The sequence below is a fragment of the Streptosporangium sp. NPDC000563 genome, assembly GCF_040299985.1.
In the GTDB taxonomy this organism is placed as follows: Bacteria; Actinomycetota; Actinomycetes; order Streptosporangiales; family Streptosporangiaceae; genus Streptosporangium.
The window spans coordinates 54,764-107,063 of record NZ_JBEPDA010000022.1 but is presented as its reverse complement, the minus strand read 5'-3'; the positions used below and the strand labels follow the sequence as shown (position 1 = coordinate 107,063).

Genomic DNA, 52,300 nt, shown 5'->3' with positions numbered 1-52,300 from the left:
CTCGGATCCAACTCACTGCGTGCTCCCTCTTGGCTAGTTCGTAGCTACAAGCTAGCTTGTAGCTATAAGAGACGCAAGAGGAGTTGTTGACCGTGGCCGCGATTGCCGATATCCACACACCTAGACGTGCGGGCACTGCTGGTGCCGCGTGTGACGGTGGGGACACATTGAGAGTGGTGGGCGGCATGGCAGCAAGCGGGCAACCCCCGTACAAGGTGATCGCGCGAGCGCTGGCGGAGCAGGTCGAGTCCGGCGGGTTCGAGCCGGGGGAGAAGCTGCCGTCCGAGGCGGAGCTGCAAAAACGGTTCGGCGGGGTGTCTCGGGACACGATCCGTGCGGCGATCGGCGAGCTGGCCCGGTTCGGGCTGACGGTGTCGCAGAGCACGGTGGGGACGTTCGTCCGCACCTATGAGCGGGTGCCGGTGCTGCTGGCGGTCGTGGTGGCCGGTGGGGAGGTCGGGGAGGTGGATGTGCGGCGGGCCGCGCCGCCCGGGGCGGTGGCTGATCTGCTGCCGGGGGTGACGTCGGTGTGGTGGCGTCGCTCGCACCACAGGGGGGTGGTCACGGACTCCTACTATCCGCGTGACATCGGCCACCTCGTGCCCGACCTGGAGGAGCCTGCCGCGTTGGCGAACCCTGACATATTGCTGGCGCGGGCCGGGGTCAACGTGGTCGAGCGGCGGATCCGGGTGCTCTCCCGAATGCCGACCATGGCCGAGGAGACGCTGCTCGGCACCCCGCCGGGGACGCCGGTGGAAGAGGTCACGGCAGCCCTGATCGACAGCGGCGGCACGGGGGTCGCGGTGCGCGTCGTCCTGCTTCCGGGGGACCGGTTCGTCCTCGAACACACGCTCTAACATGGTGTTTTGTCGGTCGGGAGCCTCATTGTGGGGGCATGAGTTTGAGTCGCGCATCCCGCCGCCCCCGCCGTTCGTCGCGCCCGGCTGGGCCGACTGTGCAGGCCATCGAGGTCACCAAGCACATGTCCGTGACCGGGCAGCGGCTCGTGCTGGCGCACGAGTCAGGCGACTGGTCGCTGGGGTGGATGGCCACCTCGAACCCGGCACGGCCGGACAGCGGCCGGGGTGAACTCCGTGTGCAGGTGCTGCCGGAAGCGGCGTGGCATCACCTGGCGATCACCGGATCCCTCCCTGAGGGAGTGACGCCGCGATCGGTGCCGATCTCACAGGTGCGGGTGCTGGCGCTGTTCGTGCCGACCGCGATTTTCTGAACGCTGACGTAAACGGTACGGGTCGGCATGCTCCCGGAGTGATCGCGGCGCCCACCCAGGGCGCCGGGCAACTCGTCGGAGGAGATCCCGGTGAACGACCTCGTCACCTGCAACCTCGCTCACCCGCTCGGCGCCGAGGGTGCCCGCAGCGTCGGCCTGGAGCACCGCGACCACGAGGTGGAGGAGGAGATCACCCTCCTGCGCGGGCACGCGATGCGGCTCGTCGGCGCCGGCATGGTCGCCGGGGCCGACCCGAAGAACCGGGAGAGTGTCGCTGCGGCGCTTCGCCCGGCAACGCCGAAGACCGAGCCTGCCGTAGCGCCTGCCCCGGCGCCGAAGACGGAGCCCGCCGCGCCGCCGGTGCCGGGCAGTACCCCGGCGAAGCCCGCCCGGGTCAAGCCCGCGGACGACCCCGCCTGATCTGGTGGACGTCACGCTGCTGGCCGACGCTGACCCGGTGCCGCTCGTGCTGGCGTGGCTGCGCGAGCACGAAGCTCTCGCCACCGTGCTCGGCGGGCCGGGCAGGGTCGGCGCCTACTCCGAGCCGCCCTACCCCCGGTTGCGGGTGCATGAGGTGCCGGGCGGGACCGTGGGCCAACGCAGCGGGGAGCTGCTGCACGCGGTGACCTCCTGCGTGCAGTTGGAGGCGCTCGGCGCGGGAGCGGACGCGCCGGGCGTCGGCGCGTTGAAACGCATCGTCATGGTGGCGTTGGGGGCGGTCGCGGAGCTGCCGGGCCAGCCGTACGTGTCGGGGCCGGTCATCACTGGGGTGCGGTACCTGGCCGGGAGCGGCGGCCCGATGCCGGACATCGACGGACGGCTCCGATGGGTCGCGAAGGTCCTCGTGTCCTCCCACGCCGGGCCGGGTTAGCCGATGGTGAGCTGCACGCCGTGGCCGCCGGCGGTCTCCACTAGGAGGCGAGCGTGCTCCTTCTTGAGGCGCTTCTCAGCGGTGGCTGCGATGGTCTTGCAGATCAGGCAGTACCGCCGCTCGGGGCGCCGCGGCGGCCGGTAGATCGTGCCGCCTGGGTAGCGCACGCCGTTGACTTCGATGGGGTCGTCGGTGAGCGGGTGGCCGTGGATGCACTCTTCCTTGGCGGCGTTGATCGCGGTCGGCGCCCCAGAGCGGAGCACGTTTTCGCGGTGAGTGACGCCTTCGAGATGATCTAGGCGGCAACAGGCCCGGTGGACGCACGCTGGCCCTGGCGGGCACACCTTCGGTTCGTGGCAGATGTGATCTGGTTCGTACCCGTCCGGAAGCGGGCCGTGGGCGCGTTCGTACACGTATCGTGCGACGCCGACCTTCTTGCCGTCGACGCTGATGACGCCGTACCCCTGCTCGGTCGTTTCGCCGGTCCACAGCCAGCACGGCCCCAGGGATGGGTCGTGTGCCGGGGTCGGGCCGGCCATGTCGACGTTCGATAGCCACCGCACTCCTGCCGGGCGTTTCACCCCCACCTTTGGCTCTCCCCTTGTTTGCGTCTCGCCTGCTCGCAGTGTCGCAGGCCGGGCCATGGCGGCGACAGGTCCTGCCGACAGGTCGTAGCCGTACATAAGCGGCGGACATCCGTACAACCGCGTGGTGAGGGTCCCCAGCCCGTGACCACCTTCCGCGATGCGGGGGGTGGCGTCGCAGCATGAGGGGGATCCTGTGGGCGCCACAGACCTTTTTGTCCCGGTACTGTCGCGGGTCTGGCTGGCTCCGGTCGGTACGGCCGCCCCGGCTGGGCCGACCATCGCGATGACAGACCCGTGGGCGGACGTCGGCCACTTCACGCCGGACTCGCTGAACTGGGAGACGTCGCCCGAGTTCGAGGAGGCCAAGAGCGCGCAGTCGGATTACCCGATCGCGTCGTGGCAGACCGGTGACGGCGCCACCTTGGAGGTGGACCTGTACGAGTGGACGGCGGCGAACTTCCGGGCGGTGTTCGGCGGCGGCGAGTTCACGAAGATCACCCCGGCCGGTGACCCGGCGCCGCCTCCGTACTTCAAGTTCACGCCGCCGAAGGTGGGTGGTCGTGATGAGGTCGCGGTCGTGGTCGAGCTGATCAACGGTGACAGGCATCTGCGGAGGATCATTCCGCGCGCCCAGCAGGTCGAGGGTGTCACCCAGTCGCTGAACAAGACCGAGGCCAGCGTTCTGCCGCTGCGGCTCAAGGTGCTGGGGTCGGACATCGCAGACGCATTCTACGATTTGTCCGATTTCGAGGCGTTTGACCCTTCCTGAGCGATTTAATCGTTCGGTGATCGGACGGGGCGCCCGCCACACCGGCGGGCGCCCTTTCGTCGTGCCCAGACGCAAGCGCCGCCGGTCCGTAGCTTCCCGCCCCGTCCGATCGAGACGACCCGGGGGGACCCCACCATGACAACCGCAGGGCTGAATCTCAACGCCGCGCGCAAGGCCCGCGCCGCGCGCCGCAACCGCAAAGCCGGACCGATCCCGCTGTACTTCGGGGAGAACGAGGACGGCAGCGACAAGCTGATCGCGCAGGTGCCGTCAGAACTGCCGCTGCACGCGCTGGAGCCGTTCACCCGGCTGGACATGGACATGGCGTACCTGATGCACGTGGTGCAGGGCGCGTTCCGGGCTGAGAACAGTGCGATGGATCAGCAGGAGATCATCGGCATGGTCATCGACCTGCTGATCAAGAGCCCCCACCTGCCCGCGCAGTTCGTGGAGGCAGTCCGTCAGATGGGTCGGGAGATCCTCGGTGAGGACGGGTACGCGGCGTTCATGGCCGAGCGGCCGAGCGTGTTCGACATTGGGGATCTGGTGAAGGGGCTCATGGCCAGTTGGGGCGTGGGCCAGGGGGAATCCTTGCCGCCCAACGGTGGCTCGCCGAGTGGGACCGAGGACTCCACGCCGACTTCCGAAGCACCTACGGGCTCGACCTCGCCGGAGTCTTCGCCGACCCCGGAGACCCTGACTTCATCGGAATCCACGCCTTCCTCGACCTCTGCCACCATCTCCCCCACGATGCCCGAGTAAGGGTTCCGCGCGGCTACTGGCTGGACCCGTGGACACGCACTCATGACCTGCTGGCCGGAATCCACTACGAGCAGACGCTGCGGGTGGCGAACAAGCAGCGCAAGAAAGAGTGGAAGTGGCCGCGGCCCGCCTGGATCGATGAGGCTGCGCGGGAGGCGAAGGCGCTCCAGGGTGGGCGGCCGACGCGAGCGTCGATGGATCGGGCGATGAACCTGATGATGTCCACCGCGAAGCCGAAGAAGTGACGAAGGACCCGCCCCCAGTCTCGGGGGCGGGTCCTCGCGGTGCACGGCTACCGGTCGGCGGCCAGGGGCGCCTGCTCCACGGTGGGCAGCGCGGCCTGTTCTCCTCGGGTGAGCGCTTCCAGCACGGCCAAGGCCGCGGTGCGACTCCAGGACCGGCACGCCTGGGCGAGGACGGCGGAATCGGGGAGGACGTCGGTGTCGACGTCCTCGATCTCCTGCGCGAGCAGTTCGCCCGGGGCATCGATCCACGCTGCGTCCAAGGCGATTCCCCGCACGAGGTGGCCGAGAACTTCCCACTGTGCCCGAGTGAGCGGCGGAAGGTCGGAGAGTTCGGCCGCCGCGACCTGCTCCCACAGGTCTCCCGGCAGGCCGGAACGCGCGGGGAGCCCAGCGTTGACCTTCGCCAGCGCCGTGTCGACGCTCTTGACGCTGAGGTTGAGTTCAGCGGCGACCTGGGCGACGGCGGTACGGCGGGTGCCCCGGCCTCCACCGAGTAGCTCCTGGTGGTAGTCCACGCCAGCGGCGAGGGCGCGGGCGCGGTCGTCTGCGCCAGCGGACATCTCAGCGCGTGCGCGGGCTTGGCGGGCGTCGGCGGCGGCGAGTTGTGCCCGCCAGTCAGGGATGAGCATGGGGCTGTTCTCCTTCGTACGAAAGGAGGGGTGACCACTCGGTGAGTGGTCACCCCGTGCGGGTCGGTGGTGTTAGTCCTTGACGGGGACGCCGTCGACGTCGGAGGCGTCGAAGCACTCCGGCTCGTCGTTGTGGTCGATGCCAAGGTTCTCGGCGCGGGCGCGGACCAACTCCTCGTAGCGGGCGTTCGCCTCGTCCTCGTCGTCGGTGTCCTCCAGTTCGCGGGTGGCCCCGTCCTCGTCGTAGATGCCGTAGCGCATCTCCCCGGTCACGGGGTCCTTGTAGGTGACCAGCGCGGTGCGGTAGGTCTTCTGGCCGTGCTCCAGGCTGTAGGTCTCCCGGTCGGGGAAGCGGAGCTCGTCCCGGACGAGGGCGTCGATCTGCTCGGCGTGCTCGTCGGTGAGGTCGGAGACGCTGACGTGGGTGAGGACGGTGCGGAGCATAGGTAACCTCCCAGGTGTGGGTTCCGCCTTGTTCGGAGCCCGGGGTGTCGGGGTGCCTCCCGACACCCCAAAAACTACCCCTACCCGTAGTTGAATGTCTACGGGTAGGGGTAGTTTTTTTATGTAGCACCTCCCCTCCCCTCGTCATCGGACGGTAGCGATCTGACTCGGCATCCTGCGCCCCGACGTACGGGGGTGCGCAGGTGGCGGAAGAGCCGGACAGCGTCCAAGCGGGGCGGATCGAGCTTGAGGTCGTCGCAGAATTTGGCGCGGGCTGGGAGCGGAAGCTCAAGCGGGAGGCGGACGCGCGAGTCCGTGACATCCGGCTGCGGATCCAAGCGCAGGTAGACGCGCGGAAACTCGCCGCTGAGGCGAAGACCGCGGCGAAGGCTGCGGAGACCGCCGCGAACATCCGGCTGAAGGCGACGCTCGATGAGTCGGCGCTGCGGCGGGATTTGGCCGTGCTGGTGAGAGACCTTGGGGCGTCGTCGGGCGTGCAGGTGAAGGTCACCGCCGATGTAGACCGGGACCAGTTCCGAAGCGAGGTGGAGTCGGCGGCTCGGGACGCTGGGGCCAGCGTCAAGGTGGATGCGGACACCCAGCCTGCGGAGGAGAAGACCGAGGAGTGGCGGCGCAAGAACCAGCGGCGGCCGATCAAGCTGCCGTTCGGGTTGGAGGTCGACCCCGCTAAGGCGAGCCTGGTCGGGTCGGTGGTGGCGACGCTGGGCAAGGTCGCGGCGACCGCGTCCGGGTTCCTGCTGGTGGCGGCGGGGGCGACGGCGCTGGCCGGCGGGTTGTGGGCGGTCGCGGCGGCGGGGTCGCAGGCGGTGGGCGTGCTGGCTGCGGTGCCGGGGGTCGCGGCGGCCGGTATTCAGGGGTTGGCGGGGCTGCTGGTTGGGTTTTCCGGGGTGGGGACAGCGCTGGGGGCGCTGGGGCAGGCGGACAAGGCATCGGGGGCGTCAGCGTCGGCGGCGGCGTCGATGCGGGAGCAGGCGGCCGAGAGGATCGAGCAGGCCGAGCGTCGCATTCGGGACGCGGTGCATGCGCGGATGCTCGCGAACGAGCAGGTCGGCTACGCCAAGGACGCGGCGGTGCAGGCCGCGAAAGCGGTCGTCGCGGCCGAACAGCGCGTCAAGGAGGCCGTTGCCCGGGTGGCGGAGGCCCGTGAGCGGGCGGCTGAGGTGGCGGCCGATGTGGCGGACCGGCAGGCGGCGGCGGCCCGCGCGGTGGAGATGGCCGAGCGCCGGTATGCCGAGTCGCAGCGCAGCAGTCAGAAGGCCACCGAGGCGCTCAACGAGGCCCGCAAGACCGCGAAGGAGCGGATCGAGGATCTCGCCCTGGCGGTGCGTGGCGGGGCGCTGGACGAGCGCGGCGCCCAGTTGGCGATCGAGCGGGCCAAGATGCAGCTCGACCGGGTCAACGCTGACCCGTTCGCGGACTCTCTGTCGCGGAGGGAAGCGCAACTCGCGTACGAGCAGGCGCTGCACCGGCTGGACGAGGTCAAGGAGCGCAACGGTGATCTGAGGGAGGAGCAGGCCGACTCCGACCGGCGCGGCGTGGAGGGGTCGAAGGAGGTTGAGGCGGCCAAGGAACGGCTCGCCGACACCCTCCAGGCGGAGAAGGACGCCGAGTACGCGCTGGGAGAGGCACGCAAGCAGTCGGCGAAAACCGCTGTTGACGGCGCGAAGGCCATCGCTCGGGCGAACGAGGGCATCTCCGACGCCTTGAAGGGGATCAAGGCGGCCACCGACGACGTCGAGCAGGCCAAGAAGGCGCAGATCCGGGCTGAGCGCGGGGTCCGCGACGCGTTGTGGTCGCAGATGCTCGCCGCTGAGGCGGTCGCCGACGCCCAGCGGGAGCTGGCGAAGGCGAAGAAGTCCGCGGCCGAGGCAGGGAAGGGCGGCGGCGGGGGCGGCGGCGTGGACCCGGCGGCCCAGGCCCTGGCGAACCTGACGCCCGCGATGCGTGAGCTGGTGCTGTACCTGCACAAAGAGGTCCGGCCCGCGCTGTCCGACATCCGCAAGTCCGTGCAGGAGGCGATCGCGCCTGGCATGAAACGCGGCGTCGAGCTGGCCATGCCGCTGCTGAGCACCTTGAAGGGCGGGCTGACCGGCACCGGGCAGGTCCTCGGGGATCTGGCGACGGAGTTCGGCCAGTTCGTCGGGTCGAAGGCGTTCAAATCTGACCTGAAAACGATTATGGAGTCGAACAACCGGGCGTTGGCGGTGTTCGGGTCAGCGGGAATTAAAAGCTTTTCGGCGCTCACGAAATTAATGAAAATCGCGTCGCCGTATGTGGAGAAAATAGCGGGGAAACTGTTCGATGCGGCGGAAGCGTTTGATGATTTTCTGTCCACGAAGGATGGGCAGAAACGCACTGAGGATTTCCTGGCGAAGGCGTGGCTGTCGGCGTCGCGGCTGTGGCGGATCATCAAAAACGTGGGTGGTGCCTTCTTTGGCCTGGGTAAGGCTGCTTCCCCTGCGGGTGGCACCATGCTGGAGGATCTGGCGCAAGCGGCCGAGGATTTCAACCATTGGATTAACCAGCCGGAGACGCAGGCCCGGCTGAAGAAGTTCTTCGATGATTTGATTCCGGTGATGCGTGAAGCCGGAAAGTTGATCAACGACATTGTGAAGTTCTTCGGGAAGCTGACGGAGAAACTCGTTGAGGACGGCACCCTGGCCGAGGTGATCGGCTGGTTGCGAACCATTGTCGGCTGGCTGATCAAACTCACCGAGATCCCGTTCGTCGGCGACATGGTGCAGTGGCTGTTCGTCCTGGGCCTGGTCGCGGTGGTGCTGGGCACGCTGACGAAGAAGCTCGGGGCGGTCGTGAAGGGCCTCGGGCTGATGGGCAAGGCGTTGAAGGGGCTGATCAAGCTCGGGGGGAAGCTCGCCGGCCTGAACCTGTTCGGCGGGAAGGGCGGGAAGGGCGGCGGATCCGGCGGGGTGGATGTGCCGGATGTCGACCTCGGCGACGGCAAGGACAAGAAGAGCAAGAAGACCAGCAAGAGCAGCAAGCCCGGTAAGGGTGTCGGGGTTGATGCCGGTGACCTGGCGGGGCTCGCGGACGCGTTCGACGGTGTCGGGGACAGTGCGGACAAGGCGGGCAAGAGGACCAAGGGGCTCGGTAAGGATGTCGACGACGTAGGCAAGAAGGCGGACGGCGGCGGGAAGAAGGCTGGGCTGCTGTCGCGGGCGTTGGACGGGGTGAAGTCGGCGGCAGGCAAGCTGGGCGGCGGGTTGGCCGCTCTGGCGGGGATGCTCGGCTTGGACAAGCTGGGGGACCTGGCGGGGAAGGTCAAGCAGGAGTTCTCGAAGATCGACCTCGGGTCGGCGGTGAAGAAGCTCAACCCGGTGAACCTGATCGACAAGGCCAAGGGGAAGCTCAACCCTGCGGAGTGGGTTTCGAAGCTGAACCCGAAGAACCTGCTCAGTGGCGTCGGGCAGAAGATCAACCCTGCGGGGTGGTTGTCGAAGCTGAACCCAAAGGCGCTGCTCACCAGCATCGGGTCGAAGCTCAACCCGGGGGAGTGGATCAGCAAGCTCAACCCGAAGAGCCTGCTCGGGTCGATCGGGTCGAAGCTCAACCCTGCCGGGTGGTTGTCGAAGGTGAACCCGGCGGACATGATCGGGAAACTCAAGACGAAGATCGATATCTCGTCGTGGTTCTCGAAGGTTGACCCGACCGACCTCATCGGCGACGTGGGAGGCAAGGGCGGCAAGAGCGGCGGGAAGGGCGGGAAGCTCCTCGGGGGGGCTGCTGCGCTGGGCGGCGGCGGGCTGCTGGCCGCGCTCGGCATCGGCGGCCTGTCGGAGGTCATGAAGGCGACCGGCAAACCGGTCGATGACCCGATCAACCAGACCTTGGGCAACTTCGGCAACACTTTCGGTGTCGGCGAGTTCGCGAAGATGTTTGCGTTCGGCGATGACTACTGGGCGAACGAGAGGAAGAAGGTCGAGGACTTCCTCGGCATCTTCAAGTCCGGGCCGGAGAAGGCGAAGGGGTACTGGGACAACCTGTGGAAGACCGTCTCGAACGGTACGGACACCGGGGCGGCGGGGGTGTCGTCTCGCCTGGGCGTGTTCCTACGCACCACCCAAGGGAAATTCAGCGAGCTCAGCGCTGACGCGCCGCCGAAGATCCGGGAGATGTGGTCCGGTATCCAGCGGGACCTGGCCGCAGGCATCACCCCCAGTCAGGCGAAGATCGACGCGTTCGTGCAGGCCGGCGGCGCGAAGTTCGTGACCCTGTCGAAGAACGCGCCGGACGCGTTGAGGACCGGGTGGGCGACGGTGATGTCCGGCATCGACACGTTCGTGCGGGCCGGTGCGTCGAAGCTGGGGTCCTTCGCGAACTCGGCGTCGGGGAAGTTCTTGACGTTGGCGAAGGATGCTCCGTCGCATGTGCAGAGCATGTGGTCGGAGATCCAGGCGAAGATCAGCGCTGGGGTTCCGGTGCCGCAGAAGCTGATCGATGACTTCGTTACCTCCGGGGGCGGGAAGTTCCTCGGGCTGAAGAAGGACGCGCCGCAGGCGATGCGGGACATGCTCGGCAACATCCAGCGAGACCTGTCCACCGGGTTGGCGCAGGCCGCGGTGAAGATCGGCCAGTTCGTCACGGATGGCGGCGGTAAGTTCTTGAAGCTGCGGCAGGACGCGCCGAAGGACATCCGGGCGATGTGGTCGGATATCCAGCGCGACATCGACGCCGGGAAGACACCTTCACAGGCGAAGATCGCCGCGTTCGTGCAGGCCGGTGGCACGAAGTTCCTGGATCTGAAGAAGACCGCGCCCAAGCACGCCAAGGACGCGTGGACAGCGGTGACCGCTTCGACGTCCGAGCTGAACAAAGCCCAAGGCAAGATCGGCGACTTCAACAAGAAGGCCGAGGAGGCGTTCGCCGGGAGTAAGAAGTCGATCGGTGCGAGCTGGGGTGGGCTGCCTGCCGTGCTGGCGACGCCGCTGCGCACGGTGATCGACAAGCTGTATAACTCGGGCATCGCGAAGCTGTGGAACAGCGTGGCAGGGAAGCTGAACCTGCCGCCGCTGCCGACGATCAGCCTGGGTTTCGCTGAGGGTGGTGTGGTGCCTGCGGGCGCGTACGGGGTGCTGCCGGGGTACGCGCCCGGGAAAGACACCATGCTCGCGGCGGTGTCTCCTGGGGAGGCGTGGCTGGTGCCGGAACTCGCCCGCTGGTTCGGGTCGGACGCGATCAACGCGATGAACGCGGCGGCGCGGGCCGGCCGGTTGCCGAGGTTCGCGTCCGGTGGGGTGGTGGGTAATCCGCTGGCGGCGTTCGGTCTGGGCGTCACCTCCCCGGACCAGGCGAGGCAGGAGATCGAGGCGGCGGTCGCTGCGGATCAGTTGGCGACGCGGATCACGGCGGCGATCCGGGAGGCGTATTCGGGGTCGGGTGGGGTGCTGGACATGCTGCGCGGGATGAGCTCTTCGGACGGTTCGGGGGGGTATCTGGGGGAGGCTGCGTCGGATCTGTCGGAGGCGGCGGCTGATCTCGGCGGGGTCGGGGTCATCGACCGGATGGGCTCGTCGTCGACGTCGACGGGCGGGTTCGGTGGTTATGGGTCGTGGGGGTCGCTGGAGACGGTGAAGCCGGCGTCGGGGTCGGCGGGGTCGGTGGTGGTGAATGTGCATCCGCAGCCGGGCCAGTCGGAGTTCGAGATCGGCACGGTCGCGGCGCGGAAGGTGGGGGCGATGATCCGCTGACCGGGCGGGGGCGGACTGTAGCCGCCCCTGCTGGTCATGCTGTGCCCTGGGTTTTGCTGGACGGCCGGGGGGCGGACGCGTGGCCACTGTGGTGCAGGAGCGGGTGTACTCGACGACGAGCCCGTCGTTGAATCACACGATCACGTTCTCGCCGACATCGTATGGACAGCGGATCGTGATCTTCGTGAACTCCTACACGGGTGTGACGGGCACGACGGCTGGTTATGAGTCGCATGAGTGGTCGGCTCACACGATCGGTTCCCGCCTGTACTCGAAGCTGTCGACGGGTGGGGACACGTCGTTCACCGTAACGTTGGGCTCCTCATCAGACAGGCTGTTCATCTGGGCGTATGTGCTGTCGGGCGCTCCGGAGTATCTGGGGTCCCGTAGCGGTACGGGCACGTCCACGTCCGTGGGGGTCAGCAACATTGACCCGGGGTCGATCATGTTGGGGACGGTCGGGTTCTACCTGACCGGGAACACCGACAACTCTGCGGTGAATTGGCCGAGCGGGTTCAGCCACCGCGGCTATGCGCTGCGGGACTGGGTCGAGTCGGGGGTGACCCGGCGGATCTGGTCGTCGACGGCGGTCCACGACAGCGTGGGCAGCTCGATCAGCTTCTCCCAGTCGTTGGTGACGGGCGCAGGTGGCTCGTCGTATTCGTGGGCGTTCGGGTTGTTCGGGCCTCCGGAGACTCCCCCGGACAGTGAGCCGCCGTCTGCGCCGACGAACCTGCGGGTGACGGGGCAGACGAACACGTCGTTGACGTTCGCCTGGAGCGCGGCGACCGACAACGTGGGTGTGTCCGGGTACGGGGTGTACAAGGACGGGGAGCAGGTCGGGTCGGACCAGTCGGGGCTGACCAGGACCGTGACCGGGCTGGTGGCGGGCAACACGCACGTGTTCGAGGTCGACGCGGTCGACTCCCAAGGCAACCGGGGGCCGAAGGCGTCGTTGACGGTGACGGTGGTGGCGGACACGATTGCGCCGACCGTGCCGGGCAATCTGCGGATCACAGCGCTTGGTTCGGGGTCGTTCACGTGCGCGTGGGACGCCAGCTCGGACAACATCGGTGTGGCCGGGTACGGGGTGTACCGCAACGGGGCGAAGCAGGGCGCCGATCAGACGGCGCTGACGAGGTCGTTCAGCGGCCTGGGCAATGGGACGTCGCACACGTTCCAGGTGGATGCGGTCGACATGCACGGCAACCGGTCGGCGAAGGCGTCGATCACGCTGGTTGCCTCGCCGGACACGGTCGCGCCGACCGTGCCGGGCAATGTGCGGACTACGGCGGTGTCGGGGGCGAGTATCGCGATCGCGTGGGACGCCTCGACCGATGACCGGATCGGGTTGGCCGGGTACAGCATCTACAAGGACAGTGTGAAGGTCGCGGACCTGGGGCCAGCCGCGGTGGCGTATCGGTTCAACGCGCTCACCTCCGACGTCGAGTACCTGTTGCAGGTGGATGCGGTGGACCGGGCCGGCAACCGGTCGGCGAAGGCCGGGTTGTCGGTGGTGGCGGTGACGGAGACGGAACCGCCGACCGTGCCCGGCGACTTGGCTGTGACGGGCGCCACGCACACCACGATCAGCCTGTCCTGGACAGCCAGCACCGATAACGACGAGGTGATCCGGTACGACGTCCTCGTGGACGGGGTCCGGCGGGGCGACGCGGCCGGGCTCACTTACACCATCCAGGAACTCACGCCGAACACGGTGTACACGATCGGTGTGCGGGCGGTGGACCGGTCGGGCAACGTGTCCACCCTGGCCGAGGTGGTCGCGTCCACGGCGGAGCCGCCGTACACGCCGCTGGCGTCGCCGGTGTACCTGCTGGCCGGGTGGGCGGGCAACGTTGTCGATGACGAGGGTGTGCGGTGGGTGGTGGAGGAGGAGGACGGGTGGTCGTCGTCGCCGAACGCGGAAGGGCTCGGCGCTGACAACGACGGCGATGACGGCGGGTTCGCTGGGCCGGGCCAGTTCGGGCCGAAGGTCGTCACGTTGGCGGGGGTGGCGGTGGCGCCGGATCATCTGCGGATGGTGCAGGCGATGGATCAGCTCGTGTCGATTCTGCATCCTCGGCAGGTCGCGGAGCTGCGGGTGGTGGAGGCGCATCTGACGAGGCGGGTCATGGTGCGTTTATCCGACGATGTGACGATCAGTCCGCGTGGCGCTCGCGCATTCGGGTGGGAGTTGACGGTGACTGCGGATGATCCGCGCCGGATGGGGGTGCCGATCCGGCAGGAGGCATCTGGGGACGCCCCAGACCCGATTGAGGTGGTGGTGGAGGTGTATGGCGACTACCCGGATGGGATTCCGGCGGCGTTGACGATCCAGGACGCGATCTTGTCGCCGAGGTTGCTGCATGTGGAGACCGGGGTGGAGATCGTCTTCGATGAGGACGTGCTGATCGATCCGGGGTACACGGTGCGGGTGGATCTGCTCGCCCGGGATGTCACCGTGGTCAACCCGTCGTTGCCGGTTGGGGAGCAGACGGTGTCGGGCATGCGCTCCATGATCGCGTCATCCACCTGGTTCCAGCTTCTCAACGGCCCGAACACGATCCGCCTGCTCGGGCAAAGCCATCCGACGACGCCGGGGCCGGCGACGCTCGTGGTGGAGACCGCGGACTGCTGGACCTGAGAGCGGACGCTACCGGGCCTGGTCGGCATGCTGCGCCGTGATCCGAGCACAGGCGTTCAGCATCCCGGGGGGCGGGCGTGGGGAATTACACGGCGACGGCGGACGGGGTCGCGTCCGGCACATCACAGAAGACGATCCTGCAAGTGGCGAACCCGAACAGCAATCCGGCGTCGCATCGGATCGCGGTGTACGGGATCTGGGTGAGCATGAAGGGCGTCACGTCCAACGCGGTGCCGCCGAAGCTCATGGTGGCCCGCCAGTCCAGCGCCGGTACGGGCGGTGCGGCGTTGGCGACCGGGCACGGGCCGGCGCCGTTGGATCCGGCGTGGCCTGCGTCGGCGATGACCGCGGTGAAGGGGCCTGCGGGTGCGTGGTCGCCTGAGCCGACCCTGGGGGATGTGCTGTGGGTGCGGGACATGCATCCGCAGACCTACGGCGGCGAGTACATCCCGTTGGGCGATGAGATCCGGGTGGCGCCGAACTCCTACATCGGGGTGCTGGTGGTGGCGGCGGCGACGGTGTTGGTGAGCGCGCAGTTGTACTGGCGCGAGGGCCACTGAGGGGGTTCGCGGTGCTCGTTGAGGACTTTGAAGACACCTCCTATGTGTGGACGGTCAACTCGGCCGGTGGGTGGGCGCGCAGCAACACGGCGGCCAGGACGGGCACGTGGTCGTTCAAGGCGCCCACGACCGCGCACAACGCGTCGTCGTCGCTGACCGTCACCGTCCCTGCTGGGGCGAGCAGCGTGCAGTTTTGGTACCGGGTCTCCTCCGAGTCTGGGTATGACTTCTTCCGGTTCAGTGTCGGCGCCTCCCCGCAGTTGGAGGAGTCGGGCGATGTCGATTGGACGTTGTCGCCGGTGTATGCGCTCGGCGCGGCGACGCAGTTGACGTTCACCTACGCCAAGGACGGTTCGCAGTCCGTGGGGTCGGACACGGTGTGGATCGACGATGTGGCGTTCGTGGTGCCGGTGCCGCACCTGCTGCAACCGGTCAGGTCTGCGGCGGCGTCGATGCGGGCGTCGCGGTGGTGAGGTAGCCGATGGCGAGGTACGGGCGCGGGTTCCCGGCCCCGGCGCGGCCGGGCCGGTTGGTGTTGTCGACGCTGCCTGCGCCTCCGCTGGCGTTGCGGGTTACGGCGTCGGCGCCGACGACGGTCACGGTCGAGTGGGATGAGCCGCTGACGGGGGCGGCGGCCGGGTACGGCGTCTACCTCGACGGGGCGAAGCAGGGCGCCGATCAGGTCGGCCGGGTATTCGTCTTCACCGATCTGGTGGAGGGCGCCTCCTACCTGGTCGAGGTGGATGCGGTCGACGGGGGCGGGGAACGCTCAGAGCGGCTGTCGCTGCTCGTCACCACCCCGGACGTCACCCCGCCGTCGCCGCCGGAGAACCTCTTGGTTACCGCGTTGACGCACTTCACGATCGGGGTGGAGTGGGGGGCGGCGTTCGACAACTTCGGGGTGGCCGGGTACGGCGTCTACCTCGACGGCGAAAAGCAAGGCGCTGACCAGGTCGAGCTGACGCGGCTGTTCACCGGCCTGTCGGCGGCGACCGAGTACCTCATCGAGATCGACGCGGTCGACGCCCAGGGCAACCGGTCGACGATGCTCGCGCGGGCGGTCACCACGCTGGTCGACGAGCCGCCGTCCGCTCCGCCTGGCCTGGTCGCGGAGCACGCGGAGGAGCACGTCACCCTCACCTGGGGGGCCGCCTCCGATGACCTGGGGGTCGCCGGGTACGAGGTACTCGTGGACGGCCAGGTCGTCGCCGAGCTCGGGGCGGCGGCGCGAGAGCACACGGTGTTGGACGTGGTGCCGGGCATCACGGTGGGGTCGGCGGCGGTGCGGGCGGTCGACTCGGGCGGGCAGACGGGTCCGGAGTCGTCTGTGTCGCTGCTGGCGCCGTATATGGCGTTGGCGTCGCCGGTGTACCGGATCGGCGCGTGGGCGGGCAACGTCGTCGACGAGCACGGCGTGCAGTGGGTTGTGGAGAAGGAGGAGGGGTGGTCGGGGTCCGCGCCGGTGCGTGCCCGATCCAGGGCGCGGGGCGGCATGGACGGGCAGATCAGCAACCCGGGCTTGCTGGGGCGGCGGACGGTGATGCTGTCGGGGGTGGCGGTCGCTCCGTCGCATGCGGGCATGTTGGCGGCTCAGCAGCGGCTCGTGTCGCTGGTGTCACCCCGGCGGGTGGTGCTGTTGCGGGTGCTGGAAGCGCATCTGGCGCGGCAGGCGCGGGTCAGGTTGCTGGGCCAGGTCGAGATCCGGCCTGCGGGGTCGCGGGTGTTCCGGTGGACGATTCGGCTCTCGGCGAAGGACCCGAGGAAGTACGCGCTGCTGCCGACCCGAGGAGAGGCGGTCATCGACGCGCTGCCCGGGGCAGCGGAGACGACGGTCACCTTGGCCGGCACGAACCCCTACATTCCCGGGGTGCTGACGGTGTGGGGGCCGATCCGGAACTTCCGGGTCAGCCACTTGGAGTCGGGTGGGGTGTTGGCGGCGGCGGCCGGGGTGGAGATCCCCGCTGACCCGGAGTACAGCGTGGGAATCGACTTGGGGTCGAGGTCGGTGACGGCGTACGTGCCGACGTCGGTGTGGCCTGAGCCGCGGCCGGGGCGGGGTCTGCTCGCCCATCCGCCGAACTGGTTCACGTTGCGGCCGGGGCCGAACACGCTGCTGATCGAAGGGGAGCCGGTCGTGGGGGCGGCGGGAGCACCCCGGTTGGCGGTAGTGACCCGCGACGCCTGGTCCTGACCGTACGGCTATCTGAACAGGCTTTTTCCTGGATCCAGGAAAAACGGCGAAGCCCACCCCCAGCAGGGGCGGGCTCTCGCGTTGTACGGCTACCGGTCGGTGCGCGCTCGATCGGCTTGCTGGCGTCGGTGGCTCTGCTCTGCGCTGGCCAGGAGTTCGGCTACGAACGGGTTGGAGAGGTCGCCGCCACCCGAGATGTACATGTCCATGGGGGACGTTGAGGCAGGTCGGCGCGTGTCCGACTGAGGCTCGGGCTCGGACACGTGGCGGACGATGAATCGCAGGTCGCCGCCGCGCGGTACGTACCCGTTCAGTTCGCGGGCCTGCCTGTGCGCGCCGCGCTCGGTGTAGTGGCGGCTGGTCTGGCCGCTCTGTGACCAGACTTCCCACTCACGCTTGGGGAGTTTCACTGTCGCCTCCTGGGCGGGTCTGAGGTTGAGCGTACGGGGAGGGGGCTCGCGTTGTACGGCTACCGGGCGGGCAGGATCCGGCCGCGCTCCACGAGCTGCTGGGCGCGCGAGCGGGACATGCCGAGGGCGTCGCCGATCGCGGCGTAGGACATGCCGCCCGGCGACGACATGGCCGCCACTGTCCGGTAGCGCTCCTGTGCGATCCGGCCCACGAGCGCCTCGTAGAGGACCAGGTCCTTGGTCAGGAGGGTGTAGCGGATGAGCGGGTCGGGCTCGGCCAGGGCGTCGCTGATCGCGGTGTCGAGCAGCGCCTCGACGTCGGCGGGGTCGGCTTCGTAGCCCTGGGTGGTGGGGTCGGTCGACATCAGAGACCTCCGGCGTCGAGGCCGTACGCCTCGCAGACGTCGGCGGGGAGCAGCAGGATCGCTGCCATGACCGCGTCGTAGCCGTTGCCGTCGGCGTCGTCCAGCAGGGCGGACCAGTCGATGTTGTGCCGGTCGCAGATGTCCTCGATGTAGGCGCATGGCATCGGCGCCTGGGTGTCGTCCTGGACGTCGGTCCATGCCTCGATGCGGTGGCTGCCGGTGTACGCCTGGTCCTGGCCGGCGTTGCGTAGCGCCCGGTCGCACACGATCGGAGGGCCGTCCCAGCCGTTGGCTTCCATGCTGGCCGTGAGGGTGGCGACGCGGGACGCGTCGAACGCTTCGTGGAGGGGGTTGATGCCGCCGCGCCACTCGATGTCGAGTGTGAGGGGGTTGGTCACCGTCGATGTCTGCATAGCCATCACTATGCATTGCATAGGGGTCACTATGCAAGAGTGGTGCGTCAATCGGTTGGAACCCCAGTCGTAGCCCCATCTCCTGAGCGGACGTAAGCCTCGCCCGGCTGGCAGGGTCCGCCTCCGACGACGGACGGGGGCGCGGTGGCCGAGCAAGGGCTATGGGAGTACGTGTTCTACGACTGGCAGGACCACGTCCCGCTGGACGCGCTGCCACTCCAGGACGTCAACTTTTCGTTGACGCTCGGCGCGGGTGGCACGCTGACCGCGAACATCCCGCTGTACGACGACCAGTACAACATCAGCCGGGTGACGGCGGCGACGCAGCCGGAACGCACGATCTGTGTCATCTACCGGGACCGCCGCTTCGTCGCCGGGTACCGGGTGATTGATCCGCAGGACTACGACTCCGACAGCGGCGTCATGAGCATCACCGGGGAAGAGCTGCCCGCGATCCTCGCCTACCGGTTCGTCGACTTCACCGGCCCGCGTACCGCGAGCCCGTACAACGAGGTGAAGTGGCTGATGGAGCACTCAGCGGCGGCGGCCGACAGCCGGTGGGTGAAGTGGGTGTACGGGTCCGGCGGGGTCGGCACAGTCACGAGGGCGTACCGCAAAGAGGAGTACATGCCGATCCTCGACCAGATCAACGAGCTGACGGACCTACCGTCCGCGTTCGACTGGTGGTGCAAACCGGAGTGGGATGAGGATTTCAACCGGCCTGCGTTCGCGATCAAGGGTGTCGGCCGGACCACACCGGAGGCGGCCGGGCTGGTGCTCGAATTCCCGGGCAACGTCGAGAAGTACACGCGCAAGACGCGGCGGGGGCTGCTCAACCGGGTCCACGGGCGGCTCCAGGCTGATACGGCGGGCACGATCCTGGAGACCGTGGATCGGCCGGCGTTGCGGGCGGCGGGGTATCCGCTGATCGAGCAGGTCTTCCAAATCGACTCCGCGACGTCTCGGCAGGATCTGATTGATCAGCTTGGGCGGATCGCGGACACGGCGCGCGGCCCGAAGCTGCTGTTCGAATGGGACCTGGGTGTGTCGGATTCGACGCGGTGGTGGGGGTGGGAGCTCGGCACGCACGCCCGCTGTCTGGCGACGGATTACCTGTATCCGCCGTTGCCGGATGGGTCGGCGGGGTTGGATCGGCCGATGCAGATGGTGTCGGTGCAGGTGACTCCGCAGGGGGATCAGGGGGAGCGGGTCAAGGTGTTGACGGGCGAGTTCACGCAGGCCAGCGCCTGAGAACGGGGTGAGGTTGTGACGCGGTGGAGTCATTTGACGTTGCGGGAGCGGGAGCTGCCGGACGTGGCGGGGGACCTGCGGACGCGGGCGGCCCGGTTGGAGGCGGGGACGGGGACGGTGCGGCCGTTTGAGATGCACACCTCGGACTACTTCTGGATGTTCACGGCGGGGTCGGCGGTCATTACGCATTTCACGTCGGTGGGCCGGTCGGGGGGGCGGGCGACGCTGCTGGTGGCGGTGGCTCCTCCTTCGGGCAGCAGCATGACGGTGCGGGTCGCGGCGGTCGTCGCCGGCGTGTTCACCTACGGGTCGTCGGTGGTGGTGGGGGATCCGTCGCCGATTCCGCCGGGTGGGGTGTTCGACAGTGTGCTGGGCGGGGTGCGGGTGCCGGTGTCGGTGGATTTTCCGGCGACGTGGTTGCCGGGGGAGATCGGCACGCTCGCGCTGGAGGTGACGACATCCGGGGGGACGGGACAGATCGGCGTGCTCCAGGCGTGGCAGCGCTGACCCGGGCCGGGCGCTGACGTAACCGGAGGTGGGCGGGCAGCATGCCGCTCCGACAGGTTGCGTTGACAAGGCGGGGGCTGGATTGTGGCCGAGGAGCAGGAACCGACGCGGGGCGAACTCGCCCGGACGATGAGCCGGTTCGAGAACGCGTTGGGGGAGATCCGGCACGACATCCGGTCGTTCGCCGAGGAGTGGCGGATGCAGGGGGCGGCGGCGGCGCTGCTGACGTTGCGGGTTGACCAGTTGGAGGCGTGGAAGGGCGAGATCACCCGCGAGTTCGACAAGCAGGACAAGCGGTTGGACGTCGCGGAGCGGGATCTGTACGCGCGGCAGGACACGATCGAGCGGCGCCGCCGTACGGGGGCGTGGTGGTCGATCGGGATCGCGGCGTTCGCAGCGGTCGTCGCGCTCATCGGGCTTCTTCTCAAGCTCGGCTGAGAGCAGACGCAAGCGGCGGGGTTCCGTAGCTTCCGGGGCGTCATCCCCTTACAAGGAGGTTCCTCCGATGCGAGACACCGTTCTTTCCTACATCCGCACCTATGTGCCGGTGTGGGTGGCCGCGCTGGTCGGCCTGGCGGCTGAGGCTCAGATCGATCTGCCGCTGGAGTCGACCACGATCGTGGCGACGGCCGCGCTGATCTCGGTCTACTACCTGATCGGCCGGACGTTGGAGAAGGTGCCGGGCCTGGAGTGGCTGGGCAAGGTGCTGCTGTCGGCCGGTGTGGCGGGCGCCCCGTCCTACGACCAGAGCGGGGAGGGCCGCGGCTCGCAGAGCGGCGGCGGTTCGTACGGGTACGGTGCGGGCGGCGGTTCCTCGGGCGGCTGATCGCGCTCTACACTGGTCGGGACATCACAGCGTGGTCGACGTGGTCTGAGAAGGCAGGGTCCGAGAAGCGCAGTGGTGTTCCTTTCCGGTGCGCCGCTCGGGCGCGTCTGGGAGCCGGGACCCTTCTCAAGAGGGACCGCACCCGGTTCTACACCAGGCGTGTTCGGGCGGCGCATTTTCGTTTCCCCCTGCGGTGTGCGGTAGGCCCCTCGCCGGCCTGCCGTGGTTACAGGTGTGCGGTGACGGCGCAGGTGGGTGGTTGGGTGGGGTGGTTGTCGGGTTGCTGCCAGCGTTCGTACCAGGCGTCGAGTTCGGTGGCGGCCTCGTCGGGGGTGGGGGCGCATCCTCCGGGGATGGGGTTGATGCAGGTCTGGGCGAGGATGTCCCACACGACTTGTCCTGGGGCGGTGGCGTGGTGGGTGAGGTCGGCGTGGCCGAACTCCTTCGTGACTTCGTCGACGGTCATGTGGAGGTGGTCGGCGATGCTCTCCCAGGGGGTGCCGCGCATGCGTTCTGCGGTGACGGTGCGGAACATGAGTTCGAGGGTCATGCGGCGGAGGCGGATGCTGTGGGTGAGGAGGTCTCCGGGGGTGGCGTGTGCGTCGTCGGTGGTGGGGACGAGGCGGGCGGCGTGTTCGGCGATTTCGCGGGCGGCGGCGGAGACGCCGACGCGGGCGGCTTGGGCGCCGTTGAGGGTGGGTTCGGCCGCGATGTAGCCGTCTTGGTGGGGTGGGTGAGCCACGGAGGTCCTCCTGTGGGCGGGCGACGCGGGCTCGCGCGGATGGGGCTGATCTCAGGTTAGAGATGTCTGCCTGGGTTGCACAGGGTTTGTGTCGCTCAGCACGGCCAGAGTCTTGCATCCTCTTTGAAACCCCAATACGCTCTTTCTTATACGAGCCATTATGTGCGGGTTTAATTGTGGGGTGGGACGTAAGGCGGGGGTGGGCGGCACGCTCGCCCTGGCCGGTCTCCTCCCCCTCTGGGGCTTCGCATGGTGGCTACCGCCGTCTCGGGTGGCGCGGGGAGCGGTCCCGTTTGCCTCCCGAAATGGAGCTCCACGGAAAGGAACCACCTCATGACCTTTGAGTTCGCCCCCGCTGTTCGTACGGCGGAGATGGCGCGAATCATCCTGGACGGCCTGCCCGGCGCTCCGACGTTGCCGGTCGCGTTGCGGATCGCTCGTGGTCTCGTCGGTGCGGACGGTGTGATCGGGGTGGTGGACACCCAGCGGGGTGCCGCCGCGCGGTACGCCGACGACCACACCTTCGTGCACTTGCGGGTCGATTCGTGCTCGCCGAAGGTGATGCCGGACATCGTCGTGGCGGCGGTCGCCGCCCGCGTCGATGTGCTGATCATCGACACGTTCTCCTCGTTCTGGTCGGGGCGGGACGGCATGTTGATGCTGGTTGACCAGCACCGCAAGTCGCCGTCGCAGTCGGGCTGGTCCGAGGCCCGTCCGCACGAGCTGGCCATGATGGACGCGCTGCTCGACTACCCGGGCCACGTCATCGCCACGCTGCGGGTGAAGTCCGACGTGGTGGTCGCCGCCGCGCAGGATGGGCGCCCGAGCGGGTGGAAGGTGGCGCTCAAGCCCGACCACCGCGACGGGTTGGAGTACGACTTCCACCTCGCGGCGACGGTCGACCTGGACGGTTCCCTGACGGTCACTTCCACGTGTGTGGAGGACGTCGCGGCGCTCCAGATCGGCGCCATCGAGCGGAACCCGGGGCAGGAGTACGGGCAGGCGCTCGCCGACTGGTTCGGCCAGGGCGAGGCGCTGCCGACGTTGCGCGACTACCTCGATCGTGCCGCCGCGCAGGACGCCACCAGCGCGGAGCTGTTCGCGCTCGCCGAGGAGGTCGAGACGCGCGGCATGGCCGGGCTGACCGTCCGCAACCGCAAGGGGCAGACCGGTCCACTGGTGTCGCTGCTGACGATGAAGGCGAAGTGGCTGGCCCGGCAGGAGCAGCAGACACCCCCGCCCCCGCCCGCCCCCTCGGAGCCGGACACCAGCGGATTGACCCCGCCCGGCAAGGGGGCGCCGGAGTTCGTGCCCGACGACAAGCAGCTCGTCGCCGAGGTGACGCTGCGGATCGCGCACGTCAAGGAGTTCGACCTCATCGAGGGCATCCAGCGGGACCTGGACGACCTGAGGGCGACCGGTGCGGCCAGTCAGAGCGACCTGGGGTACCTGTGGCGGCTGCTGGAGCAGCGCCGCGTGGACCTCGGCTTCGCCCACGGCCAAGCCCCCGCCGCCGCTCAGGCCGAGGGAGCTGCGACGTGACCGCCGTGCTGGCTGAGACCATCCCCGGCCTGGAGACGCCCTTCACCTTGGATCGGCCTGTCGTGGTGCGGTGGCCCCGGAAGACGACGGGGGTTCGGGCGAAGAAGGCGCGGCTGTCGCGTCGGGAGGTCACGACGCGGCTCGCGTACCGGCGGCTGGTCGAGAACCGGCTCAGTGCGCTGATCAAGGCTGACGTGGAGCTGCTGAAGTCCCCTCAGAGGGACGGGCACCCGTGGATGTGCGCGGGTGACGACGAGACCGTGCACCTGGCGGGGGAGTCGATCGGCGGGGTGGGGATGCCGAAGAAGGGCTACACCCTTGTGGTCGTCGACAAGGACGCGTTCTTCGCGTGGCTGGCCGATGAGTACCCCACCGAGATTCTGTGGTCGGTCCAGTTCACCGAGGCGCAGTTCCACGCGTTGCGTGACGGCGAGTCCATCCCGGGGGGCGGGGACGTGGCGGCGACACCGTCTGTGCGTCCCGCGTTCTGGGAGGTTCTGCTGGGTTGCGCGAAGACCGGCCAGATGTGTCACCCGGGGACGGGGGAGGTCGGCGACTTGCCGGGCCTGCTCGTCAAGCCCACAAACCCCTCTCCGACGTTCGTGAAGGCGTCTGGCGTTGATCACACGCTGCTTGCTCGTGCGGCCCACAGGGGCGACCTCAGCGCCGTAGACGTTGCTTTCCTGCTTGACCTGCCTACCCCCACTGTTCAGACCGGAGGAACCCCCTGATGAGCATCAAGAGACTGAGTGACGGAGCCCGGTGCGCGGACCGCTCGATCGTGCCCGACCCGGACCTGTTCTTCCCGGACGGCACCAGCGGCGACCAGATCGAGGCGCAGATCGAGGCGGCCAAGCAGGTGTGCCAGAAGTGCCCGGTGCGCAGGCAGTGCCTGGTCACCGCGTTGGCGGGTGGCACCAGCACGGCGTACGGGGTGTGGGGCGGGGAGACCGAGACGCAGCGCCGCTACAACCGGCACGCGAAGGTCGCCGCCCGGAGTGCGGCGTGAGCAGGAAGGCCGCCCGGTCGTCGTACAGCCGCCTCGGGCTGGTGCGGCCCCGCCGCGACGGCGACGGCGCCCGGGTGACGGCGTGGAAGGCGCTGCCGGGCCGCTGCCCGGAGACGGGGAAGCTTCGGCTGCCGACCCGAACCGACGCGGAGGCGTACCGGCGGACCCGGTTCCCGGGGGAGCGGATGCACGCCTACGACGACTGCCCGCACTGCCCCGGCTTCTGGCACATCGGCCACCCTCGGTGGGTCGGACGGCGGCCGGGGGAGATCTGCGGCGTCGACCCGGCCCCGGCGTTCCGGCGGGAGGGGGCGGCGCGTGCGGCGCACATCTTGGCGGGGGCGGGGTTCGTGGTGACGCGGTGCGGCTGGCACTGGCACCTGGTGCCCGTCCCGGCCCTCACCGCGGCCTGAAATTCGGACATACCTGGTGGGGGTGTGTGGGTCGGGGTGAGACGCAAGCCTCACCCGTCTGGTCCCCTCAACCTCCCCGCCCGTCCGCTTGGGCCACTGGTCCGCTGAACCGCCCCGCAGGGGTGGCGGTTGTAGGCGCTACCCGGCCCCGGCCAGACGGGCGGGGGATACCCCGCCGGCCCGCTTCCCCCGAGGTCCCGATATGAGCATTTTCCCTGGTCAATCCCCAGTTTCGGGCACCAAAGGTGATCAAAACGGGGTAGACTCGTCACTAGAACTGAATATCGAAAACGACGAAGGCGACCCCTCACGAGGTCGCCTTCGCGGCCGGAAGGGCGCTACCAACGCCCGGACCGGCTGCCTCAACTCATCACCCGCTAGAGCACATGAGGAGGCGTACGTGAGCGTATCTGACGCTGCGCATGTTGAAGAACCCGTGCGGGGTAAGCCCCCGATAGTCAGCAACCCGATCGGGGCGGTCATCCGCCGGGGTCGCATGCGGGCTGACTACTTCACCCAGGTGTCGAACGACCTCGCCCGTGATCGTCGGCTCAGCCGCCGGGCGCGCGGCCTGTTCGTCGAACTCGCCTCCCACCGGGAGGGCTGGCAGACCAGCATCGCGAAGCTGACCGAGGGCGGCCCCGAAGGCGTCCACGCGATCCGTGTCGCCATCGGCGAACTGGAGCAGTACGGCTACCTCGTGCGCGTCCAGACCCGTGACCCCAAGACGGGCCGAGTCACGGGCACCGAGTACTGGCTCACGGACTGCCCCGAGGAGTACAACACCAGCTCAGAGCCATCGTCAGAAAATCACACGACGGGTAGCGACGACGATTCCCCCAACTCGGACCCGTCGTCTGATTTTCCGATGGCGGATGAGCCGACAACGGGTGAGCCGATATCGGCTGATCACACCCCTAAGAAGAAGACCATTCCAAAGAACACCAACGAGAAGAAGACCAACCACAACCTTGTTGCGCCCGCTGACGCGGACGCCAGCACCAACGCCGCCTCGGCGACTCCAACCGCCACCTCTGACGAGCTTGGCGACGGCCTGTTCACCCCGCCTCCTTCGGCGCCGAAGCCCACGGCCCGCGCTACTGCGGCTCCTGACGACCTGCCGGTGACGTTCGAGATGCGCGCCTGGGCCAAGAGCAAGGGCATCGCGGTCAACCTCGACGACGAGACCGAGCAGTTCCTCGACTTCCACCGGGCCAAGGGCTCGAAGTTCAAGGACTGGTTGGCCGCGTGGCGCACCTGGATGCGCAACACCGTCAAGTTCGCTCCCGGCCGTGGCTCGCGCCCCGGCGGCTCGCCTGGCAACCACTGGGCTGGAGCTTCCGGCAGCCACAACCCCGACGACCCCCACCACGAGCAGAACCGAAGGGCTTTCGGATGAGCACCACCACCACCTTCGACGACGTCCCCGACGACGAGCGCAACACCCCTCAGGTGCAGAAGATGAGCGACGTCATGTCCACGTGGGCGGCCGGGCTCAGCCGCGAGGCGTTCGCCAGGCTCGCCAAAGCGATGGAAAGCAACGTCGTGCCGATCGTCCCCACCCCAGAGCAGGAAGCCCGCGAAGCAGCCGAGTGGGTTCGCCAGCAGCAGGCCCGCAACCGCGCCATGCTCTGGCAGCGCTGCCTGACCGGCGTCTACGCCGACTACCTCAACGCCGACCTCGCCACCCTCACCGCCGAGCAGGACCCGGACGGCAAGGTCTCCGGATGGCTCACCTCCCAGTCGCGGACCCTCCTCATCGCTGGAGAGAACTCGCGCGGCAAGACCCACGCAGCGATGGCCATCGGCAACCAGGCCGCCGCCCGCCAGCCGCTCCCGATGTGGGTCACCGCGTGGAACACCGCCGACCTCGACGCCGCCTTGCGCCCCTCCGCTGACGACCCCGAAACCGTCATGGGCCACGCCTGCGAATGCGACCTACTGATCCTCGACGACCTCGGCGCCGAAAAGATCACCGAATGGACGCTGGAACAGCTGTACCGCATCGTTGACGCCCGCGTCCGAAACCACCGCAAGACCATCGTCACCACCAACCTGCCCTACGACGAGCGAGGCTTCGCCGACACCCCCGCCGAGAAGCGCCCCGTCAACCCCAACCTCGTCGGCCGGTACGGGCACCGCATCACCGAGCGACTCATGCACGACGCCACCGTGGTCCGCGTCGTCGGCGAGTCCTGGCGGAAGCCGGTGCCGTGGTGACCGCGATGCCCGACAAGGAGACGGTCCAAGCCGTCGTCGCAGACGTCCTGGCCCACGCGGGCGCCCAGATGGACGAACTGTGGCTTGCCATCGACGATCTGCTCTGGGATCACTACGAGCCCTACCACGCGCTGCCCGCGGACCAGCAGAAGGCGTGGCGAGAAGCGTTCGAGGCCGAACTCAACGGCGGGTACGAGCCCACGACGGCGAGCCCGTGACCACCGACCGGGAGAAGTACCGGGCCGCGCTGCGCACCCAGCAGCAGGCCCGGGAACTCTCCCCAACCCCGATCCCGTACCGCATCACCACCGCCCTCAACCTGCGAGAGCTGTACGGCCCCGAAGTCGACCGCGCATGCGGCGTCGAAGAACCAGCCGTCGACCAGTGGGAAGCCGGGACGCTCATCCCCACCCGCGAACAGATCGAGTTGCTCGCCAAGCTCACCGACTACCCGCCGCACTACTTCTACATGCCCATCCGGCCCGAAGAACGCGGCATCACCGCGATGCTGTGCAGCCGCAAACGGCCGAAGGGCAAACGCTGCGAACGCGTCGAGATCGGCGCCCCCGCCCTACCCGAACCCGTCGCGGAGGTCATCCCCTTGACCCGGCCCGCCCAGCACCTCGGCACCGGCTGGTACTGCCGCGTCCCGGGATGCCCCGAAGCCCACCACCACCCCGCCCCCACCACCCAGGCCGCCGCCGCCGGATGGCGCCGCCACTACCTCGACACCCACTACCAAGCCCCCGCCCCGGCCATATCCCCACGGAGGAAGCCGTGAGCACCCCCCTCACCGGTAGAGAACTCGAAGTCCTCGCCCTCACTGGCCGCCTCGCCGAAGAACTCGCTGCCATCGTCGGCAACGGCCCGGCCCGCGCCCAGGACCTCAACGAACTACTCGTTCACGTCCACGCCATCCAGCACGCCGTGATGGCCCAGGCCGCCGCACGCGCTTATCCGGAGCAGTTCAGGTTGCTCGGCGTCCTCATCCCAGCCGAGACCCCGTGACCGGCGCCCTCCGACCGTCCCAGCCGGGCACCCCCAACCCGTGCCCGGCCTGCGGCGGCTGCTTCCCCGGCGACGGCCCCGACGACCAGGTCTGCCAGTGCGGCACTGCCTTCCTGCCCCCGGGAAAGCGCACCGGCCCGCGACGCTCGCCGATGCCGCGCGGCACCAAACGCCTGGAGCGCCGTACCCCACTCGCCCAGGGCAGCAGCCAACTCGCCCGCACCCGCCTCAACCCGACCAGCCGCAAGCGGGACAAAGCCAACCGCGAACGGCGGGCCATGGTTCGCGAGTTGTGGCCAGACATGGCGCCCGCGTGCATCGTGGCCGGCTGCCCTCGCCTGGCTGACGACGTCCACGAACCGTTGAGCAGAGCCCGCGGTGGGTCGATCACAGATCCGGAGAACGCAGTCCCGATTTGCAGACCGTGCCATACGGAGATCACGGACAAGGAGCCCGATTGGGCTTACGAGCAGGGCCTGCTCGTGCACTCGTGGGAGGCGAAGAAGTGAAGCCCAAAACGAAGATCCGGCGACTCAAGTCGGGCGCACGTATCCCTGAGGAGCAGCCGTACCGGTACCCCACTAGCGACGGGTACGTGGCCCTGCGCTGGCACGTCGGCGACCGTTCATACGTCGAGGTACTTGAGCATCGAGTCCAAGACGGCGTGGTCGTTGACGCGGAGCATGTCCACCACAGGAACCACGTGCGTACGGACAACCGGCCGGAGAACCTGGAGCCGTTGACGGCAGATGAGCACTCCAAGCGTCACGAGTCTCCGTACGCCGCAGAAATGCTGGAGCGTTACTCAGCTGGCCAGCCAACCACAAAGATTGCAACTGACCTGGGCCTTGACGTCAGCCATGTGTTCCGCGTCCTTCAGCGGAGAGGCGTCACCTTCCGAACCTCCGGTGACTATCTGCCGCCTCTCGATCCCCAGCAGATCGCTGCTTGGCATGCCGCAGGAGTTCGAGTCAGGGAAATGGCACGCCGATCTGGGCGCAGCCCGAAAGCGATCAACGCCCTTCTAGACGAACTGGGCCTACCGCGATTTCGTCCGGGTCGCCCATTCGCGAAACAAGGAACGGCATGAAGGCCAGCCAGTTCCCCTCCGGACACACCTGCACAACCCGAACCCTGGAGTCAGCATGACCACCAACCCGACCACCACCGTCCCCGACGAGGACCAGGACGAGCGCCACGACTGCCGCCGCGACGGCTGCACCTACGAGGTCATCACCACCCCCCAGGACGGCCCCACCCAGATCGTGTGCTCCGGCACCTGCGGCCAATCCTGGCCAGTCGGCCCCGCCGCTCCCGCCGAGCGCGTCGCCGGATACCTCACCGTCTCCGCCGAACACGACCGCGACCGCAAAGTCCCCTGGATCAACCCCCAACTCCGCCCCACCCCCGAACTCGCCGACCGCGACCGCACCTACTGGCAGCCATCCCACAACACCATGCGCCGCGGACTCACCCTCCGCCTCGCCAAAGTCGTCTACCTCGACCAGCCCGAACAGTAGGCCCCGAACAGCGCGAGAGCCGCCCCACCACTCGGTGAGGCGGCTCTCGCGTTCCCGCCGGGGCTCACCCTCTTCACTCATGCTCGGAATCTTGCCTCGCCAAGCGTGCGCTCCTCGACACTTCCGCAGCTCTCCGATCGGCCTCTTCCGCAGCTCTCCGATCAGCCTCATTTTCCCGCCGACGCCGTTCAACCAGAACTTCAGCGCGGTTCAAGTAGCGCCGCATGTTCTCCTCGGGAGGAGAGACCAACGCCGTGAAGAAATCCGGCACCGATGGGAATCCACTCGGCGGCGGTTGCCTCGACGGCCACAACCCACCCGACTCCACCACCGGCCGGTTCCTGAGGAGATCAAGCTCCGCGCGAACCCTCCCCAACTCCTCAGCCTGCTCCGCCAGAGCCTTCAACACCTCACGCCTCTGCTCCTGCCCCTCCTCCTCCCCAGCGGCCTGCTCGACCAGCTCAGCAACCTGCGCCTCCTGATCCGACTCCTCCTCGGCCAGCTTCGCCGCCTCGATCGCCGCCAACTCGATCTGACCCCCCGGATACGACAGCGTCGTCATCCGGTCGATCAGCCGGCCGAACGCCGCCTTGTACCGCCGCATCACCATTCCCGCCGCGAGCACGATTGCCACCGGCCACGCGATCGCACCCACCAGGCCCGCAATCGCCTCGATCAACTTCGCCCATTCCGCCACCCCCCGATCGTCTCGCCCGGCCCGGCCGTGGGGGAGCGGAGTGCCCAGACCGTGATCCACCAACCACCTGGAGACACAACCCCCGATCCGGGTACCCTGACCGCATGACCACGGGAACCGAAACCGTCGCCTACACCGACGAACAGCGAGACGCCGCCCTCGCCGCCCTCGCCGAACTCCTCGGCGGCCCACCGGACCCCGACCTTCTCGCCCAAGCTCGCGCGTTCGCCGCCGACCCCGACACGGCCAACGCCCACCTCCACGCCGAGGCCGAGCACTCCGAGTGATCGGAGGCCGCGTACTCGACACCAGCGCCCTCTACGCCTGGAGTCGACGATCCCCCTACATGGCCGCCGTCGTCTGGTCCAGCGTCCAAGACCACACCGTGATCGCCGTCCCCATCCCCGCCCTCGCCGCCGCCCTCGGCCAGATCCGCGAACGCGACTGGGACCTCGTCGACACCCTCCTGGACCTGCCGGTCACCATCACCACCGGCGACCTCACCCGCGCCAGCGCCTCCAACCTCGCAGCGACGCTCCGCCCCGCCGGAAGCCACGCCCCCGCAGCGCTCACCGCCGCCTCCGTCGTCGAAGCAGCCACCTCCCGCGGCTGGCCCGCCCTCACCGCCGAGCCCTACCCGCTGCACTCCCTCGCCCCCCACCTCGTCATCGAGCACCTGCCCTAACCCCGCGCTGAACCTCACCCGCCGCCCCGTTCCGGGGTCGGCGGGTTTTTTCGTGCGCCGTCTTGCCGAGGCCAGACACTAGCTATCGCCGTCCGGCATCCTCCCCGCGATCCCGTCCCATCGGACCGCGAGGAGAACCACCGCCATGGCCGCACACCGCACCACCCCACACGGCACGGCCCGGTGACCCGCCCCATGCCCGCCGTCATCGCGACCGCACTCCTCGCCGCCGCCGGGATCGCCGTAGCCACCGCAGCCGCCGGCTACGTCCTCGGCCAACGCCAAGGCCGCCGCCAGGGGCAGCGGGAGAACGCGCGCCTCACCGCCCGCCTGGACACCTTCACCACCATCCTCCGGCCCCTCCCGGCGAATCTCCGCGCCGGCCGCCGCGGCGTCCACCTCTCCGACGCCGATCTGGCGACGCTCGCCCTCCTGGTCTCGCACCCCGGCCCGGATGGCGAGCAGCTTCTCGCGCTGGAGTCCACGTTTCACCCAGAGAACCCCTAGACGCACATCAAAAAATTAACTAGTCTTTGAGGTGTTCGAAAGGGCGACCATGCGGGGTCGCCCCCAGCAACACCGGAAAGGCAACACCTTGCGCACGTACCTTCGCTACCTCGCCGACGACCTCCAGACCATCGGCTTCCCCCCGGCCGCCACCAGCCACGCCAACACCGGCGTCCAGGTCTTCATCAACGACGACATCCACGTCGCCATCGCCACCGAGACCGGCCACATCACCATCGCCCGCCTCCACCCGGGCGCGTCCGACATCGTCTGGGACCTCGACTACGGCAAGCGCCACCCCGTCCTCACCGGCCGCTCCACCGCCGCCTGGGAGATGCGCACCGACACCGACACCCCCGCGCCGGTTCTCCTCGCCGTCGTCCGCGAGGCCCACACCCTCCGCCGCCTCGCCGCCTAACACGATGACGCGACACACCACCGAGACGCCCGCCCTGCGGATCATCCGCACCGCCGCAGACCTCCAAGTCGGCGACTGGCTGAACACCGGCCGCCGAGACGTTCAGGTCACCCACCTCAACCCGCCCACCCGGGAGGAAACCCTCGCCGAAGGGCGCCGCGAGGTCTGGTCCCTCGGCTCCTGCTACCCGATGGACGCAGACGACCCCGTACGAGCCACCCCCGGCTGACCGCCCCCCCTTGAGCTGGTCGCCCCCGCCACCAGGCGGGGGCGACCCACCACCCCCCGCGACGCCGACCAGGCGCCCACCCTCAGCAGAGGAGAACACCCCTTGAGTACCCCTCTTACCCCGCCCACCCCGGAGAACGTCGCCGAGTTCTTCGCCTTCAACGACGGCGAGTACGACGACGGCGGCAACCTGTGGTTCCCGTCGATCAAGGCGACCGACAACGTCATCGAGATTGCCATCACGCCGGGCGACGAAGACGGCACCGAGACCAACGAGGTTGTCCACTTCCGGGCAGTCGTCGCCGAGGGCGAGCAGACCCCGATCGTGTTCGACCGCGCCACGTTCGAGCGCCGCATCAACGAGCGATTCGACAACGCGATCAACAAGCTGGGCTTCGCCGCCCCCGAGATGTGGCCCGCCCACATCGCCGCCCTTCGCGAGCAGATCCTCAACCTGGACTTCGACCTTGAGGCCGCCCAGAGCAACACCGGAGAGGCGGACACCCGATGAGCGCCGACACCACCGCCCTGGCCGCCCTCACCAACCCGCCCGCCTCCGACGACCTGATCGAGGAACTCGCCGACACCGTCCGTTCCCGGCTCGACCACGAGCACCCCGAGCCCGGCAGCGGGGCGGACTGGTTCTGCCTCAACCTGGTCGGCTACATGGGCGAGCGCATGGGCAACGTCCTCACCCGGCTCCGCGCCGCCGAGACCGAGCGGGACCAGCTCCGCGCCGAGGTGAAGGCCAACCGGCAGCGCTGGTACCACGACGACCAGAGCCGCACCCTGTGCGTCGCCGGACACGACCCCGAGACACGGCAGTGCGCCGAGGGCGGCGGGCCAGTCTTGTCCGAGGTCGAGTACCTGACGCAACTGGTCGAGATCTGGCAGGGCCTCACGAAGAAGGCCACGGAGGGCGAAGACAAGGCCCGCGCCGAGTTGACCACCGCGCAGGTGGACGCCAAGAAGTGGGCGAGCGTCGAGCACCTCATCGAGCGCGCCATCCGCAAGGGCTACCAGCTCGACCCCGACGACCTCACGGACGCCCTCAACCCCACCCCCTAACCCCCCTCCCGCCCCCGCTCACACCCGGCGGGGGCGGCCCACCCCTTCCCCTGGAGCCACCATGACGCGAATCGTGGACCTCTTCGCAGGCCCAGCGGGCTGGGACATGGGCGCCCGCATCCTCGGCATGGCCGACCCGATCCACGGCTACGACATCGACGCCGACGCCTGCGCCACCGCGACCGCCGCCGGATTCCTCCGCACCCAGGCCAACGTGACCGACCTTGACCCCGACAGCATGCCGGGCGTGACGGACGCCATCATCAGTCCCCCTTGTCCCACCTTCAGTACTTCCGGCAAGCGCACCGGCTTGGACGACCTCCACCACATCTTGGAAGCCATCAGGCAACTCGGCGACAGCCAGGCCGGACTCGGCCCTGACGACGTCTGGGCCGACGTGTACGCCAGAGTGCAGGACGTCCGCTCCGCCCTGGTGGTGGAGGCCGTCCGGTTCGCGCTCCGACTCCCACACCTTCAGCGGCTGGTCTGCGAGCAAGTTCCCGGCGTCACCCCCATCTGGCAAGAGATGTGCGCAGAGCTGGCCACCGCACATGACTTCACAGCGTGCAACGTCCTCACCCTGCACGCAGAGGACTTCGGCCTGCCCTCCCGCCGGACCCGAACCTTCGTCATCGCCACCCGCAACCAAACCCCAGACCTGGACGGCCTCCCCTTCCGGGAAGGGTGGACGTGCGGCAGATACACCGCGCCGGCGAACCTGACCCCGGGAACGCGAGCACACTTCCCCCAGACCACGATGGCGTCAGCGCTGAACTATCCGGCCGGGGAACGGATCAACACCCGAGGAAACCGGCGCACATCCGGCGGCAACGAGTTCAGCACCGACGGCCTGTCCTGGTGCCTCACCGAGAAAGCCCGGAGCTGGAAGCGCGTCTCAGACGGCGCCCCACTGACCGCATCCCAAGCGGGACTACTGACCGGCTTCCCCGCGGACTACCCGTGGCAAGGCAGCCGCTCGAAGCAGTTCCTTCAGGCCGCCGACGTCGTCTCTCCCCCCGTTGCCGCCGCCGTGCTCGGCACAACCCTCGGCCTCGACTGGGAAACCCCGGTGCGCGCCTACCTCGCCGACCTGTACCCGGCCAGCACAACCACCCTGCCCGCCCCCGAGCCGGTCCAGCTCGACCTGTTCTCGGGAACCGCCGCGTGACCACCATCCCCCCCGAAGGGACTGACCTCCGATGAGCACCCCCACCGCCCCGGCCGCTCTCGCTTTCCCCACCGGGGGAGCATGCACCAACCGCCCCAACCTCATGACCCCGAACCCCGACGACACCCAGGCCGTGGACGCCGCGATCGAAACCTGCCTGTCCTGCTCGGCCTACGTCCAGTGCCTCGCCTGGATCACCGCCACCCCCACCGACCAGGACCCCGGCGGCATCATCGCCGCCCTCACCGAAACCGACCGAGGACTCCCCACCCCGCGCCGAGCCGACCCCGACGAGAAGCTCCCTGACCCCGACACGAGGCGCTGCACCCGCTGCAAAACGGTCAAGAACCGCAGCGAGTTCTACGCCCATCAGGCCAGGTGGTGCATCGACTGCCGCCGCGCCTACGGCCGGGACCGCTACCACCAGCTCAACCCCGGCGCCCGGCACTACGAACCCGTCGAAGGCCGAACCCAGAAGGCGTGCCCCGACTGCGACCAGACCAAGCCCCTGAAGGACTTCCACCGCAACCAGGCCCGGCCGGACGGCCACGCCAGCATCTGCAAGCCCTGCCTCAAGATCCGCCGGAAGAACCCCCGCCTCCGGAAGAAGCAGCCCGCATGACCCAGCCCACACTCCACCCCCACGAAAGGCCCCCGATGACCTTCCCCGCGATCGGCGCCACCTACGTCCTTGTCCACGACGGCCTCTGGATGTACTACCTGCCCGAGACCCTCAAGCCCGCCTACGGCGCCAAGGGCGACATCACCGCCCACGCGGACGGCCAGCTCATGACCAAGCTCCTCCAGCCCGGATGGTGGGGGAGCGCCCACCAGGCCGAGCAGATCACCATCCACGTCCCCCAGCGCGACCGCGTCATCGGCTACAGGCTGGACGACCCCGCCACCGAATCCGAGCGGTTCCCCGCCACGCTCACCACCGAGAAGTACGACGAGCTCCGCGAGCAGAACGACATCTGGTTCCAGATGTACTCACCCCTCTACCAGTCCGTCACCGCCCAAGCCCTTTCCCTCACCGGCCCCTGGACCGTCCTGGAGAACGCCGCCCCGGCCCCGGTCGGCGACCCCCGCCCCTGGCACGCCAGCCTCCCCACGATCCTCACGCAGCGCCCCGAGTACGCCCACCTGTTCCCCGGCGCCCTCAGCGGCTTCCGCGACCACCTGAGGAAGCTCATCGAGGCCATGCCATACGTCCGGCACGTCTTCACCCGCGACGAGTTCGAGGTCGTCCTGGAGGTGCCGCTCGAACTCCCCGAACACCAGTGGGTGCCCTCCCCCTACCCCGCCCGACGCCGCCGCGGCGAAGGCCACAACCGGCAGGTCACCATCACCCGCCGCCTCCACCTCCCCATCCCCGACCGCGTCCCCGGCGTCACCCGCGCCGACGCCGAACGCGTCTGGGACGAGCAGACCGCGCACTGGACCGCCGTGGTCACCTCCGCGTCCGCGAAGGCGTGCAACACCTGCCGAGGCACCGGCCACGTGGTGGACGGCTCCACCGAGTACGACGCCAAGAAGGCGTAACCCGCCCCGCCCCGGGCGGCGCCCGCACGGCGCCGCCCACTCCCTGAAGGAGAGAACCGATGAGCTACCCCCACAACAGCGCTGACTGCGACGAACACCACGACCTGGTACGCGACTTCAACGGCCCCCGCCCCACCATCGTCGTCCTGTGCGGCTCCACCCGCTTCTCCACCGCCTTCCAGGAAGCCAACCTCCGCGAGACCCTCGCCGGCCGCATCGTCCTGTCGATCGGCTGCGACATGCGCACGGACACCGAGATCTTTGGCGACATGCCCGAGAACGAGCTGGCCGACGTCAAGATGCGCCTCGACGAGCTGCACAAGCGAAAGATCGACCTGGCCGACGAGGTGATGGTCCTCAACTTGGGGGGTTACGTCGGGTCGTCCACTCGCTCCGAGATCGAGTACGCCGAGAAGGTCGGCAAGCCCGTCCGCTACCTGGAGCCCACCACCCAGGGGGAGACGAACACCGCCAGGGGGGCCGAGTGAGCGCCGCGCCGCCGAACGATCCCTCTCCCTCGTAGGAAAGGAACGCCATGCCTGACACCAATATGAGCAATCGCCCAGCAGCAGCGTCTACGTTAGACGATCACGAAAAGCCTGTAGAGCATCGACGTCAGGTCGGGCTCTCGACCGCCAAGGAGCTTCCCATGTCGGACGCTATCCGTGATCACGTGCGCAAGATTCTGCGAACCTACGCTGCGGACGATGAAGCGAAAACCGCCGCCATCCGTGAAATCGAAGCCTCCGGCGGCAAGATCATCACCGGCGGCCAGATCTTCGGAGACGAATGGGAGATTCTCGACTGGCGCACCGGCACGCGCATAGCTCACGGCGACGGCGGCATGCAGGGTTACGACGAGACATGCGCACGCCTGGACCCCGAAGACACCTGGCGGCACATCGACCCGCTCTCCGAGAGCCTTGAGTCTTCCGAACCGCCCCCCACTGACGGCGTTCCCCCCAGCCTGGCGCAAGCCCTACAGGAATGGATCGACAGCACAGCCACCCCAGACGAGGAGATCGCCGAGGTGGCTGACTGGGACGTTGCAGAGGTCACTCGATGCCTCAGGGCCGACCACCCCTGACGCGCTATCTGACACCTCCCAGACCTGGGCACAGCACAACGGCGGCCACCCCCTCGTGCGGGGTGGCCGCCGTTCGCGTACCGCTAGCCCTACACCGTCATCACAGGCGCGGAGCCCAGGGGAGAGCGTTCACATCCACCCCGTACGCGACACTCACCACGATCACGACCGTGATGACGATCGCCCGCACATGACGACCCCACTCACCAGGGATCCGCACAGACCACTCGAAACACTCACCGGCAGCCACATGACCTCCTACAACCTCGAAACGACAGAACAGATTGCCGCCAGGCCCAGAGGAAAATTGCGGTAGCTCTCACCGCTGGCTACGCTGAAGGTTGCTTTAAACCCGGTCAGCGTGCAGTCCAAACTCTGGGCCTGGCGCGATCTCGAAAAATCAGGCTCGGTCCGTTCCAGCGGACCGGGCCTTTCGAGTTCTCAGGAAGCATACCGACGTCTCCCCACAGTCAGAGAGCGTCCAAGCCCGCTCCTCGGCTCCCTGACGCACCCTGACACGCCCTGACTCACGGAGACTCACGAAAACTCACGGAAACTCGCTGAAAACTCCCCAGGACGCGCCCAGGATTTCCGTAAAAAAATTCCAGCGGACCCACCATCCGAAACCAGACGCAAGCCCCACCCTCCCGCTACACCTGCCCGCATGGACACGCATGCAGCCCTGACCAGCCCCTTCCCGGGCACACCCATCTACGACAACCTCACCCACGAATACGGCATCACCCCCGCCGGCCTGCCCCGCACCGCAGCCCGCGGCCCCTTCGACCCCTTCAAACGCCCCGCCGCTGTCGAACTTCTCGGCCAGCCCGGCGATGTCGTTGCGGTCGACGCAGGTGCGAAGCCCGCCCGCACCCACCCGTACTTTGCCGTTGCGGCCGACCGTGTTCCCGACCTCCCCGACGTCGACGAGCAGACCGCGACGTACCCGCGCATCCCAGCGTTACCTCTGGCCCTGGCCGACCGGTGAGCCACCGCCAGCCCGGCCAAGAACCCGGCACCCGATGGCCAGTCGCCGCGTTCCGCGCATTCCTGCTGCTCCTCGCCAGCGTCCACGTATGGGCTGCGGCCACCACGACCAGCACCCCGCTGCGGATCGCCGCCTACACCGCCGCCGCCGCCGTCATCCTCGCCGAGCTGGCCCGCGCCACCCTCACCTAACCCGCCCTGCTGCCTTTCTCGGACCGGAGTCTGAAGATGACCTCGCCTGCGCACGTCGCCCGCATCACCACCCGCATCCCTGCCGCCGCCCTCGCCCGGCTCCCTGAACCCGCTCTGGACGAAGGCGTCAGCGGCGCGCACTCCGTCGTCAATGCCCAACAGTCTGACCCGGCGGCCCCGTCGCTCCACGAGCACGCCACCGCGCTCCTCGAAGGACTCGGCATCGACACCACGGAGACGCCGACGAAGGGGACCGGCCGCCGTCTCCTCAACGCGCTCCGCGAACTCACCTACGGCTTGCACGTCAACCCCGGCCGCCACCTGGAGCAGCCGATCCGCCACACCCCCGTCGACTTCCCACCCACCACCGGCATCCTCGCCACCACCGGCATCCCCATCGCAGGCGTCTGCACCTGCCACGCCCTCCCCACCCTCGGAACAGCCGACCTCGCCCACCTCCCCAAACACGGCTACGCCGTCCACCCACCCGCCCAGAAACTCATCTCGTTCACCCAGGAGCACGCGGCCCGCCCCACGAACCCCGAACTCCTCACCCAGGTCCTCACCGCAGGACTGGAGCACCACCTCACCGCGGCCGGCGTCGCGGTCCGCGTCACCCTCACCCCCCTCTGCCTCGCCCTGCGCAACGGCCGCACCGCCGGAGCCCGAACCACGGCCACCCGAACCACTGGCGCCCTCCAACACCCCGACCGCCAAACCGAACTCCTCACCGCCTGGAGCACCCCATGACTGACACCGACAACGACCTCGACCACCCAGAGGGCTCGGAGAGCGACGAGGAACGCACCAAGACCGGCCGACCACTCAAGCTCACCCCCGAACTCCAGGACAAGCTCTGCGAACACCTCAGCAACGGCCAATACCTCACCACCGCATGCGCTCTCACTGGAGTCTCCAAACCAACCGTCTACCGATGGCTCGAACAGGCAGAGGACCCGGACGCCCCGGCGGAGTTCCGCGACTTTCGAGACGCAGTCACGCGCGCCCGCGCGGAGGCTGAGGCGGCGATGGTCGAGGTGGTGATGATCGACGCGAAGGGTGGCGCGGTCGTGAAGGAGGTGACCAGGTACAAGCCGGACGGGACGGAGGAGACGGAGAAGCAGTTCACGCCGCCGAACGGGAAGATCGCGCTGGAGTATCTGGCCAGGACCCGACCGGCGGACTGGCGGCCGATCAAGGCGGTCGAGGTGACCGGCGCGGACGGCGGTGCTCTCCAGGTCACCCATGGGGTGGACCTCGGAGCGCTCGCGGAGAAGATCAGCCAGGCCCGCCAAGACCACGAGGCCGGCCAGCAGCCGGGGGCGGAGGCATGAGGCCGCTGCCGGCGGGTGAGGCTGCTCAGAACCCGGTGGCCGCGCTCGTCGCTGCTCACCTCGACGACGACGAGCAGACAGTGCGCGCTGTCGGATGCGACGACATCGAAGCCGTGGACTACCTCTGGGGCTCGCGGTACCTGCAACTCCGCTCAGGCGACAAGAGCGAGGTGACGACCGAACTCCCCGCCGAGCTGGCCAACCACATCGCCCGCTACGACCCGTCGCGCGTCCTGGACGAGGTCGCGGCCAAGCGGCGGATCCTGGCCCGGCACCCGGGCGCGACGGCGAGCAGCGAATGCCCTGGCTGCGGGGCGCACCTGGACGGCACCTGGGTGACGCCGCCCGGTGGGACGTGCCCGGAGCTCGCTGATCTCGCTGCCCCGTACGTCAGCCCCGAGGCCGAGCGGGTGGTGAGGTGGTGAGGTGGCCGTGGCCGCGTCGGCCCGAACCGAGTCTGTGGCTGCCTGGGGTGAAGTGGCCGCCGGTGTACCGCGGCCCGGCGACATCGCAAGCCGTGCGTACGACGCCGGATGTCAGCCCACAGGGGTCCCCGAACCCCCATACCGACCTGATCGACGTCCTAACCCCCCAGGGAGCCCCCGATATGACTGTGTGTAGCCGAAATGGCGAGGATGCGGGTTCTCGGCCCGGGAATCCTGAGACCCTCATCCCCTTTATCGCTACGGACCGTGAGGGAAAGCAGGTGATGGGGCGGCTGTGGAAGCTGTTTCAGGAGGCGGAGCAGCGGGCCGGTATCGCCGAGAAGGCGCTGGCGAAGGTCGCGGAGCTTGCCGCTCAGCATCTGGCCGACACGAAGCCCCGTCAGGGCCGGTCGCCGGTCCTCGGCGCGCTGGCGGGCGGGCCTGCGGTCGCGCACTTCGCTGAGCTGGTGCTGGCCATCACCGGGCCGCCGCCCGCCCGGGTAGGGGAGGAGCGCGTCGAGTACGTCGAGATGTGGCCCTTCCCGGCGGGTACGTGGGCAGCTGTTCTCGCTGAGGTTCAGCGCCGGTCCGCGCCGCTGCATGGTCTTCTCGCCCTGCACTGCGTCTCGCACAGCGTGATAGAAGCTCCACACCAAGGGCTGGCCTATGACCAGCAGGGGCTGATGCTCCACTTCGACCACAAGGACGCCCGCGACCGCTTCGCCGAGATGAAGGGATGGGAGGTGCTGGAGACTGCGCTCACGCACGTCGTCGGAGGCGGCGAATGGCGCATCGCGTCCGACTGGGGGGCGCCGAGCGGCACCCCCGAGGCCGCTCCGGTGGAGGACGCCAGGAAGTGGGGGGACGTGATGCAGGGGGCCGAGTGGACGCAGATCGTTCACCTCGTGAAGAAGCGCCGCCCCTTCCTGGGGTATCTGCTCGAACGCCGCTGCACCGCAGCCGACGTGGACATCGCAACTGCTGCGGACGTGGTCGAACAACTCCCCGACGAGCGCACGATACGGATCACGTTCGACACTCCCAGCGCTGAAGCCCAGTTCTCCGAGTTCGCTGGCCACCGCCTCCTAGCGGAGGTGCACCGCGAGGTCGTCGGCGGGCAATGGAAGGTCGAGTTCCGCGCCGCTCCGGAGCCACCCCAGAGCAGCCCCGAGCCCGCGCCCGTGGAGGACGCCGAGGATCGGCGACCGCAGGGCATCTTCACCGACCTGTGCTGGTCGCCGGTCATCGCCGAGGTGCGGCGCCGGTCCGCGCCGCTCCATGACCTCCTCGTCGAGGACTGCCGTTCCTACAGCGTGATGGACGGCCCGCACGGGGGTGAGAAGACGATGGCGTTCGGCTTCGTCCGCAGAGAGGAACGTAGCCGCTTCTTCGACCTGGACGGGCGGGAGATCCTGGAGTCTGTGCTCGCAGACGTCGTCGGCGGCCTGTGGTCCGTCCCCGACCTGCGTCCCCCCGCCGAGCCGCCCCCGAGCAGCACCGCGGAGACCCCGCCCTCGACGGCCCCGAACACCTGGCTGACGGCTCTCGACCTCGTCCGGCAGCGCGAGCCGCTCGTGTGGGACTTCATCGCCCGGTACTGCGTCGGCATGACCGTGGACGCGGGGGCGTTCCCGGGATTCGACACGCCGAAGCTGATGCTCACCTTCGCCCACGACAACATCGTGATCCCGTTCTCTCAGCGCCTCGTCATCCGCCCGGACAAGGTCCAGGAGTACTGGCGGGTCCTCGGCGAGGCGCTCACCGAGATCACCGGCCAGCAATGGCTCCTGAACAACACCGTCACGGGGTCGAAGGCCGCCGCCTCTCTGGCCGCCGAGGCGCCCGAGCACAACCTCCACACCGAGGGGCTCGGCAAGGACGTCCTGGAGGTGCTGAAGACCGCGCAGAACCTCGCACGCATCGACCCGACCGCGACCGCGGCCGACCTCGCCGCCTTGCTGGCCAAGCTCTACCCCCAGGCCGAAGCCGACGCGCCACCCGCAGCCACGCACGTGACGTCGCCGGGCGCCTGGCTGGCAGCCCTCGACATCCTCAGGCGGCGCGAGCAGGACGTGTGGAGCTTCCTTATCCGGCGCTGCGCCGGCGTCGCCGTGGAGAAGGCGGAGGACGACCGGCCTCGACTCGTGGCCACCTTCGACGGCCCCGCCCTCGCTGACCGGTTCCTCACCCTCACCCACGAGGGACGCCGGTACGCGACCATCCTCGTGGAGGCGCTGAACCAGGTCACCGGCGAAGACTGGTGGGTCGCCGCCGACCCCGGCACCCCGGTGCCCGCTGTGCCCCTGGTCGACGCTGCGGCCGTCGAGGAGCGAGTGAGGGCCGACATCGCCGCCCGCCTCCGCGCGGAGCGGCAGGACTGCGACAACCACCCGTGGTCCGGCTGGGGGGCGTCGTGCTGGACGTGCGGACGCAACGGCATCCTCGACCGCGCCGAGTCGATCGCTCTCGGACAGTGGAACCCGCCCGCCGGGAAGGAAGCACTCGGCGAGGTACCCGAGTACGGCACCGACGCCCACCGGTGGTGGCTGGCCGGAATCCGCCGCTCCCACCAACTCCGCGCCAACACCATCGGAGACGACGCCCTGGCCGCACTGGAGACCGCCGAGGACCTCGCCCGCCGCAGCCCGGCCATGACCGCGGCCGACCTCGTCGCCGAGCTGGCCGCGCTCTACCCGCAGCCCGCCCCCGAACCAGCGCCCAACATGGCTGAAGTGCTCGCCGACGCCCCGAACCGCCCGCATGTCGTGGCCGCCCCCTGGCTGAACTTCGGCCGACCCACGCTCGCCCGCACCTGGGCCGACACGCTCGCGGTCATCGGCCCGTACCTCGCCGGGGACGCCCCCGAGACGGTCCTCGCCGAGCTCGGTATCACCCGGGGCGATTTCCTCACCGTCTGCTGGTGGGAAGCCCACTGGGGAACCCGCAGACAGGAATGGGGCGACTGGGCAACCCAGCACGCCGGGGCACTGAGAGAAGGACACTGGCGCGGCTTCGACGACGTCCCGTACCCGCCCCGCCCAGGCACCGGTGGGCAGGAGCCGGACAGCGAGCCGAGTCCAGCCCCAGGGGGAGACTCGACCCCGCCGCGGCTCCTGGCGGCACTGAAGACCGACACCCGATCGCCAGAGGGCATGGTCGATGAGGGGTGGCAGACAATCCTCGACACCCTTCGGCTCCGCAGCGAACCCCTGTGGCTCATGCTCACCCGGCACTGCGTCGAGATCAGCGCGAAGATGAGCGTCTTCGACTTCGACGAGCACACCATGCGGATCGTGCTCCGCCACGACTCTCCCGCAGACCTGTTCCTCTTCCACGTGAAGGAGGATCCCGGCTACGTGACCCCTCTCACCCAGACGCTCTCCAAGGTCGTCGGCGGCCGGTGGCGCGTCTCCTTCGAGGTCGCCCCAGGGAACGAGCCCGACGAGCTCAACGACGACTCGGACACCGACCCCGCCGAGGAACAGGCCGTGACCCCGTGCCCGTACCTCGCCCCGGCCAACCGGTGGGGCTCCGTAATCTCGCTGGACTGACACCCCCTGGGAACGCGAAGACGCCCCTACCCGATCGGGTAGGGGCGTCAGCCGTACAGACGTCAGGGCTTTTCGCGGTACTCGTCGAGGGCGTCCAAGGCGCCCAACGTCACCATCGGCGCTCTCTCCTCGTAGGAGAGAGCAAGGTCCTTGAGCTTGTCCGGATCCGCGCCGCCCCTCAGCAGGCTGAGCGCGGTCTCCTTCGCCTCCGCATGCGCGTCTTCCATGTCAGCTGCGACCTCGGTTCATCTCCCGCTGCACATCGGCCAACTCGGCACGGGTCTTCTCCCGGTCCTTGCGCTTGGCCTTGACCTCGACGTACGGATGCCCAGTCTCTTCCAGGGCCTTCTTCGTCATTCGGGTCTGCGCTCCGTTGCGCATCTCGTCCACCTGAACAGGGTCACCGTAGACGAGAAACGTCTTCTTCCTGCCGAACATGATCGTGCTCCTTCCTTGGGCTCAGCAGTCGCCGAGCGCGGCGTCCGCGTCGTAGTTCTCGACCGGCAGCGCCTCGGCCTCCGGCACGGTCTCCTCCGCCGAGCACGTCGGCTCCGGCGCCTCCTCGGCCGGCCGGTCGCCGTCGCGCTCCTGGGTGGTGGACGAGTCGCCGGTCAGCCAGGAACTGACGGGGCCGTCCCCCTCGGCGGGGCCACACGCCACCAGGGCGCCGAGCACGGCGACCGCGGCGAGCACGGCAGCGAATCGGGTTTTGGGCATGGCGGAACTCTCCTTGAGTGAGGTGGGGGTCTTGACGTTCCGTCCTCCGCCACTCCGCCCGCCCTGGTTGGGCGGGGGAGAGGCGGCCAGCGCAGCGTCAGGAAGCCCAGACCTTGAAGTAGTGGGCGTCGTCCATGTCCAGCGCGTCGGGGTTCTCAGCCGCCCACGCGATGAGGCGCGCCGCCTCCTCGGCGGCGGCCTCCTCGACCCGGGGCGGCCGGCCGGACTCCGGCTGGTACAGCAGGTCCCACATCAGCACCTCGACGAGCGCGACCGTCCACGGCCCCGCCTCCCGGCCACCTCGCAGGTGCTCCCCGGCCTTGGCCGCCTTCGTCGCCAGCGCCAGACACGCGACCGCGAACCGGTCCGGCTTCCGCTGCTCCGCCTCCAACTCCTCGGCCAGCTTCGTGGCCATCTCCTGGATCCGCGCGGCGGTCTTCAGCATGGTGCTCGTCATGTGCTCGATCTCCTCAAGACAAAGAAGGGGGGGAACCTGGGTCGTGGCGTTCCGTCCTCCGCCCCGCCCTCGGGCCGATGGGGTCGACCAGGGGGCGGGACGGCCAGCGCAGCGTCAGACCGGGTCAGGCGCGAGCGTCGGCGATTTGCTCCCAGAACACGGTCTGCTGGGCGGGGGTGAGGAAGGACGCGAAGTCCTCCAAGTCCTGGTCGGTCTGGGTGGCGAGGATGGCGATAGCGGCGGCGCTCATGGTGTCTCTCTCCGGTTCGTTCAGGCGGGGGTGGTCAGGGGTGCGGAGGGGCTCCCGTGGGGAGCCCCGATCGCGACGGTCAAGCGGCGAGTTCGTCCTGCCCGTCCTCGGCGTGACCGGCCGCCACCTCGAAGTGAGCCGCGCTGCTCCGCAGTCCCGGCACCGCCGCTGCCGTGCGCTCATGTGCGGTCTCGAACGAGGCGCCGTCGACGTTCTCGACCATGTCGCACACCTGCTCGGCGACATCGGCCGTGCGGCCCGCGATGAGCTCCAGCCGCGTAAGCAGCTCGGCGAAGTCCACGTCTGGGGCGCCGTCCTCGTCGCCCTGAAGGGCGGTGAGCAGGTCGCTCAGCGCGTTCTCGGCGCGGAGGGCCAGCACGATCGGGTCAGCGGCCTCGGGGGCGGGGGTGGGAACGGAGGCGAGTGCGGGGGCGATCACGCGGGTGCAGCCGCGGGTGTCGGCGAGGAGCTGAGCGAGCATCTGGTGTTCCTTCCGGTGGGGAAGCGGCCCCGCATGGCCGCTCCGAGAACGTGGCGAAGGTGAGAAGTGAGGAGGCCCGCCCCAGCCGGGGCGGGCCTGAGGTGGCGCGGGGGCTATCCCCACGCCACCGTCGTGTGATGGTGGTAGGCCCAGATGGCGACCTCCCGCAGTTCGGTGAGCCTCCCGGCCAGGTAGCCGGGAGCCGTACCGCAGTAGATGAACCGGCCGTCTTCGACGGTCGGCCGCCCCTGCTCGTCATCGGTGGTGATGTCGAGCAGGCCCTGGGCGAGGAGGGTCCGACCGAGGAAGTCCTCGGCGGGCGCCTCGCCCCACCCCTCCTGCGCGTCGTAGCCGAGCAGGTCAAGCAGCCGAGCGGCGTTGCCGTTGGCCATGTTGACCTCCGGCCCGTTGCGGAAGGAGGTGGAGAAGGTGATCGACATGGTGACCTCCGATTGGTGGGGGATCGGTAGCTCCGGCGTTCGGCCGGTCCTGGAGGTCCCATGTCGGGCCTGGTCCGCTGTTGAGTTGTTGCCCCTTCGGGCACTTCAAAGACTAGCTTTTCTTTGAAATGACGTCTAGGGGTTCATGATGGAAATACGTGGTCGGGTGCCAGCGGTCACACCTCACGCCCCCGGAAGAACTCCCGCAGCGCCTCCAGATGCGCCTCCTCAGCCGCCGTCACATCCCCCGAACCCCCGTGCTCCTCGGCGAACTCACACCACGCCACAGCCGCCCTCAGCCCCGCGAACTCCGCCCCCAACTCCCACGGCTCCGCAGGCGCCGGGGGAGCCGTCGCCACCCCGTACCGGCGCCCCAGCTCACCCCACACCACGGCGTCGTCCTGGCCGGCCGCCCGCCACAACACCGCGATCTCCTCTCCGGGCAGCGCCTCGGCTTCCTCGCCGACGATGAGCACCGCGTACGCGGGCGTGATCCGCAGCTCCACCACCCCGGCCGGACCGTCCAGGAAGAACCGCAACTCGGCGGCCGTGTGCGCGGTGAAGTAGTTGAAGCCAGGGCGGTCCATGAGCATCTCCTCAAGGTCGGTACAGCAGGAAGGGGGGTGGGGTGCTCGCACCCCCGAGCAGGAACGGGCACCCCTGGGACGCGCGGTCAGGCGTCGGCATACGCCTCGCGACGCGCCTCGAACTCCGCCCACACCACGACGAGCTCCCGCGTCACGAGATCCGCCGCCCGCGGGTCCTCGCTCTGCGCCATCGCCTGAAGGTTCGCCACGCAGGTCTTCGCCGCCCGGTTGGCGTGCCGAGCCTCCTGCCACCTCCCAATGACCCGCTGGAGCCGCTGCTCGGACACCGCGCTACCCCGCCGGTCGTGGAACTCCCCGGCCTGCTTCACATCGCGCTGCGCCTCGATCAGGCCCAGCCGCGCCTTGCGCTGGTCCAGGCCCGCCGCGAGGTAGCGGTTCACCGTCTGGCACTCGGTGGCGACCAGCCGGTCACGGATCGCGTGCTTCATACCTGCCTCCAATGAGCGGGGTGAGGGCCGCCCCCCGCCCGGCAGGCGGGGGGCGGCCAATGTGACCGGTCAGAGCCGCGAGTGTCTGTCCCCGCGCACCCGCAGCACCCGCCACCCGACGAACGCGACCAGGGCGAGCGTGCCGCCCACCGTGAGCACCGCGACGAGCACGACCGTCCCGACCCCAACCCCGCCGCCGCCGTCGTTGCTGGCGAGGCTGTAGAACGCCACCGGAGCGGCGGGCGCGGTCACCGTGACCGTGGGCAACACCCTCGGCTCTCGCTCGTCCTCAGCCGCAGCAGGAGATGCCGGGGGAGTAGGAGCAGGAGCGGGCACCACCACCGGAGCGACCGGCGCGGGAGGAGCCGTCACGACCACCCGCACCGGAGCACCGCCCACCGTCCGCGTCACCGTCGCCCTCGGCGACGCCTTCACCGTGGCCGACGCCTTCGGCTTCGGTGTGACGGTCACGGTCACCTTCGGCGCCGGGGTCGGCGACGAAGACGGGGAAGGAGTCGACGGCTTGTCCTGCCCAGCACTGGGGGTCACCGTCACCGTGGCCGTCACGGTCGGCGCCGACGAAGGCGCACCCGTCGCCCCGACTTCCCGGGACGCGAGCACCACCGTGCCGTCCATCACCGCCACCGTGTGCACGCCCGACCGGTCCGGCGTGTACGTGCCGACCAGCGACACCGCACCCGTACACAGCGCACCCCCCGAACCGGACGCGACCAGCACCGCAGCACCACCAGGAGGGGTCACGACCAGCTCAGGCGAGCACACCCCCGAGGCGGTCGCCTCGACCGCGACCGCCGTCCCCGCAACGAGGACCGTGCCCGCCGTGGGGGAGACGACGACACCCTTACCCGCCGCGAACGCGGGGGAGGGGACAGCGACCACGAAGGCCGCAGAGACGACCACGAGGGTCGCCAGGGCCAACACCAGACCCTTGAGGAAACGCGGCATACGGCGTTCCTTTCCGAATTGGAGCAGGTGGCGGGACCGCTTCCCGCCACCTCCGAACACCCCCAACTCTAGCGTCTCTTTGAAATAGCGTCTATGGGTTCAAAAGAGGAAAACGAGCATTCCGCACCACCTCCGACCAGCCCAAACACCCCCACACACGAAGCAGGACCCCGCCCAACCGGGCGAGGTCCCACACCACCAACCAGAGCGCCGCAACCCCCGCTACGGCTCCACCCTGCCGACCAGCACCGGCCGCCCACCCCCCACGCGCCCCACACGCTCCGGCCCCCGCCAGCACCCCCCGCACAACGGGTTGCCCTCCCGAGTCCGCCAGGCGTCCACCTTCAAGAGCTGGCGCGGGCACCGGTAGCAGGTCACCAAGCATCCGCAGTCCCCGTCATCCGCCCCGAAGCACACCAGCTCCCCGCAGCACCGCGACTCCATCCCCTCCCCGTCCGCCGCCTCCACCGTCCCCGGGAACCCCTCCCCGCAGTTCGGGCAATGCAGATCCGTGAACGGGTTCGCCGGCGCCTCGTCGACGTCGGCGGGCAGCAGGTGCGGGCGGTGCTTGACGAGCTCGGCAGTCATTCGGGGTGTCCCTTCCGGTTGGGCGGTGCCGCTCACCGCCACCCCTCAACCGTACCCATTTGAACCCATAGACGCTAGATCAAAGAGACGCTAGTATTGGGGGTGTTGGAAACGGGGTGGCCAAGCGGTGGCCACCCCCCGACACCGGAAGGAACACCTACATGGGCAGCACCCGTAACGACAGCCTCCACATCACCCACCTGCTGCGCCTCGCGGTCGGCTTCGCCTGGCTCTCCCAGAGCCCCACGCTCGATCAGCGCGCCCTCGCCCGCCACATCGACCTCGCCCGCACCCTCGCCACCACCCACCAGGGCGACCCCACCGCCTACCGCGCCCTCGCCGCCCAGATCACCGCCGCCCTCGCGTTCCTGGGACGTCACCTCTCCGTCTGCGGCGACTTCGACCACGTCCGCCCCGACTTCGTCGCCCTCCGCGACATCGCCCAGGGCTACCTGCGCACCCTCACCCCCGACCAGCGCCGCCACCTCGCCGCGTTCCAGGGCTTCGAGCACGCCCACCTCGTGGAGGAGAACACCCGCCCCGGCGGCGACGGCGCCCTCGTCATGTGGCTCAACCCCGTCTACTGCCAGCAGACCAACCCCCACCTCGCCCGTGTCCAGGACGCCGCCCTCACCCGCTACGCCGAGCGCTACCCCACCCTCACCGCCGCCGACCGGGACCTGACCGACACCCTCACCCACGACAGCATCACGGTCATCTTCGCCTGACCCCTCAGACCGGCCGCCCCGCCTACCCCACCCGGCGGGGCGGCCCCCACCCCCGAGAAAGGACCCGCACGATGCTCGAAACCCGGCCCATCGACCTCAGCAAACTCGGCGAAGACCTCAACCTCGCCGTCGCCACCGCCGAGATGACCGCCGACCAGGCCGTGAACTTCATCCTCCACCTGTGCGGCCCCGAGATGACCCCGCAGGAAGCCCGCCGCATCTACCGCAACGGCGACGCCACCCAGATGGCATGCGAGTGGAAGATCCACCCCACCAGCGGCAACCTCATGCCCCTGTACGGGCCGCCCCGCCGACTCTGGGACCGCCTCCACGGCAAAGACCGCAACATTCCCGTCATCCCTGAGATCGCCACCACCTACCCCGACATCACCAACTTCACCACCTAACCCCACACCTCCGAAAGGGCGCCCGCACACCAGCGGGCGCCCCTTTTCGCATGCCCCGAATCGAAGCGAGACGCAAACCCCAACCGTCCGGCAGGGTGCCCGCCATGACAGCGCCCACGGCCACCACAGCCCCCGCCGAACCAGTCACCATCGCCCGCATCCGCGCCCTCGACCAGGCCGGACACAGCCCCCGCGCGATCGCCCAACAGCTCCGCCTCCCCATCTTCCAGCTCGGCCCCGTGCTCGCCCTCACCGACGAAGACCTCACCGCCCGTCACGCGGCGGGGCAGAGCATCGCCGACATCAGCGCCGCGACCGGCATCCGCCAAACCCTGCTCCAACGTCTCCTCACCAACGAAGACGAGTCCCCCGCCCCCTCCCCGGTCCCCGCCGCTGCGGAGCCCAAGCAGGCAGACGCCGCAACCATGAACATGATCCGCCTCTACACCGAAGGACAGACCCTTAGGGAGATCACCGAAGCCACAGGCACCAGCTTCAACGTGGTCCGCCGCATCCTCCTCGACGCAGGCGTGCCCCTACGCCCCGCTTCCCGACGCCCCACCATGAACGAAGAAACCGCCCGCGCTGTCGTAGACGCCTACACGGCCGGCCACAGCATCCGCGCCACCGCCGAGAAACTCGGCATCGGCCGCGCCCTCGTGTACGACGCACTCAAAGCCGCAGGCGTGACGTTCCGACCGCCCTCCCGCCACCCAGTAGTCACCGCCGAGGAAAAGGCCCGCATGGTCGTTGCGAGAAAGGCGGGGCAGCCCATCGCGCGCATCGCTGAGAAGACTGGCCGCTCCCGACACACGGTGAAACGCGCACTCAGCAAGACACCCCCGCCGCGCCCCATCGACCTCGAGGCCGCCCGCCTCTACGAGCAGGGCCTGTCCCTGACGCAGATCGCAGAACGCGCTGGCATCACCGGCGTAGCCATCCACGGCCGACTCGTCCGCGCCAGGGTTTCCCTCCGACGCCCTGGGGGGCATATGCCGCCGCCCGCCAAACAGGCACAGATCCTCGCCGCCTACACCGAGGGGGAGACGCTCAGAAGCATCACCGTGCGTTTCCGCGTCGGCTCATCCACGATCTTCAAGATTGTCGACGCCGCCGGGGTCCCACGCCGCCGCGCCCACCCCGCCGAGAAGTAACCACCCCAGGGAGGAGGCGAACACCGCCCCTCCCCACCTCCCGGATCGAAGCGAGACGCAAGTCCTGACGACCCGACATCCTCACCCCCGACTCACCCGCACACCCAGGGAGGACCCCGTGCCGATCGACCTCATCACCCGCAAGGAGTGGGGCGCCCGCCCACCTCGCGGCGCCTACACCTACCTCGCCTCCACCAAAGGCGTGAAGGTCCACTACACCGGCGGCTCGGTGGACCCCGACATCGTCAACGACCACGGCATGTGCATCCGCCTCATGCAGTCCTTCCAGAACCAACACATGGACAGCAACCGCTGGATAGACCTCGGCTACACGGCCGCCGCGTGCCCCCACCGGAAGGTATTCGAAGGCCGCGGCCCCCACCACGTCCCCGCCGCGAACGGCGCCGGCCTCAACAGCGCGCATTACGCCGTGCTCGCTCTCGTCGGCTCCTCCGGCTTCGTGAAGCCCAACGACGGCGTCCTGTGGGGAGTCCTTGACGCCATCGCTTACCTCCGCTCTCGGGGAGCCGCTGGCAACGACCTCAAGGGACACAAGGACGGCTACTCAACGAGTTGCCCCGGCGAGCCCCTGCACGCCTGGGTGAGGAAGGGCTGCCCCGCCCCCACCGGGGACGGCAAACCCGCCACCCCCACCCCGGCGGCCAAGCCTGCCGTCAAGGCGCCGGCCGCCCGTCTGCTCATGTACGTCAAGGGCCGCCCCATGATGCACGGAGACGACGTCAAAGCCTGGCAGCGCACCCTCCGCGACGGCGGCCACGCGGTCGCCGTCGACGGCTGGTACGGCGAACACACCGCCGCCATGACCCGCGCCTGGCAGCGCACCCACAAGCTCCCCGTCGACGGCATCGTCGGCCCCGACACCCGCCGCAAGGCCGCCGCGCTGGCCGCCCGCTGACCCCGCACTGACCACCTCACCGAACGGAACCCGCATGTCCCCCTTCGCCAGGTTGCGCGACGCGATCGTCATCCTCACGATGTTCCTCGCGACGCTCGTCTACCCCGTCACCTACGTCAGCCACGCCTTCCCCAACAGCTTCACCGCGCTGATCCTCGCGGTCATCCTCGGATGGGCATGGTGCGGCAGCGTCGGCACCGTCACGAGCCGCCTGCGCCAACTCGCCGACGACCCGCCCCCTTGCCCGCACCCGAACAACGCCGAAGGGCTCCTGACCACCCGCGCCCGGTACACGCTGGCCTCCTGCTTCGCCGCCACGATGTGCCTGCCCCTGTCAATCGCTCGGCGAATCTCCGACACCCCCTTCGACACCATCACCCCCGCGCTCATCGCCGCCTTGGGCATCGGCGCCGTATGGACCCTGCTGCTCTCCCAAGCGCTCAAGAACCTCATCACCCGCGCCCGAGCCGCCGCCGAGAAGGCGGACAGTCGATGAGCAGCATCTACCGTGTTCTCTGCCTCTCCCACGACCCGGCCATCACCGCCGAGGCCGAGTACGACCGCCCCGAATATGCCGCCACCGCGATCGCTTCAGGCATCCCCGAACACGCGGACTGTGACCTGCTGATCGGCCGCTACTCCTACCCGCTGGTCGAGGTCGGCTGCCCGCCCACCACCGGCCCCGAACACGCAGCCCGCCACCGCTGCTACCCCCACTCCGTCACCGAGTGGGTTGATGTGGCGTGGCTACGCCTCCTCGCCGCCGTTCACCAGTCCGGCGCCGAAAGCATGTGGAGCCTGACCGGTAACGCCCGGCTCGCTCATTGGTCGCGGGAGCGGCTGCACCGCCTACGCAACGAGCTGGGCATCGATGCGGGCGCACCCGCTGACCAGACGACCGGGCAGAGCGGGGCCACTCAGTGACCGGCGGACACGGACACGTCACCCCCCGCCCGGACGGCGCCAAAGCCCGCTGCGGCGGCCCCCGCATATCTACGGCGGGGGACGCGTGACGCGCCGCCCTCGGCTGTCCCGCGTCCGGGCCTGGGCGTGGCGGAGGCTGGACGCGGTCGCGCACTTCGTCTACTGCCCGGCGATGCTCGGCCGCCGCTGGGGCCGCTGGCACTGGAGCCACGACATTCACCTCATCCCCGGCTCGTGGCTGGAGTGGGTCTGCGCTCACACCGACCGCACGAATCCGGGGTGAGCGGGCGAGTTCTGAGACAATTTTGGATTTGCCAACCGCCTAGCGGTGCTAGATCGCCGCTGTGGCCGCCCTACCTGGGCTTACGGCATTCACCCCAGTCCAGGCAGTGACTGACGTGGGGGGTGTCCGCGCCAACCCGGCATGAGGCGCCCTCACACTTTCCCTGGTCAGACACCTCA

The 52,300-nt window shown here is 69.0% G+C and carries 75 protein-coding genes (1 of these 75 only partly in view); 52 read left to right on the top strand and 23 right to left on the bottom strand.

Features of this window, described 5'->3' with window-relative positions; translation table 11 throughout:
* Positions 1-16 carry the 5' portion of an SH3 domain-containing protein gene (locus ABT352_RS33420; RefSeq protein WP_350949001.1) on the bottom strand. 185 nt of this gene lie to the left of the window's left edge, so the window shows 16 of its 201 coding nt (coding positions 1-16); it begins with the start codon at positions 14-16; the stop codon falls past the left edge of the window.
* A 169-nt stretch (positions 17-185) separates the two neighbouring features.
* On the opposite strand from ABT352_RS33420, the gene ABT352_RS33415 reads away from it, so the two are divergent.
* From ABT352_RS33415 to ABT352_RS33400, 4 genes are all read left to right on the top strand, one after another.
* A complete protein-coding gene (locus ABT352_RS33415) occupies positions 186-857 on the top strand; it encodes a GntR family transcriptional regulator (protein ID WP_350949000.1) in 672 nt (223 codons plus the stop codon).
* 98 nt (positions 858-955) lie between these two features.
* Positions 956-1,231 (top strand): hypothetical protein, encoded by a 276-nt coding sequence (locus tag ABT352_RS33410; RefSeq protein WP_350948999.1) that lies wholly within the window; start codon positions 956-958, stop codon positions 1,229-1,231.
* A gap of 90 nt (positions 1,232-1,321) precedes the next feature.
* The gene (locus ABT352_RS33405; protein ID WP_350948998.1) at positions 1,322-1,651 is read left to right on the top strand and encodes a hypothetical protein; all 330 of its coding nucleotides are present in this window, start codon (positions 1,322-1,324) and stop codon (positions 1,649-1,651) included.
* Between the two features lie 4 nt (positions 1,652-1,655).
* Positions 1,656-2,102: a hypothetical protein gene (locus tag ABT352_RS33400; protein WP_350948997.1), complete on the top strand. Its 447-nt coding sequence runs from the start codon at positions 1,656-1,658 to the stop codon at positions 2,100-2,102.
* Here ABT352_RS33400 and ABT352_RS33395 read toward each other — a convergent pair.
* Positions 2,099-2,641, bottom strand: a complete 543-nt coding sequence (locus ABT352_RS33395) for an HNH endonuclease signature motif containing protein (protein WP_350948996.1) — start codon at positions 2,639-2,641, stop codon at positions 2,099-2,101. The two genes, ABT352_RS33400 and ABT352_RS33395, sit on opposite strands and share 4 nt — an antisense overlap.
* 205 nt (positions 2,642-2,846) lie before the next feature.
* On the opposite strand from ABT352_RS33395, the gene ABT352_RS33390 reads away from it, so the two are divergent.
* The 3 genes from ABT352_RS33390 to ABT352_RS33380 all read left to right on the top strand — a co-directional run bounded on the left by ABT352_RS33390 (position 2,847) and on the right by ABT352_RS33380 (position 4,465).
* Positions 2,847-3,458, top strand: a complete 612-nt coding sequence (locus ABT352_RS33390; RefSeq protein WP_350948995.1) for a phage tail tube protein — start codon at positions 2,847-2,849, stop codon at positions 3,456-3,458.
* 135 nt (positions 3,459-3,593) lie between these two features.
* A complete protein-coding gene (locus tag ABT352_RS33385; protein WP_350948994.1) occupies positions 3,594-4,220 on the top strand; it encodes a hypothetical protein in 627 nt (208 codons plus the stop codon).
* A gap of 83 nt (positions 4,221-4,303) precedes the next feature.
* On the top strand, positions 4,304-4,465 hold the full coding sequence (locus ABT352_RS33380; protein ID WP_350948993.1) for a hypothetical protein: 162 nt from the start codon (positions 4,304-4,306) through the stop codon (positions 4,463-4,465).
* 47 nt (positions 4,466-4,512) lie between these two features.
* Here ABT352_RS33380 and ABT352_RS33375 read toward each other — a convergent pair whose 3' ends face one another.
* Positions 4,513-5,094 (bottom strand): hypothetical protein, encoded by a 582-nt coding sequence (locus tag ABT352_RS33375; RefSeq protein ID WP_350948992.1) that lies wholly within the window; start codon positions 5,092-5,094, stop codon positions 4,513-4,515.
* Between the two features lie 72 nt (positions 5,095-5,166).
* A complete protein-coding gene (locus ABT352_RS33370) occupies positions 5,167-5,538 on the bottom strand; it encodes a hypothetical protein (protein ID WP_350948991.1) in 372 nt (123 codons plus the stop codon).
* 203 nt (positions 5,539-5,741) lie between these two features.
* On the opposite strand from ABT352_RS33370, the gene ABT352_RS33365 reads away from it, so the two are divergent.
* Entirely contained in the window at positions 5,742-11,264 is a 5,523-nt protein-coding gene (locus ABT352_RS33365; protein WP_350948990.1) for a coiled-coil domain-containing protein, read from the top strand.
* Between the two features lie 246 nt (positions 11,265-11,510).
* Here the strand turns inward: ABT352_RS33365 and ABT352_RS33360 are convergent, their stop codons facing one another.
* On the bottom strand, positions 11,511-11,711 hold the full coding sequence (locus tag ABT352_RS33360) for a hypothetical protein (RefSeq protein ID WP_350949028.1): 201 nt from the start codon (positions 11,709-11,711) through the stop codon (positions 11,511-11,513).
* Here ABT352_RS33360 and ABT352_RS33355 point away from each other — a divergent pair.
* On the top strand, positions 11,710-13,908 hold the full coding sequence (locus ABT352_RS33355; protein ID WP_350949026.1) for a fibronectin type III domain-containing protein: 2,199 nt from the start codon (positions 11,710-11,712) through the stop codon (positions 13,906-13,908). The two genes, ABT352_RS33360 and ABT352_RS33355, sit on opposite strands and share 2 nt — an antisense overlap.
* An 85-nt stretch (positions 13,909-13,993) precedes the next feature.
* On the opposite strand, the gene ABT352_RS33350 is transcribed toward ABT352_RS33355, so the two are convergent.
* On the bottom strand, positions 13,994-14,326 hold the full coding sequence (locus ABT352_RS33350; protein WP_350948989.1) for a hypothetical protein: 333 nt from the start codon (positions 14,324-14,326) through the stop codon (positions 13,994-13,996).
* Between ABT352_RS33350 and ABT352_RS33345 the strand changes: the two genes are divergently transcribed.
* Genes ABT352_RS33345 through ABT352_RS33335 form a run of 3 tightly spaced genes read left to right on the top strand, consistent with a single transcriptional unit; the run spans position 14,325 to position 16,659 of the window.
* Complete coding sequence (locus ABT352_RS33345; RefSeq protein ID WP_350948988.1) at positions 14,325-14,468, top strand: hypothetical protein; 144 nt, start codon at positions 14,325-14,327, stop codon at positions 14,466-14,468. The genes ABT352_RS33350 and ABT352_RS33345 overlap by 2 nt on opposite strands.
* Positions 14,469-14,479: 11 nt before the next feature.
* Positions 14,480-14,941 (top strand): hypothetical protein, encoded by a 462-nt coding sequence (locus ABT352_RS33340; protein ID WP_350948987.1) that lies wholly within the window; start codon positions 14,480-14,482, stop codon positions 14,939-14,941.
* A gap of 8 nt (positions 14,942-14,949) precedes the next feature.
* On the top strand, positions 14,950-16,659 hold the full coding sequence (locus tag ABT352_RS33335) for a fibronectin type III domain-containing protein (protein ID WP_350948986.1): 1,710 nt from the start codon (positions 14,950-14,952) through the stop codon (positions 16,657-16,659).
* An 89-nt stretch (positions 16,660-16,748) separates the two neighbouring features.
* On the opposite strand, the gene ABT352_RS33330 is transcribed toward ABT352_RS33335, so the two are convergent.
* The 3 genes from ABT352_RS33330 to ABT352_RS33320 are packed head-to-tail and all read right to left on the bottom strand — an operon-like array spanning position 16,749 to position 17,847.
* Positions 16,749-17,069, bottom strand: coding sequence for a hypothetical protein (locus tag ABT352_RS33330; RefSeq protein WP_350948985.1), 321 nt, complete (start codon positions 17,067-17,069; stop codon positions 16,749-16,751).
* A 59-nt stretch (positions 17,070-17,128) separates the two neighbouring features.
* On the bottom strand, positions 17,129-17,434 hold the full coding sequence (locus ABT352_RS33325; RefSeq protein WP_350948984.1) for an RNA polymerase sigma factor sigma-70 region 4 domain-containing protein: 306 nt from the start codon (positions 17,432-17,434) through the stop codon (positions 17,129-17,131).
* A complete protein-coding gene (locus tag ABT352_RS33320) occupies positions 17,434-17,847 on the bottom strand; it encodes a hypothetical protein (protein WP_350948983.1) in 414 nt (137 codons plus the stop codon). Before ABT352_RS33320 ends, ABT352_RS33325 begins: the two co-directional genes overlap by 1 nt.
* A gap of 144 nt (positions 17,848-17,991) precedes the next feature.
* Here ABT352_RS33320 and ABT352_RS33315 point away from each other — a divergent pair, with 144 nt between their 5' ends.
* The 4 genes from ABT352_RS33315 to ABT352_RS33300 all read left to right on the top strand — a co-directional run bounded on the left by ABT352_RS33315 (position 17,992) and on the right by ABT352_RS33300 (position 20,431).
* Positions 17,992-19,098, top strand: coding sequence for a hypothetical protein (locus tag ABT352_RS33315; protein ID WP_350948982.1), 1,107 nt, complete (start codon positions 17,992-17,994; stop codon positions 19,096-19,098).
* 15 nt (positions 19,099-19,113) lie between these two features.
* Complete coding sequence (locus ABT352_RS33310; protein WP_350948981.1) at positions 19,114-19,605, top strand: hypothetical protein; 492 nt, start codon at positions 19,114-19,116, stop codon at positions 19,603-19,605.
* Between the two features lie 84 nt (positions 19,606-19,689).
* The gene (locus tag ABT352_RS33305) at positions 19,690-20,043 is read left to right on the top strand and encodes a hypothetical protein (protein WP_350948980.1); all 354 of its coding nucleotides are present in this window, start codon (positions 19,690-19,692) and stop codon (positions 20,041-20,043) included.
* 67 nt (positions 20,044-20,110) lie between these two features.
* On the top strand, positions 20,111-20,431 hold the full coding sequence (locus tag ABT352_RS33300) for a hypothetical protein (protein ID WP_350948979.1): 321 nt from the start codon (positions 20,111-20,113) through the stop codon (positions 20,429-20,431).
* Between the two features lie 226 nt (positions 20,432-20,657).
* On the opposite strand, the gene ABT352_RS33295 is transcribed toward ABT352_RS33300, so the two are convergent.
* Positions 20,658-21,173, bottom strand: coding sequence for a hypothetical protein (locus ABT352_RS33295; protein ID WP_350948978.1), 516 nt, complete (start codon positions 21,171-21,173; stop codon positions 20,658-20,660).
* A 333-nt stretch (positions 21,174-21,506) separates the two neighbouring features.
* Here ABT352_RS33295 and ABT352_RS33290 point away from each other — a divergent pair, with 333 nt between their 5' ends.
* The 9 genes from ABT352_RS33290 (at position 21,507) to ABT352_RS33250 (ending at position 27,365) form a co-directional block, all read left to right on the top strand.
* Positions 21,507-22,715, top strand: coding sequence for an AAA family ATPase (locus ABT352_RS33290; RefSeq protein ID WP_350948977.1), 1,209 nt, complete (start codon positions 21,507-21,509; stop codon positions 22,713-22,715).
* The gene (locus ABT352_RS33285) at positions 22,712-23,446 is read left to right on the top strand and encodes a hypothetical protein (RefSeq protein WP_350948976.1); all 735 of its coding nucleotides are present in this window, start codon (positions 22,712-22,714) and stop codon (positions 23,444-23,446) included. The genes ABT352_RS33290 and ABT352_RS33285 overlap by 4 nt, the downstream gene beginning before the upstream one ends.
* Positions 23,446-23,724 carry a WhiB family transcriptional regulator gene (locus tag ABT352_RS33280; RefSeq protein WP_350948975.1) on the top strand — a complete coding sequence of 93 codons (279 nt, stop codon included), beginning with the start codon at positions 23,446-23,448 and terminating at the stop codon, positions 23,722-23,724. The genes ABT352_RS33285 and ABT352_RS33280 overlap by 1 nt, the downstream gene beginning before the upstream one ends.
* Positions 23,721-24,137 carry a hypothetical protein gene (locus tag ABT352_RS33275; protein WP_350948974.1) on the top strand — a complete coding sequence of 139 codons (417 nt, stop codon included), beginning with the start codon at positions 23,721-23,723 and terminating at the stop codon, positions 24,135-24,137. The genes ABT352_RS33280 and ABT352_RS33275 overlap by 4 nt, the downstream gene beginning before the upstream one ends.
* Positions 24,138-24,537: 400 nt before the next feature.
* On the top strand, positions 24,538-25,536 hold the full coding sequence (locus ABT352_RS33270; protein ID WP_350948973.1) for a hypothetical protein: 999 nt from the start codon (positions 24,538-24,540) through the stop codon (positions 25,534-25,536).
* Positions 25,533-26,357 (top strand): ATP-binding protein, encoded by an 825-nt coding sequence (locus ABT352_RS33265; RefSeq protein ID WP_350948972.1) that lies wholly within the window; start codon positions 25,533-25,535, stop codon positions 26,355-26,357. Before ABT352_RS33270 ends, ABT352_RS33265 begins: the two co-directional genes overlap by 4 nt.
* Before the next feature lie 5 nt (positions 26,358-26,362).
* Positions 26,363-26,575: a hypothetical protein gene (locus ABT352_RS33260; RefSeq protein WP_350948971.1), complete on the top strand. Its 213-nt coding sequence runs from the start codon at positions 26,363-26,365 to the stop codon at positions 26,573-26,575.
* A complete protein-coding gene (locus tag ABT352_RS33255) occupies positions 26,572-27,138 on the top strand; it encodes a hypothetical protein (protein ID WP_350948970.1) in 567 nt (188 codons plus the stop codon). The genes ABT352_RS33260 and ABT352_RS33255 overlap by 4 nt, the downstream gene beginning before the upstream one ends.
* A complete protein-coding gene (locus ABT352_RS33250; RefSeq protein ID WP_350948969.1) occupies positions 27,135-27,365 on the top strand; it encodes a hypothetical protein in 231 nt (76 codons plus the stop codon). Before ABT352_RS33255 ends, ABT352_RS33250 begins: the two co-directional genes overlap by 4 nt.
* A 625-nt stretch (positions 27,366-27,990) precedes the next feature.
* Here ABT352_RS33250 and ABT352_RS33245 read toward each other — a convergent pair.
* Positions 27,991-28,134, bottom strand: coding sequence for a hypothetical protein (locus ABT352_RS33245; RefSeq protein ID WP_350949027.1), 144 nt, complete (start codon positions 28,132-28,134; stop codon positions 27,991-27,993).
* Between ABT352_RS33245 and ABT352_RS33240 the strand changes: the two genes are divergently transcribed.
* Complete coding sequence (locus tag ABT352_RS33240; RefSeq protein WP_350949025.1) at positions 28,069-28,455, top strand: helix-turn-helix domain-containing protein; 387 nt, start codon at positions 28,069-28,071, stop codon at positions 28,453-28,455. The two genes, ABT352_RS33245 and ABT352_RS33240, sit on opposite strands and share 66 nt — an antisense overlap.
* Positions 28,456-28,510: 55 nt before the next feature.
* The gene (locus ABT352_RS33235) at positions 28,511-28,885 is read left to right on the top strand and encodes a hypothetical protein (RefSeq protein WP_350948968.1); all 375 of its coding nucleotides are present in this window, start codon (positions 28,511-28,513) and stop codon (positions 28,883-28,885) included.
* A 73-nt stretch (positions 28,886-28,958) separates the two neighbouring features.
* Here the strand turns inward: ABT352_RS33235 and ABT352_RS33230 are convergent, their stop codons facing one another.
* A complete protein-coding gene (locus ABT352_RS33230) occupies positions 28,959-29,582 on the bottom strand; it encodes a hypothetical protein (protein ID WP_350948967.1) in 624 nt (207 codons plus the stop codon).
* A gap of 104 nt (positions 29,583-29,686) precedes the next feature.
* Between ABT352_RS33230 and ABT352_RS33225 the strand changes: the two genes are divergently transcribed.
* The 18 genes from ABT352_RS33225 (at position 29,687) to ABT352_RS33140 (ending at position 42,774) form a co-directional block, all read left to right on the top strand.
* Positions 29,687-29,869 (top strand): hypothetical protein, encoded by a 183-nt coding sequence (locus ABT352_RS33225; RefSeq protein ID WP_350948966.1) that lies wholly within the window; start codon positions 29,687-29,689, stop codon positions 29,867-29,869.
* Positions 29,866-30,267, top strand: a complete 402-nt coding sequence (locus ABT352_RS33220) for a hypothetical protein (RefSeq protein WP_350948965.1) — start codon at positions 29,866-29,868, stop codon at positions 30,265-30,267. Before ABT352_RS33225 ends, ABT352_RS33220 begins: the two co-directional genes overlap by 4 nt.
* A 195-nt stretch (positions 30,268-30,462) precedes the next feature.
* Positions 30,463-30,774, top strand: coding sequence for a hypothetical protein (locus ABT352_RS33215; RefSeq protein ID WP_350948964.1), 312 nt, complete (start codon positions 30,463-30,465; stop codon positions 30,772-30,774).
* An 88-nt stretch (positions 30,775-30,862) separates the two neighbouring features.
* Positions 30,863-31,192 (top strand): hypothetical protein, encoded by a 330-nt coding sequence (locus tag ABT352_RS33210; protein WP_350948963.1) that lies wholly within the window; start codon positions 30,863-30,865, stop codon positions 31,190-31,192.
* A 4-nt stretch (positions 31,193-31,196) separates the two neighbouring features.
* A complete protein-coding gene (locus ABT352_RS33205) occupies positions 31,197-31,421 on the top strand; it encodes a hypothetical protein (protein WP_350948962.1) in 225 nt (74 codons plus the stop codon).
* 102 nt (positions 31,422-31,523) lie between these two features.
* Complete coding sequence (locus tag ABT352_RS33200) at positions 31,524-31,931, top strand: hypothetical protein (protein ID WP_350948961.1); 408 nt, start codon at positions 31,524-31,526, stop codon at positions 31,929-31,931.
* Entirely contained in the window at positions 31,928-32,488 is a 561-nt protein-coding gene (locus ABT352_RS33195; RefSeq protein ID WP_350948960.1) for a hypothetical protein, read from the top strand. Before ABT352_RS33200 ends, ABT352_RS33195 begins: the two co-directional genes overlap by 4 nt.
* Positions 32,489-32,549: 61 nt before the next feature.
* Positions 32,550-33,656 (top strand): DNA cytosine methyltransferase, encoded by a 1,107-nt coding sequence (locus ABT352_RS33190; RefSeq protein ID WP_350948959.1) that lies wholly within the window; start codon positions 32,550-32,552, stop codon positions 33,654-33,656.
* A 31-nt stretch (positions 33,657-33,687) separates the two neighbouring features.
* Complete coding sequence (locus ABT352_RS33185; RefSeq protein ID WP_350948958.1) at positions 33,688-34,278, top strand: hypothetical protein; 591 nt, start codon at positions 33,688-33,690, stop codon at positions 34,276-34,278.
* On the top strand, positions 34,275-35,198 hold the full coding sequence (locus tag ABT352_RS33180) for a hypothetical protein (protein ID WP_350948957.1): 924 nt from the start codon (positions 34,275-34,277) through the stop codon (positions 35,196-35,198). Before ABT352_RS33185 ends, ABT352_RS33180 begins: the two co-directional genes overlap by 4 nt.
* Before the next feature lie 59 nt (positions 35,199-35,257).
* Entirely contained in the window at positions 35,258-35,686 is a 429-nt protein-coding gene (locus tag ABT352_RS33175; RefSeq protein WP_350948956.1) for a hypothetical protein, read from the top strand.
* A 47-nt stretch (positions 35,687-35,733) separates the two neighbouring features.
* Entirely contained in the window at positions 35,734-36,285 is a 552-nt protein-coding gene (locus ABT352_RS33170; protein ID WP_350948955.1) for a hypothetical protein, read from the top strand.
* A 664-nt stretch (positions 36,286-36,949) separates the two neighbouring features.
* On the top strand, positions 36,950-37,273 hold the full coding sequence (locus tag ABT352_RS33165; protein WP_350948954.1) for a hypothetical protein: 324 nt from the start codon (positions 36,950-36,952) through the stop codon (positions 37,271-37,273).
* A complete protein-coding gene (locus ABT352_RS33160; protein WP_350948953.1) occupies positions 37,270-37,464 on the top strand; it encodes a hypothetical protein in 195 nt (64 codons plus the stop codon). Before ABT352_RS33165 ends, ABT352_RS33160 begins: the two co-directional genes overlap by 4 nt.
* Positions 37,465-37,500: 36 nt before the next feature.
* Positions 37,501-38,214 carry a GTP cyclohydrolase I gene (locus tag ABT352_RS33155; RefSeq protein ID WP_350948952.1) on the top strand — a complete coding sequence of 238 codons (714 nt, stop codon included), beginning with the start codon at positions 37,501-37,503 and terminating at the stop codon, positions 38,212-38,214.
* Positions 38,211-38,798: a terminase small subunit-like protein gene (locus ABT352_RS33150; protein WP_350948951.1), complete on the top strand. Its 588-nt coding sequence runs from the start codon at positions 38,211-38,213 to the stop codon at positions 38,796-38,798. The genes ABT352_RS33155 and ABT352_RS33150 overlap by 4 nt, the downstream gene beginning before the upstream one ends.
* On the top strand, positions 38,795-39,223 hold the full coding sequence (locus ABT352_RS33145) for a DUF6221 family protein (protein ID WP_350948950.1): 429 nt from the start codon (positions 38,795-38,797) through the stop codon (positions 39,221-39,223). Before ABT352_RS33150 ends, ABT352_RS33145 begins: the two co-directional genes overlap by 4 nt.
* Before the next feature lie 284 nt (positions 39,224-39,507).
* On the top strand, positions 39,508-42,774 hold the full coding sequence (locus tag ABT352_RS33140; protein WP_350948949.1) for a hypothetical protein: 3,267 nt from the start codon (positions 39,508-39,510) through the stop codon (positions 42,772-42,774).
* A 62-nt stretch (positions 42,775-42,836) separates the two neighbouring features.
* Here ABT352_RS33140 and ABT352_RS33135 read toward each other — a convergent pair whose 3' ends face one another.
* From ABT352_RS33135 to ABT352_RS33085, 11 genes are all read right to left on the bottom strand, one after another.
* Positions 42,837-43,001 carry a hypothetical protein gene (locus ABT352_RS33135; protein ID WP_350948948.1) on the bottom strand — a complete coding sequence of 55 codons (165 nt, stop codon included), beginning with the start codon at positions 42,999-43,001 and terminating at the stop codon, positions 42,837-42,839.
* Position 43,002: 1 nt separating this feature from the next.
* Complete coding sequence (locus ABT352_RS33130; RefSeq protein WP_350948947.1) at positions 43,003-43,212, bottom strand: hypothetical protein; 210 nt, start codon at positions 43,210-43,212, stop codon at positions 43,003-43,005.
* A 21-nt stretch (positions 43,213-43,233) separates the two neighbouring features.
* Entirely contained in the window at positions 43,234-43,491 is a 258-nt protein-coding gene (locus tag ABT352_RS33125) for a hypothetical protein (protein ID WP_350948946.1), read from the bottom strand.
* A 97-nt stretch (positions 43,492-43,588) separates the two neighbouring features.
* On the bottom strand, positions 43,589-43,948 hold the full coding sequence (locus ABT352_RS33120; RefSeq protein ID WP_350948945.1) for a hypothetical protein: 360 nt from the start codon (positions 43,946-43,948) through the stop codon (positions 43,589-43,591).
* Positions 43,949-44,072: 124 nt separating this feature from the next.
* On the bottom strand, positions 44,073-44,198 hold the full coding sequence (locus ABT352_RS33115) for a hypothetical protein (protein ID WP_350948944.1): 126 nt from the start codon (positions 44,196-44,198) through the stop codon (positions 44,073-44,075).
* Positions 44,199-44,277: 79 nt separating this feature from the next.
* Entirely contained in the window at positions 44,278-44,679 is a 402-nt protein-coding gene (locus ABT352_RS33110) for a hypothetical protein (protein WP_350948943.1), read from the bottom strand.
* A 113-nt stretch (positions 44,680-44,792) separates the two neighbouring features.
* Positions 44,793-45,119 (bottom strand): hypothetical protein, encoded by a 327-nt coding sequence (locus ABT352_RS33105; protein ID WP_350948942.1) that lies wholly within the window; start codon positions 45,117-45,119, stop codon positions 44,793-44,795.
* A 176-nt stretch (positions 45,120-45,295) separates the two neighbouring features.
* Positions 45,296-45,706: a hypothetical protein gene (locus ABT352_RS33100; RefSeq protein WP_350948941.1), complete on the bottom strand. Its 411-nt coding sequence runs from the start codon at positions 45,704-45,706 to the stop codon at positions 45,296-45,298.
* 86 nt (positions 45,707-45,792) lie between these two features.
* Complete coding sequence (locus ABT352_RS33095; RefSeq protein ID WP_350948940.1) at positions 45,793-46,155, bottom strand: hypothetical protein; 363 nt, start codon at positions 46,153-46,155, stop codon at positions 45,793-45,795.
* Positions 46,156-46,224: 69 nt separating this feature from the next.
* Complete coding sequence (locus tag ABT352_RS33090; RefSeq protein WP_350948939.1) at positions 46,225-47,121, bottom strand: hypothetical protein; 897 nt, start codon at positions 47,119-47,121, stop codon at positions 46,225-46,227.
* A 222-nt stretch (positions 47,122-47,343) separates the two neighbouring features.
* Positions 47,344-47,709, bottom strand: coding sequence for a hypothetical protein (locus ABT352_RS33085; RefSeq protein ID WP_350948938.1), 366 nt, complete (start codon positions 47,707-47,709; stop codon positions 47,344-47,346).
* A gap of 161 nt (positions 47,710-47,870) precedes the next feature.
* On the opposite strand from ABT352_RS33085, the gene ABT352_RS33080 reads away from it, so the two are divergent.
* The 7 genes from ABT352_RS33080 (at position 47,871) to ABT352_RS33050 (ending at position 52,121) form a co-directional block, all read left to right on the top strand.
* Positions 47,871-48,437: a hypothetical protein gene (locus ABT352_RS33080; protein ID WP_350948937.1), complete on the top strand. Its 567-nt coding sequence runs from the start codon at positions 47,871-47,873 to the stop codon at positions 48,435-48,437.
* A gap of 71 nt (positions 48,438-48,508) precedes the next feature.
* Positions 48,509-48,844 carry a hypothetical protein gene (locus ABT352_RS33075; RefSeq protein ID WP_350948936.1) on the top strand — a complete coding sequence of 112 codons (336 nt, stop codon included), beginning with the start codon at positions 48,509-48,511 and terminating at the stop codon, positions 48,842-48,844.
* A 104-nt stretch (positions 48,845-48,948) separates the two neighbouring features.
* Complete coding sequence (locus ABT352_RS33070; RefSeq protein WP_350948935.1) at positions 48,949-49,998, top strand: helix-turn-helix domain-containing protein; 1,050 nt, start codon at positions 48,949-48,951, stop codon at positions 49,996-49,998.
* Between the two features lie 118 nt (positions 49,999-50,116).
* Positions 50,117-50,914, top strand: a complete 798-nt coding sequence (locus ABT352_RS33065; protein WP_350948934.1) for a peptidoglycan recognition protein family protein — start codon at positions 50,117-50,119, stop codon at positions 50,912-50,914.
* A gap of 34 nt (positions 50,915-50,948) precedes the next feature.
* Positions 50,949-51,410: a hypothetical protein gene (locus ABT352_RS33060; RefSeq protein ID WP_350948933.1), complete on the top strand. Its 462-nt coding sequence runs from the start codon at positions 50,949-50,951 to the stop codon at positions 51,408-51,410.
* Positions 51,407-51,838 (top strand): hypothetical protein, encoded by a 432-nt coding sequence (locus ABT352_RS33055; RefSeq protein ID WP_350948932.1) that lies wholly within the window; start codon positions 51,407-51,409, stop codon positions 51,836-51,838. Before ABT352_RS33060 ends, ABT352_RS33055 begins: the two co-directional genes overlap by 4 nt.
* A gap of 85 nt (positions 51,839-51,923) precedes the next feature.
* Positions 51,924-52,121 (top strand): hypothetical protein, encoded by a 198-nt coding sequence (locus tag ABT352_RS33050; RefSeq protein WP_350948931.1) that lies wholly within the window; start codon positions 51,924-51,926, stop codon positions 52,119-52,121.
* Positions 52,122-52,300 lie beyond the last annotated feature (179 nt).

Excerpts from the sequence above, each read along its gene's own strand:
- ABT352_RS33415 (WP_350949000.1), top strand. The coding sequence starts at position 186 with ATGGCAGCAAGCGGGCAACCCCCGTACAAGGTGATCGCGCGAGCGCTG.
- ABT352_RS33395 (WP_350948996.1), bottom strand. The coding sequence starts at position 2,641 with ATGGCCGGCCCGACCCCGGCACACGACCCATCCCTGGGGCCGTGCTGG.
- ABT352_RS33390 (WP_350948995.1), top strand. The coding sequence starts at position 2,847 with ATGCGGGGGGTGGCGTCGCAGCATGAGGGGGATCCTGTGGGCGCCACA.
- ABT352_RS33385 (WP_350948994.1), top strand. The coding sequence starts at position 3,594 with ATGACAACCGCAGGGCTGAATCTCAACGCCGCGCGCAAGGCCCGCGCC.
- ABT352_RS33375 (WP_350948992.1), bottom strand. The coding sequence starts at position 5,094 with ATGCTCATCCCTGACTGGCGGGCACAACTCGCCGCCGCCGACGCCCGC.
- ABT352_RS33370 (WP_350948991.1), bottom strand. The coding sequence starts at position 5,538 with ATGCTCCGCACCGTCCTCACCCACGTCAGCGTCTCCGACCTCACCGAC.
- ABT352_RS33355 (WP_350949026.1), top strand. The coding sequence starts at position 11,710 with ATGTTGGGGACGGTCGGGTTCTACCTGACCGGGAACACCGACAACTCT.
- ABT352_RS33360 (WP_350949028.1), bottom strand. The coding sequence starts at position 11,711 with ATGATCGACCCCGGGTCAATGTTGCTGACCCCCACGGACGTGGACGTG.
- ABT352_RS33345 (WP_350948988.1), top strand. The coding sequence starts at position 14,325 with ATGCATCCGCAGACCTACGGCGGCGAGTACATCCCGTTGGGCGATGAG.
- ABT352_RS33350 (WP_350948989.1), bottom strand. The coding sequence starts at position 14,326 with ATGTCCCGCACCCACAGCACATCCCCCAGGGTCGGCTCAGGCGACCAC.
- ABT352_RS33335 (WP_350948986.1), top strand. The coding sequence starts at position 14,950 with ATGGCGAGGTACGGGCGCGGGTTCCCGGCCCCGGCGCGGCCGGGCCGG.
- ABT352_RS33325 (WP_350948984.1), bottom strand. The coding sequence starts at position 17,434 with ATGTCGACCGACCCCACCACCCAGGGCTACGAAGCCGACCCCGCCGAC.
- ABT352_RS33320 (WP_350948983.1), bottom strand. The coding sequence starts at position 17,847 with ATGCAGACATCGACGGTGACCAACCCCCTCACACTCGACATCGAGTGG.
- ABT352_RS33300 (WP_350948979.1), top strand. The coding sequence starts at position 20,111 with ATGCGAGACACCGTTCTTTCCTACATCCGCACCTATGTGCCGGTGTGG.
- ABT352_RS33290 (WP_350948977.1), top strand. The coding sequence starts at position 21,507 with ATGACCTTTGAGTTCGCCCCCGCTGTTCGTACGGCGGAGATGGCGCGA.
- ABT352_RS33280 (WP_350948975.1), top strand. The coding sequence starts at position 23,446 with ATGAGCATCAAGAGACTGAGTGACGGAGCCCGGTGCGCGGACCGCTCG.
- ABT352_RS33265 (WP_350948972.1), top strand. The coding sequence starts at position 25,533 with ATGAGCACCACCACCACCTTCGACGACGTCCCCGACGACGAGCGCAAC.
- ABT352_RS33260 (WP_350948971.1), top strand. The coding sequence starts at position 26,363 with ATGCCCGACAAGGAGACGGTCCAAGCCGTCGTCGCAGACGTCCTGGCC.
- ABT352_RS33235 (WP_350948968.1), top strand. The coding sequence starts at position 28,511 with ATGACCACCAACCCGACCACCACCGTCCCCGACGAGGACCAGGACGAG.
- ABT352_RS33225 (WP_350948966.1), top strand. The coding sequence starts at position 29,687 with ATGACCACGGGAACCGAAACCGTCGCCTACACCGACGAACAGCGAGAC.
- ABT352_RS33215 (WP_350948964.1), top strand. The coding sequence starts at position 30,463 with ATGCCCGCCGTCATCGCGACCGCACTCCTCGCCGCCGCCGGGATCGCC.
- ABT352_RS33205 (WP_350948962.1), top strand. The coding sequence starts at position 31,197 with ATGACGCGACACACCACCGAGACGCCCGCCCTGCGGATCATCCGCACC.
- ABT352_RS33195 (WP_350948960.1), top strand. The coding sequence starts at position 31,928 with ATGAGCGCCGACACCACCGCCCTGGCCGCCCTCACCAACCCGCCCGCC.
- ABT352_RS33190 (WP_350948959.1), top strand. The coding sequence starts at position 32,550 with ATGACGCGAATCGTGGACCTCTTCGCAGGCCCAGCGGGCTGGGACATG.
- ABT352_RS33185 (WP_350948958.1), top strand. The coding sequence starts at position 33,688 with ATGAGCACCCCCACCGCCCCGGCCGCTCTCGCTTTCCCCACCGGGGGA.
- ABT352_RS33180 (WP_350948957.1), top strand. The coding sequence starts at position 34,275 with ATGACCCAGCCCACACTCCACCCCCACGAAAGGCCCCCGATGACCTTC.
- ABT352_RS33175 (WP_350948956.1), top strand. The coding sequence starts at position 35,258 with ATGAGCTACCCCCACAACAGCGCTGACTGCGACGAACACCACGACCTG.
- ABT352_RS33170 (WP_350948955.1), top strand. The coding sequence starts at position 35,734 with ATGCCTGACACCAATATGAGCAATCGCCCAGCAGCAGCGTCTACGTTA.
- ABT352_RS33165 (WP_350948954.1), top strand. The coding sequence starts at position 36,950 with ATGGACACGCATGCAGCCCTGACCAGCCCCTTCCCGGGCACACCCATC.
- ABT352_RS33155 (WP_350948952.1), top strand. The coding sequence starts at position 37,501 with ATGACCTCGCCTGCGCACGTCGCCCGCATCACCACCCGCATCCCTGCC.
- ABT352_RS33150 (WP_350948951.1), top strand. The coding sequence starts at position 38,211 with ATGACTGACACCGACAACGACCTCGACCACCCAGAGGGCTCGGAGAGC.
- ABT352_RS33145 (WP_350948950.1), top strand. The coding sequence starts at position 38,795 with ATGAGGCCGCTGCCGGCGGGTGAGGCTGCTCAGAACCCGGTGGCCGCG.
- ABT352_RS33140 (WP_350948949.1), top strand. The coding sequence starts at position 39,508 with ATGGGGCGGCTGTGGAAGCTGTTTCAGGAGGCGGAGCAGCGGGCCGGT.
- ABT352_RS33135 (WP_350948948.1), bottom strand. The coding sequence starts at position 43,001 with ATGGAAGACGCGCATGCGGAGGCGAAGGAGACCGCGCTCAGCCTGCTG.
- ABT352_RS33130 (WP_350948947.1), bottom strand. The coding sequence starts at position 43,212 with ATGTTCGGCAGGAAGAAGACGTTTCTCGTCTACGGTGACCCTGTTCAG.
- ABT352_RS33125 (WP_350948946.1), bottom strand. The coding sequence starts at position 43,491 with ATGCCCAAAACCCGATTCGCTGCCGTGCTCGCCGCGGTCGCCGTGCTC.
- ABT352_RS33120 (WP_350948945.1), bottom strand. The coding sequence starts at position 43,948 with ATGACGAGCACCATGCTGAAGACCGCCGCGCGGATCCAGGAGATGGCC.
- ABT352_RS33115 (WP_350948944.1), bottom strand. The coding sequence starts at position 44,198 with ATGAGCGCCGCCGCTATCGCCATCCTCGCCACCCAGACCGACCAGGAC.
- ABT352_RS33110 (WP_350948943.1), bottom strand. The coding sequence starts at position 44,679 with ATGCTCGCTCAGCTCCTCGCCGACACCCGCGGCTGCACCCGCGTGATC.
- ABT352_RS33105 (WP_350948942.1), bottom strand. The coding sequence starts at position 45,119 with ATGTCGATCACCTTCTCCACCTCCTTCCGCAACGGGCCGGAGGTCAAC.
- ABT352_RS33100 (WP_350948941.1), bottom strand. The coding sequence starts at position 45,706 with ATGGACCGCCCTGGCTTCAACTACTTCACCGCGCACACGGCCGCCGAG.
- ABT352_RS33095 (WP_350948940.1), bottom strand. The coding sequence starts at position 46,155 with ATGAAGCACGCGATCCGTGACCGGCTGGTCGCCACCGAGTGCCAGACG.
- ABT352_RS33090 (WP_350948939.1), bottom strand. The coding sequence starts at position 47,121 with ATGCCGCGTTTCCTCAAGGGTCTGGTGTTGGCCCTGGCGACCCTCGTG.
- ABT352_RS33085 (WP_350948938.1), bottom strand. The coding sequence starts at position 47,709 with ATGACTGCCGAGCTCGTCAAGCACCGCCCGCACCTGCTGCCCGCCGAC.
- ABT352_RS33080 (WP_350948937.1), top strand. The coding sequence starts at position 47,871 with ATGGGCAGCACCCGTAACGACAGCCTCCACATCACCCACCTGCTGCGC.
- ABT352_RS33075 (WP_350948936.1), top strand. The coding sequence starts at position 48,509 with ATGCTCGAAACCCGGCCCATCGACCTCAGCAAACTCGGCGAAGACCTC.
- ABT352_RS33070 (WP_350948935.1), top strand. The coding sequence starts at position 48,949 with ATGACAGCGCCCACGGCCACCACAGCCCCCGCCGAACCAGTCACCATC.
- ABT352_RS33060 (WP_350948933.1), top strand. The coding sequence starts at position 50,949 with ATGTCCCCCTTCGCCAGGTTGCGCGACGCGATCGTCATCCTCACGATG.
- ABT352_RS33055 (WP_350948932.1), top strand. The coding sequence starts at position 51,407 with ATGAGCAGCATCTACCGTGTTCTCTGCCTCTCCCACGACCCGGCCATC.